Here is a 51,574-nt window from a genome sequence, read left to right as displayed (position 1 = left end):
GGGGGCGGCTGCCCCATACGGCCGCGGCCCCGCGCCCCTTACGGGGCGCGAGACCGCTCAGCGCCTGCGCGGGTGGCGGGTCAGCGTGTAGCCGCCGACGGCCGCGAGCGCGCAGAGCACGGCGCCGCCGACCGTCCAGCCCCAACGGCCGGACCACCAGCTGCCGTTCCAGCCGCTGTCGGGCTCGGCGAGGGCCGCCGCGTGCAGCGGCTTGCCCAGTTCGCCGCCCTCGGCGTGGGCCCCGCCCATGTCCTCGGCCGTGGCCTGGACCTCCGCCTTCACGGGCAGTCCGAGGTCGCGGTCGGGGGCGTCGGTGGCGGTGAGCCGCACGTAGTAGGCGCCGGGCAGCGGGTCGTTGGACCAGCGCTCGGACCAGGGGCGGACCGTGCGCAGCGTGCAGGTCAGGGCCACGGTGGCGGCCTGCTGCGAGGCGGTCGCGGCCTGTTCGCCCGCGGTGCAGGCCTGGCGGCGGCGCAGTCCGTCGTAGACGTCGAGGCGCCAGGTGGCGGCGCCGCTGCGGGTGGCCGCGTCGGGCAGGGTGACGGTGGCCTTCACCGTCGGCCGCTGCCCGGCGCCCGCCGGGAACTGCCAGTAGAGGTAGTCGCCGGTGGAGCCGTTGGCCGTGGCCTTCTGCCCCTGTTCGATGGCGACGGCGGTACGGAAGGCGGTACCGGCCTCACTGGGGGCGTCGTCGGCGACGGCCGTGGCGGCCGGGGCGAGCAGGGCCGCGCCCGCGAGCAGGGCGGCGGTCAACGCGCGTTTCATCCGCATCAGTTCTCCCTCCACACGGCGATGCGCCAGCGGGCCAGCCAGCCCCACAGCAGGCCGGCGAGCAGTCCGGTCAGGCCCAGCACGAGAAGCAGCACCCAGCCGCGGCCGAGGCCGAAGGCGGCCAGGTCGGAGGGGTCGTCGGGCCCCTTGACCACGTCGACGGCCAGTTCCACCGGCAGTCCGGGGTCGCGCTTGACGGAGGCGGGCGCGGAGAAGGAGTTGGAGACCTCCACGCAGACGGTCCTCGGCTGCTTGTCGTTCTCGTCCTCGGCGACGGGGTAGCGCAGTCCGGAGGCCATCACATCGGTGCGGCCACTGCCCGCGTCGCTGCCGCGCACGAGCTCCTGCCCGTTCTCGCCCATCGCGCGGACCAGTACGCCGTAGTCCCGGTCGACGGCGCGGTCGGCGCTCACGCTGGCCGCGAAGCGCAGTTCCTGGCCGGGCTTGACCTTGACCTTGTAGACGCGGTGCTGGGAGAAGGTCTCGCGGTCGGTCCAGATGCCGGCGCCGATCTCGGGCGCGGTCCGGCACTCCTCGGTGCCCGAGACGGGCTTGGGCGTCTCGACGGGCGTGTCGGCCCGCTTCACGAGCTGCTTGATGCGGCCGGAGAGCTCCTTGCGGTGCCGCACGGTGGTGTACGTGCCGCCGGTGGCCTCGGCGATGCAGCTCAGCTGCTCGCGGGTCTTGTCGTCGGAGGCGAGGCCGAGGGTGTCGATGGTCAAGTGCGTGCCCTTGGCGGCGAGTTCGCGGGCCACGTCACAGGGGTCGGGCAGGCCGCAGGAGTCCTCGCCGTCGGTGATGAGCACGATCCGGCGCGTGCCGCCGTCCGTCCCGAGGTCCTGGTCGGCGCCGCGCAGGGCGAGGCCGATGGGCGTCCAGCCGGTGGGCTGGAGCCCGGCCACGGACGCCTTGGCGTCGGCCTTGTCCACATTGCCGACGCGGTAGAGCTGCTGGCTGTCGCGGCAGCCGAGCGTCTTGTCCTCACCGGCGTAATTGGCACCGAGCGTGCGGATACCGAGCCGGACACCGGCCGGCACCGAGTCGATGACCTCGTTGAACGCCTCCTTGGCGGCCACCATGCGCGACTGCCCGTCGATGTCCGTCGCACGCATCGAGCCACTGACGTCGAGGACCAGCTCGACCTTCGGCGAATCCTTCGAGGGCCCGTCCGCGGCGTTCGCCGGGGTGACGCCCAGGGCCAGGGCGGCGAGCAGGGCACAGGCCCCCGCCGCCAGCCGTTTTCTGATGATCATCCAAAGGATCCTAGTGCCCCCGAGGGGGGCCGTCGCCGGCGTACCGGCGCATGACAAGGGCGAGGAACGCAACCATTCCTCGCCATGCTCAACATATAGCGCACCGGGGGCCTTGCCGCAAGACCCCCCTTATGCCGCAGAATCACCGGCCGAAGCTCGGAACTGCGGAAATGAGATGTGTGATGATCGACGTGATCGTGGTCGGCGGCGGACCGACCGGCCTGATGCTGGCCAGTGAGCTGCGGCTGCACGGGGTACACGTGGTCGTGCTCGAGAAGGAGACGCAGCCCGCCCCGATGGTCCGGGCGCTGGGCCTCCACGTGCGCAGCATCGAGGTGATGGACCAGCGCGGCCTGCTGGACACCTTCCTCGCGAACGGCACGAAGTACGAGGGGTTCCCCGGCTTCTTCGCCGCCATCGGCAAGCCGTGGCCCGAGCGGATGGACACGGCGCATTCGTACGTCCTCGGCATTCCGCAGACCGTCACCGACCGCCTGCTCGAGGAGCACGCCACCGCGGCCGGTGTCGAGATCCGGCGCGGCTGCGAGGTGACCGGGCTGAGCCAGGACGAGGACGGGGTGACCGTCGAGCTGGCCGGTGGGGGCACCCCCGCCGATGAGGGCGTAGCCAGCGGGGGAGGCACACGGCTGCGCTCGCGCTACCTCGTCGGCTGCGACGGCGGCCGCAGCACGGTCCGCAAGCTCGCCGGCGTCGCCTTCCCCGGCGAGCCCAGCAGGGTCGAGACGCTGCTGGGCGAGATGGAGGCGACCATGCCGCAGGAGGAACTGACCGCGGTGATGACCGAAGTCCGCAAGACCCAGAAGCGGTTCGGCTTCATGCCCCTCGGGGGCGGGACGTTCCGCGTCGTCGTGCCCGCCGAGAGGGTGGCCGAGGACCGCACGGTCCCGCCGGGCTTCGAGGAGTTCAAGCAGCGGCTGCGGGCGACCGCCGGGACCGACTTCGGCGTGCACTCGCCGCGCTGGCTCTCCCGGTTCGGCGACGCCACCCGGCAGGCCGAGCGTTACCGGGTCGGCCGGGTGCTGCTGGCCGGCGACGCCGCGCACATCCACCCGCCGACCGGTGGGCAGGGCCTCAACCTGGGCGTCCAGGACGCCTTCAACCTCGGCTGGAAGCTGGCCGCCTCGGTGGCCGGCTGGGCCCCCGAAGGCCTGCTGGACAGCTACCACGCCGAACGGCACCCGGTGGGCGCCGACGTGCTGAACAACACCCGCGCGCAGATGCTGCTGATGTCCACCGAGCCGGGCCCCCAGTCCGTACGACGGCTGGTGTCGGAGCTGATGGACTTCGAGGAGGTGAACCGGCACCTGATCGAGAAGATCACCGCGATCGGCGTCCGCTACGACTTCGGCGAGGGCCACGAGCTGCTCGGCAAGCGGATGCGGGACGTCCGGCTGAAGCGGGGGCGCCTCTACGAGCTGACGCGCGGCGGCCGCGGACTGCTGCTCGACCAGACCGGCAGGCTCTCGGTGGAGGGCTGGGCGGACCGGGTCGACCACGTCGTCGACGTCAGCGAGGAACTGGACGTGCCCGCGGTGCTGCTGCGGCCGGACGGGCACGTGGCGTGGGCCGGTGAGGACCAGCAGGAGCTGATCGCCCACCTGCCGAAGTGGTTCGGCGCGCCGGTCGGCTGAAGGCGCGGCTCGGGGCCGGAGCGCTGGTGCGCTCCGGCCCCGAGCCGGTCCACTCAGTCGTCCCCGCCCTCCAGGTTCCCCTCCGTCTCCAGGAACAGCTGTCGCAGCGCTTCCAGCGTCTCCGCGTCCGGCTTGGCCCACATGCCGCGGCTCTCGGCCTCCAGGAGGCGCTCGGCGATGCCGTGCAGGGCCCAGGGGTTGGCCTCCTCCAGGAAGGCGCGGTTCTCCGGGTCCAGGGCGTAGGTCCGGGCGAGCTTGTCGTACATCCAGTCGGGGACGACGCCGGTGGTGGCGTCGTAGCCGAAGAGGTAGTCGACGGTGGCGGCGAGTTCGAAGGCGCCCTTGTAGCCGTGGCGGCGCATCGCCTCGATCCATCGGGGGTTGACCACGCGGGCCCGGAAGACGCGGGACGTCTCCTCGACGAGGGTGCGGGTGCGGACCGTCTCGGGGCGGGTGGAGTCGCCGATGTACGCGGCGGGTGCGGTGCCCTTGAGGGCCTTGACGGTGGCGACCATGCCGCCGTGGTACTGGAAGTAGTCGTCGGAGTCGGCGATGTCGTGCTCGCGGGTGTCGGTGTTCTTGGCCGCGACCGCGATGCGCTTGTAGGCCGTCTCCATGTCCTCGCGGGCCGGGCGGCCCTCCAGGCCCCGGCCGTAGGCGTAGCCGCCCCAGACCGTGTAGACCTCGGCAAGGTCGGCGTCGGTGCGCCAGTCGCGGCTGTCGATGAGCTGGAGCAGACCGGCGCCGTACATACCCGGGCGCGAGCCGAAGATCCGGGTGGTGGCGCGGCGTTCGTCGCCGTGGGCGGCGAGGTCGGCCTGGGCGTGGGCGCGGACGAAGTTCCGGTCGTCCGGCTCGTCGAGGGCGGCGACGAGCCGCACGGCGTCGTCCAGCAGGCCGATGACGTGCGGGAACGCGTCGCGGAAGAAGCCGCTGATGCGGAGGGTGACATCGACGCGGGGGCGGCCCAGCTCGGCCGGGGGGATCGGCTCCAGGCCCGTGACGCGGCGCGACGCCTCGTCCCAGACCGGGCGGACGCCCAGCAGCGCCAGGGCCTCGGCCACGTCGTCGCCCGCCGTGCGCATCGCACTCGTGCCCCACAGGGACAGGCCCACGGATTCGGGCCAGTCGCCGTTGTCCGTGCGGTAGCGCTCCAGGAGGGAGTCGGCGAGGGCCTGGCCGGTCTCCCAGGCGAGCCGGCTGGGGACGGCCTTGGGGTCGACGGAGTAGAAGTTGCGGCCCGTCGGGAGGACGTTGACGAGGCCGCGGAGGGGGGACCCCGACGGGCCGGCGGGGACGAATCCGCCGTTCAACGCGTGGACGGCGTGGTCGAGTTCGTTCGTCGTCGCGGCCAGGCGGGGGACGACCTCGCGGGCGGCGAAGTCGAGGACGGCCGCGACGGGGTCGCCGTTCACGGGATCGGTGCCCCGCACCGTGAGCACAACGGCCGGGATGGCGGCCGGGTCCCAGCCCGCCGCCTCCATGGCCTCCACCAGGGCCCGCGCCTCCGCCTCCGCCTCGTCCGCAGTGGTGCGGGTGGCCGCCGACTCGTCGAGGCCGAGGGCCTCGCGCAGGCCCGGCAGGGCCGTCGTGCCGCCCCAGATCTGGCGGGCGCGCAGGATCGACAGGACCAGGTTGACGCGGTCGGCGCCGGCCGGGGCGGCGCCCAGGACGTGGAGGCCGTCGCGGATCTGGGCGTCCTTCACCTCGCAGAGCCAGCCGTCGACGTGGAGGAGGAAGTCGTCGAAGCCGTCGTCGTCGGGGCGCTCCTCCATGCCCAGGTCGTGGTCGAGCCGGGCGGCCTGGATGAGGGTCCAGATCTGGGCGCGGATCGCGGGGAGCTTGGCCGGGTCCATCGAGGAGATCTGGGCGTATTCGTCGAGGAGTTGCTCCAGGCGCGCGATGTCGCCGTAGGAGTCGGCGCGGGCCATGGGCGGCACGAGGTGATCGACGAGCGTGGCGTGGGCGCGGCGCTTGGCCTGGGTGCCCTCGCCGGGGTCGTTGACGAGGAACGGGTAGACCAGCGGCAGGTCGCCGAGGGCCGCGTCGGGGCCGCAGGCGGCGGACAGGCCGGCGTTCTTGCCGGGCAGCCACTCCAGATTGCCGTGCTTGCCCAGGTGGACCATCGCGTCGGCGCCGAAGCCGCCGTCCTCCTGGGATGCGGCGATCCAGCGGTAGGCGGCGAGGTAGTGGTGCGAGGGCGGCAGGTCGGGGTCGTGGTAGATGGCGATGGGGTTCTCGCCGAAGCCGCGCGGCGGCTGGATGAGGATCAGCAGATTGCCGCGGCGCAGGGCGGCGAGGACGATGTCGCCTTCCGGGTCGCCCTCGGCAGTGCGGCTGCGGTCGACGAACATCTCGCCGGGCGCCGGTCCCCAGTGCTCCTCGACGGCCTCGCGCAGCTCGGCGGGGAGCTGCTCGTACCAGCGCCTGTAGTCGGCGGCCGGGACGCGGACGGGGTTGCGGGCCAGCTGCTCCTCCGTCAGCCAGTCCTGGTCGTGGCCGCCCGCGTCGATGAGGGCGTAGATGAGCTCGTCGCCGTCACCGGACGCGAGGCCGGGGACCTCTTCCGTGCCGAAGTCGTAGCCCTCCTCGCGCAGCCGGCGCAGCAGGGCGACGGCGCTGGCGGGGGTGTCGAGGCCGACGGCGTTGCCGATGCGGGAGTGCTTGGTGGGGTACGCGGAGAGGACGAGCGCGAGCCGCTTCTCGGCGGCGGGGATGTGGCGGAGGCGGGCGTGGCGCACGGCGATGCCCGCGACGCGGGCGGCGCGCTCGAGGTCGGGGACGTAGGCGGGCAGGCCGTCCGCGTCGATCTCCTTGAAGGAGAAGGGGACGGTGATGATGCGGCCGTCGAACTCGGGCACGGCGACCTGGGTGGCGGAGTCGAGCGGGGAGAGCCCCTCGTCGTTCTCCTCCCAGGCCTCCCGGGTGCCGGTCAGGCAGAGGGCCTGGAGGATCGGCACGTCGAGGGCGGCGAGCGCGCCGGCGTCCCAGGACTCGTCGTCGCCTCCGGCGGAGGCGTCGGCGGGCCGGGTGCCACCGGCGGCGAGGACGGTGGTGACGATGGCGTCGACGTCGCGCAGGGCGTCGATCAGCTCGGGCTCGGGGGCGCGCAGCGAGGCGACGTAGAGCGGCAGGGCGCGGCCGCCCGCGTCCTCGACGGCGCCGCAGAGGGCCTCGACGAAGGCGGTGTTGCCGCTCATGTGGTGGGCGCGGTAGTAGAGCACGGCGATGAGCGGGCCGGACGCGCCGGGTTTGGGGGTGCGCTCCAGCGCGCCCCACGCGGGGGCGGCGGCGGGCGGCTCGAAGCCGTGGCCGGTGAGCAGCACGGTGTCGGAGAGGAAGCGGGCCAGCTGTTCGAGGTTGGCGGGGCCGCCGTGGGCGAGGTAGGCGTGGGCCTCGGCGGCGATGCCGATGGGGACGGTGGACGCCTCCATCAGCTGGGCGTCGGGGGCCTGTTCGCCGGTGAGGACGACGACGGGGCGCGGGCCGGCCAGGAGCTGGTCGAGCCCCTCCTGCCAGGCGCGCAGCCCGCCGAGGAGGCGCACGACGACAAGGTCGGCGCCCTCCAGGAGCGCGGGGAGTTCCTCGAGCGCGAGCCGGGCGGGGTTGGCGAGTCGGTACGGGACCGGACCGCCGGCCGCACGGGCGCTGAGCAGGTCGGTGTCGGACGTCGACAGGAGCAGGATCACGGCATGCCTTCCTCGGGGTCCGCGCCCCGGGCGGTGGGAGGACGGCAGGAGTTCCTGACTCACCCGGCATCGCTGCCGGGCACACAGTGGCGGGACCGTGCCGGGATCACACCGGCTTCCTCCCCTGTCGCCGTCGCTGGCGCTGCCATAGTAGCCATGCGGGGTGGGCCTCCAGGAGGGGAAGATGCCCCTGACCCGCCCTTTCTCCGTTTCCGAGCGGGGCTTCGCCCCCTCGCGCCCCGTCCCGCCCCCTTGTCCGCGCTGACGCGCGTCGTCTTCAAACGCCGGACGGGCTGATTCGACCCCCGGTCGGTATGCTCGCCGCCATGCCCACTCCCCCCGAACCCCCTGGTCGCGAGCGCGGCGACGCCTGTCCCGGCGCCCTGCGGCTGCACGCCGCGGACGACGGGGCACTGGCCCGCGTACGGCTGCCGGGCGGGCTGCTGACGGTCCGTCAGGCAAGCGCGCTCGCCGACGCCGCCGACGACTTGGGCGACGCCCGCCTCGACCTCACCTCCCGCGGCAACGTCCAGCTCCGCGGCCTCGCCGACGGCTGCGGCGCCGCCCTGGGCGCGCGGCTGCGCGAGGCCGGTCTGCTGCCGTCGGACCGGCACGACCGCATCCGGAATGTCGCGGCTTCCCCCCTGTCCGGCCTGGACGGAAAGGGCTTCTCGGACATCCGGCCCTGGGTGCGGGAACTCGACCGGCTGCTCTGCGCGTCGGACGACCTCACGGACCTCTCGGGCCGTTTCCTCTTCGGTCTCGACGACGGCCGGGGCGACATCACGGCCCTCGCGCCCGATGTGACATTGATCGCAGCCGATGCCGGCCGCCAGGCCCTCCTGTGCTTCGGCCCCGGCCCCGACGCCCTGCGCGTCGCCGCCCGGGACGCGCCGCGCGCGGCCGTTCTGGCGGCCCGTGAGTTCCTCGCGGTGCTGCGCCAGAGCGGCGGCAAGGCCTGGCGCGTCCGCGAACTGGCCCCCGGGCTGCGGCCGCGCCCGGAGCGGCTCGCGGCCCGGCTGGCGGCGGCCGGCATCGGCTCCGCGCCCGTACCGCGCGCCGCGCTCCCCCTCGGCTCCCCGCCCGCGCCCGGCGCGCTCCAAGGGCCCGACGGGCGGTGGGCCGTGTCGGTGGCCGCGCCCCTGGGCCGGTTCTCCTCCGCCCAGTGGCGGCTCCTCGCCCGTACCGCCGGCCGGGACGGCGACGGCGAACTCCGCGTCACCCCCTGGCGCGGCGTCGTCGTCCCGGGGCTCACCGCCCCGGTGGCCGCGGCGCGCCTCGCAGCGCTCGCGGAGGCGGGCCTGGTCACCTCCGCCGCCTCTCCCTGGCACGGCGCGGGCTCCTGCACCGGCCGGCCGGGGTGCGTCAAGTCCCTCGCGGATGTACGGGCCGACGCGACCGCCTCCCTCAAGGCCGCGCGCTCTGGCAGCGCCGGGACTCTGCCCGTGTACTGGTCCGGGTGCGAGCGGCGCTGCGGCCACCCCGGCGGCCGGTGGGTCGACGTCCTGGCGACCGGCGACGGCTACCGGATCGCCGTACGGCGGGAGGCGGAGGACGAAACGGTCACGGCGCCCGCGGTGACGACCGTGACGACCGCCGCCGGCCTGGCCGACGCGGTCACGGCGGCACGCGACGCGCGCCCCGACGCACACCCCACGGAGACGACGTCGGCCGGCGGCCCCCGCGGCTGAGCGGTCCACGGCGGCGGCACCACGGCAGCAACCCCCACGCAGAACCAGCGATATGCACCACCCAGCGAGCGAGGGCACAGTGTTCGACTACGACAAGGACGGCGCGTCCATCTACCGCCAGTCCTTCGCCACCATCCGCGCCGAGGCGGACCTCGGCGGGCTGCCGCCCGACGTCGGCCGGGTCGCGGTCCGCATGATCCACGCCTGTGGGATGACCGACCTGGTCCAGGACCTCGCGTACTCGCCGGGGGTCGTGGCCCGCGCCCGGGAGGCGCTGCTCGCGGGCGCGCCGATCCTGTGCGACGCGAACATGGTCGCCAGCGGCGTCACCCGCAGGCGGCTGCCCGCCGGCAACGAGGTGGTGTGCACCCTCGCCGACCCGGCCGTGCCGGAGCTGGCGCGGCGCATGGGCACGACCCGCAGCGCGGCGGCGCTGGAGCTGTGGCGCGACAGGATGGAGGGCGCGGTGGTCGCGGTGGGCAACGCCCCCACGGCGCTGTTCCGCCTCCTGGAGATGATCCATGAGGGCGCGCCGCGCCCGGCCGCCGTGCTGGGCATACCGGTCGGCTTCATCGGCGCGGCGGAGTCGAAGGACGCGCTGGCCGAGAGCCCGCTGGGGCTGGAGTATCTGGTGGTGCGGGGCCGGCGCGGCGGCAGCGCCATGGCCGCGGCCGCGATCAACGCGATAGCGAGCGAGGAAGAGTGAACGAGAAGCCCATGCCCACCGGGCGGCTGTACGGGGTGGGGCTGGGGCCCGGCGACCCGTCGCTGCTGACCGTACGGGCCGTCGAGGTCATCGCGTCGGCGGAGGTCGTCGCCTACCACAGCGCCCGGCACGGGCGCAGCATCGCGCGTTCCATCGCCGAACGCCATCTGCGCCCCGGCCAGATCGAGGAACCGCTGGTCTATCCGGTGACGACGGAGACCACCGACCACCCCGGCGGCTACCGGGGCGCGCTGGAGGAGTTCTACGAGGAGGCCGCGGCCCGGCTCGCCGCGCACCTGGACGCCGGGCGCGTGGTGGCGGTGCTCGCCGAGGGCGACCCGTTCTTCTACAGCTCGTACCAGCACATGCACAAGCGGCTCGCGCACCGCTATCCGACGGAGGTCGTACCGGGGGTGACGTCGTTCAGCGCGGCGTCGGCCCGGCTGGGCAGGCCGCTGGTGGAGGGCGAGGAGACGCTGACGATCCTGCCGGGCACGCTGCCCGAGGAGGAGCTGACCGCGCGGCTGGCCCAGGCCGACTCCGCCGTGGTGATGAAGCTCGGCCGGACGTTTCCTGTGGTGCGGAGCGCGCTGGAGCGCTCCGGGCGGCTGGCGGAGGCGCGGTACGTCGAGCGCGCGACGATGAGCGGGGAGCGCACGGGCCGGTTGGCGGACGTCGCCCCGGAGTCGGTGCCGTACTTCTCGGTGGCCGTGCTGCCGAGCCGGGTCGCGGGTGTCCCTTCGGACGCGCGTACGGACGTCGGCGCGGACGCCGGCACGAGCGCTCCCGCCGGGACGGAGGACGCGGCCGCGGCCCAGGGCGAGGCCGCGACCAGCCGGGGCGACGCCCCGACCGCCCCGACCGCCCCGGGCGAAGTCGTCGTCGTCGGCCTCGGACCGGCGGGGCCGTTGTGGCTGACGCCGGAGGCCCGGGGCGCGCTGGCCGCGGCGGAGGACCTCGTCGGCTACACCACGTACGTGGACCGGGTGCCCGTACGGCCGGGTCAGCGCCGGCACGGCTCGGACAACAAGGTGGAGTCGGAGCGCGCCGAGTTCGCCCTCGACCTGGCCCGGCAGGGCCACCGCGTCGCGGTGGTGTCCTCGGGCGACCCGGGTGTCTTCGCGATGGCCTCCGCCGTGCTGGAGGTCGCCGCCGAGGACCCCTACCGCGAGGTCCCGGTCCGGGTGGTCCCCGGGATGACCGCCGCCCACGCGGCCGCCGCCCGCGCGGGCGCCCCGCTGGGCCACGACTACGCCGTCGTCTCCCTCTCCGACCGGCTCAAGCCGTGGGAGGTCATCGCCGGCCGGCTGCGCGCGGCGGTCGCGGCCGACCTGGTGCTGGCCCTCTACAACCCCGGTTCCCGCAGCCGCCTCTGGCAGGTGGGCGCGGCCCGCGACCTGCTCCTGGAGCACCGCGCCCCGGGCACCCCGGTGGTCATGGCCCGTGACGTGGGTGGCCCCGAGGAGTCCGTGCGCGTCGTCCGTCTCGGCGAACTGGACCCCGCCGAGGTCGACATGCGCACGCTCCTCATCGTCGGCTCCACCCAGACGCGCGTGGCGCGGCGGGGCGAGGACGGCGCGGAGCGGATCGTCTGGACGCCGCGCCGCTACCCGGAGGGATGACGGTCGTGCCCTGACGGCCGTGCCCGGGGCGGCGCACGCCGCGCCGGGCACGCCGCCCGCGCACCGGCCGGTCGCCGCCTTCGCGCCCTGACGGCGCCGCCGCGGTCTCCCCGACACTGGGACGGCCGCCGCCCGGGCCGAGGCGGTCGGCGCCACCGGCCTGGGGGGTGCGGTTGCTTCGGTACGAGCGGGCACACGCCAAAGGCACCGGCAGGGACGTGGAAGTCGTCGTGATCGGCGCCGGGTTCTCCGGCATCGGCGCCTCGATCCGGCTGCGGCAGGCGGGCTGCCGGGATCTGCTGGTCCTGGAGAAGGCCGCCGAACCGGGCGGCACCTGGCGCGACAACACCTATCCGGGCTGCGCCTGCGACGTCCCGTCCTCGCTGTACTGCTACTCGTTCGCCCCCGGCCCCGGGTGGAGCCGGGTCTTCGCCGGGCAGCGGGAGATCCACGACTATCTGCGGTCGACCGCGCGGCGGTACGGGGCCTACGAGTCCCTGCGCTGCGGCGTCGAGGTCCTGCGGGCCCGGTGGGACGACCGGGCCCGCCGCTGGTGGCTGGAGACGACCGACGGCCCGTACAGCGCGGCCGTGCTGGTCCTGGCCACCGGGCCCTGGCACCGGCCGCGGTGGCCCGAGGTGCCGGGGCTCGGCGGCTTCGCCGGGCCGGTGGTGCACACCGCCCGCTGGGACCACTCGCTCGATCTGACGGGGCGGCACGTCGCGGTCGTCGGCAGCGGCGCCTCGGCGGTCCAGGTCGTCCCCGCGATCCAGGAGCGGGCCGCGGCCCTCCATCTCTTCCAGCGCACTCCCCAGTGGCTGCTGCCCAGACCCGACGTCCCCGTCCCCGCCGCGCTCGCCCGGTGGCTGCGCCGCTCCCCCGGCGCCCGGCGCGCCCTGCGGGCCGGGCAGTACGCGCTCCAGGAAGGCATCGGCTACGCCTTCCGGCACCCCCGCCTCGTCCGCCCCCTCCAGGCCGCCGCCCTGCTCCATCTGCGGCGCTCGGTCCGCGACCGGGAGCTGCGCCGGGCGCTCACCCCGGACTACACGCCGGGCTGCAAACGGCTGCTGACGTCGAGTACGTACTTCCCGGCGCTGACCCGGCCCCACGTCCGTCTCCACCCCACGGCGCTGGCGGCCGTGGACGGGAACCGGCTGACCGGCGCCGACGGGAGCGAGGCGCGGGCCGACGTCCTCGTCCTGGCCACCGGCTTCCACATGGGCGAGCTGCCGCTGGCCCACGGCGTGCACGGCAGGGACGGGCGGACGCTCCGCGAGGTCTGGGGCGGCGTGCCGGAGGCGTATCTCGGCACCACGGTCGGCGGCTTCCCCAATCTCTTCCTGCTCCTCGGGCCCAATCTGCTCGCCGGTTCCACCTCGGCCCTCACCGCCGTCGAGGCCCAGCTCGACCTGGTCGCCGCCGCCCTGGCCCACCTGCGGCGCGGCGGCCACGCCTCCCTCGACGTACGGGCGGACGTGCAGGCCGCGTACAACGCCGCGGTCCAGGAGGCGCTGAGCACGACCGTCTACAACTCCGGCGGCTGCTCCAGCTACTACCTCGGGCCCGGCGGGCGGAACACCTTCTGCTGGCCGTGGTCCACCGGGCGGCTGGTCCGCAGGCTGCGCCGGTTCGACCCGGCGGCCTACGCGTGGTCCGGGGCCGCCCCGCCCCTGCCCGGGCCCACGCCGCCGGGGGACACCGACGACCGTCCGGCGGACCGGAGGGAAACCGCCCCGTGAAGCGACGGCGCCCGCGCCTGCGGGCGGGCCGCCCCGTGCCGGACGGCCCCCTCCGCGCCGGCCGGGTCACCGTCCGCCGGGGATCCCCCGCAGCCACGCCGCCGCCTCCGCCGGGCCCGGCACCTCCGGCACCCCCTCCGGTACCGGTGGCCGGCGGACCACCACCACCGGGACGCCCGCCTCGCGCGCGGCGGTCAGCTTCGCCGCCGTCGCCGCCGCACCGCTGTCCTTCGTCACCAGGACGTCGATCGCATGGCGCCGCAGCAACTCCCGCTCGCCGTCGAGCGTGAACGGGCCCCGGTCGAGGAGGACCTCCATGCGCGGGGGCGCCGGCGGCTCGGGCGCGTCCACGGAGCGGACCAGGAACCACTTATCCTCAAGGTGCGCGAAGGCGCCCAGGCCCATCCGGCCCGTGGTCAGGAACACCCGCTCGCCCAGCGCCGGCAGGGCCCGTGCCGCGTCGGCCAGGGAGGCGACGTCACGCCAGTCGTCGCCCGGCCCCGCCACCCAGCCGGGACGGCGGACGGCCAGCAGGGGCACCCCGACCGCGGCGGCGGCCCGCGCCGCGTTGAAACTGATCGTGCCGGCGAAAGGATGGGTGGCGTCGATGAGCGCGGCCACCTGCTGCTCACGCAGCCAGTGGGCGAGGCCCTCGGGGCCTCCGAACCCCCCGATCCGCACCTCCCCCGCCGGCAGCCGCGGCGCGGCGACCCGCCCCGCCAGCGAGCTGGTGACCCGGAGCGCCGGGTCGGCGGCCAGCTCCTCGGCGAGCCGTCGCGCCTCGGTCGTACCGCCCAGGATGAGGATGTGGCGCTCGGCGCCGGCGTTCACGATGCGATGCCCTTCCGTCGTCGTCCGGCCCCGCGTCGTCGTCCGGTCGTCGGCCCAGCCTACGGGCGGGGGCCGGCATGGCTGACGGCACGGCTGACGGCACGGCCACCGGAGGACGCGCCGCCCAGCTCCAGCACACCGGGATGCGGCACGGCTGGACGACGGGCGCCTGCGCCACCGCCGCCACCACGGCGGCGTACACAGCGCTGCTCACCGGCGAGTTCCCGGATCCCGTGGGAATCACGCTGCCCAAGGGGCAGACCCCGGCCTTCGCGCTCGCCGCGGAGCGGCTGGACGAGCCGGACGGGAACGGGCGCGCCGCCATGGCCGCGATAGTCAAGGACGCCGGTGACGATCCGGACGTCACCCACGGCGCGCTGATCCGGGCCACGGTACGGCTGCTGCCGCCCGGTTCCGGCGTGGTCTTCCGGGCCGGCCCGGGCGTCGGCACGGTCACCCGGCCCGGGCTGCCGCTGGCCGTGGGCGAGCCCGCCATCAACCCCGTGCCCCGGCAGATGATGCGTGACCACATCGCCGAGGCCGCCGCCCGGCACGGCGGCACGGGGGACGTCGAGATCGAGGTGTCCGTGGACCACGGCGAGGAGATCGCCCGGTCCACCTGGAACCCGCGTCTGGGCATCCTCGGCGGGATCTCCATCCTGGGCACGACCGGCATCGTCGTCCCCTACTCCTGCTCGGCGTGGATCGACAGCATCCGGCGCGGTGTGGACGTGGCCCGCGCGGCGGGCCGTACACACGTGGCGGGGTGTACGGGATCGACGTCCGAGAAGGTCGCGGTGGCCGTGCACGGGCTGCCCGAGGACGCGCTGCTGGACATGGGCGACTTCGCGGGGGCGGTGCTCAAGTACATCCGCCGCCACCCGGTGGACCGGCTGACCGTCGTCGGCGGCTTCGCCAAGCTCTCCAAGCTGGCCGCCGGCCACCTCGATCTCCACTCGGCCCGCTCGCAGGTGAACAAGGAGTTCCTGGCGGAACTCGCCCGGCACGGCGGCGGTGACGACGCGCTCGCGGCCGCCGTCACCGGCGCCAACACGGGCCTGGAGGCGCTGCGCCTGTGCGAGGCCGCGGGCGTCCCCCTCGGCGACCTCGTCGCCGTGACCGCCCGCGACGAGGCGCTGGCCGTGCTGCGCGGGGCGCCCGTCGCGGTCGACGTCATCTGCATCGACCGCGCGGGCGTCATAGTGGGCCGAGCGGAGCCGAAGGGGCCGTAAGGCCCCCAAGGGGCGCGGGGAACTGCGCGACCAGCCACAGACGGCCCGCAGCCGCACTCAGCGATTCAGCGGCCCCGCCGGCTTCGCCGCTTTCACCCGGTTCGGGTCACCGGCTCCTGAAGCTCCGTCACCCATCCGGCCGGGTCGCCCTGGCCGTAGGCGAGGTACACCTCGCGCGCGTAGCCCGTCGAGCGGTAACCGTTGGCGTCGATCCAGCGGGCCAGGGCCTGGACCGTGGGCAGCACGTCGGCCATGGGCCCGTGGTGCACGACGGCCGCCACCATCGGCATGGCCGGCAGCTCGGTGATCCCGACTCCGTCGCCCCGCGCGGCGGCGGGGACGGGCAGCCCGGCGTGGACCACGACGCCGTCGCCGTCGGGCGCGTCCTCGTACCACATGACCGACGAGCCGGTCGGCTCGATCCCCGCCGTCTCCAGCAGGCCGCACAGCTCCTCGAAGAGCCGGTCGGCGACCGGCCCGATCTCCTCCGGGCCGAAGCTCGCCACCCGTGCGCTCAGTTCCGCGACCCGGACGGCCGGCGTGCTCTTGACCACCACGTCGTCGGTGCTCATCCGTCCCTCGCTCTCGATCGTGCGGAGCCTCGCCTCGACCCCCGCCAGCCGGGCCGCGGCCGCCGCGGCGGCGGCCTCCAGCTCGGCGCGGCGCAGTCTCAGCATCCCGCGCAGCTCCTCGGCGCTCACCTCGTCGTCCACGATCGCCTGGACCTGCTGGAGGGTGAATCCGAGGTCCTTGAGGGCGATGACACGGTTGAGGCGGGCGAGCTGTCCGGCCTCGTAGAAGCGGTAGCCGCTGTACGGGTCGACACGGGCGGGGCGCAGCAGTCCGATGGCGTCGTAGTGGCGCAGCATGCGGACGGACACGCGGCCGTGGCGGGCGAAGTCTCCGATGGTGAACATGATGAGTTCAGTTACGGGCCTGACACGGTGGCAGGGTCAAGCGCTCAGTCGTTCGCGTCGTCGGGAATCGTCCGGCCGCAGCGGTCCCGGTCCCGTTCGGCCGAGTACAGGAAGCTGTCGGGGAACTGGCCGGCGGCGAGGGCGCGGCCGACGAGGATGACGGCGGTGCGGACGACTCCGGCCTCCTTCATCTGTCCGGCGATGTCGGCGAGGGTGCCGCGCAGCACGATCTCGTCGGGGCGGCTGGCCATGGCGACGACGGCGGCCGGGCAGTCGGCGCCGTAGTGCGGGAGGAGTTCGTCGACGACGCGGTCGGCGTGGCGGGCGGCGAGGTGGAGGACGAGCAGGGCGCCGCTGCGGCCGAGGGTGGCGAGGTCCTCGCCGGGGGGCATGGGGGTGGCCCGCTGGGCGACGCGGGTGAGGATGACGGTCTGGCCGACGGTGGGCACGGTCAGCTCGCGGCCGAGGGCGGCCGCGGCGGCGGCGAAGGCGGGGACGCCTGGAACGATCTCGTAGGGGATGCCGTGGGCGTCGAGGCGGCGGATCTGCTCGGCGACGGCGCTGAAGACGGCGGGGTCGCCGGAGTGCAGCCGAGCCACGTCCTGGCCGGCCTCGTGGGCGCGGACGAACTCGGCGGTGATCTCGTCGAGGTCGAGGCGGGCGGTGTCGACGAGCCGGGCGCCGGGCGGGCACTCGGCGAGGAGCTCCGTGGGGACGAGGCTGCCGGCGTAGAGACACACGCCGCACCGGGCGAGGGTCCGGGCGCCGCGCACGGTGATGAGATCGGCGGCACCGGGCCCGGCACCGATGAAGTACACGGTCATGGAAAACATCCTGACGTTTCGGGATGAACGGGTTGGGGGCACCTCCCGGCGGCAGCTGGGGGAGGGCGGGCGAAAACCGCGCCGAAGGCGCGGGCACCGTCACGGCCGTACGACGGCCCACTGCGTAACCGGCATGGCCGACCGCCACCCGGTGAACCCACCCACGGGGGTGGCACGCGAAACCGCCAGCCGCACGAGTTCTCCCCCGTGCGCGCGGTACCACTCCCCCAGCAACGCCTCCGACTCGAGCGTCACCGTATTGGCCACCAGCCGCCCCCCGCGCGGGAGCGCCTCCCAGCAGGCCTCCAGCGTCCCAGGGGCCGTGAGTCCCCCGCCGATGAAGATGGCGTCCGGCGTCGGCAGCCCGGCGAGCGCGCCCGGCGCGGCGCCGGTGACGACGCGCAGGCCGGGCACGCCGAGGGCCTCCGCGTTGCGCGCGACGCGCGCGGCCCGCACCGGATCGCGCTCGACGCTGACGGCCCGGCAGGAGGAATGGGCACGCATCCATTCGATGCCGATGGAGCCGGAGCCCCCGCCGACGTCCCAGAGGAGTTCGCCGGGCGAGGGGGCGAGCGCGGCGAGCGTCACGGCGCGTACGTGGCGCTTCGTCAGCTGGCCGTCGTGGTCGAAGGCGTCGTCGGGCAGCCCGGGAGTGAGCGGCAGCCGCACAGCGCCGGGGGCACGCCGGCAGGTGACGGCGATGACGTTGAGCGGGTCGCCGGCCGGGTGCGGCCAGTCGTCCGCCGTGCCCTCGACGCGGCGTTCGCGGTCGCCGCCGAGCTGTTCGAGGACGGTGAGCGGGCTCGGCCCGTAGCCGCGCTCGCGCAGCAGCGCCGCGACCTCGGCGGGGGTTTCCGCGCCGGCGCTGAGCAGCAGCAGCCGGCGGCCGTCGTGGAGGGCGGCGGTGAGCGCCGCGAGCGGGCGGCCGACGAGGCTGACGACCTCCGTGTCGTGCAGCGGCCAGCCGAGCCGGGCGCAGGCGTAGGAGGCGGAGGAGGGGTGCGGGAGGACGTCCAGCCGTTCCGCGCCGACGATCTCGGCGAGCGTGCGGCCGATGCCGAAGAACATGGGGTCGCCGCTGGCGAGGACGCAGACGCGCCGCCCCTCGTGCGCGGCGAGCAGGCCGGGGACGGCGGGGCGCAGGGGCGAGGGCCAGGCGACGCGTTCGCCGGGGCACTCCCCGGGCGGCAGCAGGCCGAGCTGGCGCGGGCCACCGATGATCACCTCGGCGTGGCGCAGGGCCTCCCGGGAGGCGGGGGCGAGGCCGGGCCAGCCGTCCGCGCCGATGCCGACGACCGTCACGGGGGCTGGGGTCACAGGGCTTCTTCCCTCGGAGAGTCGGTGATCAGGAGCACCGGAACTCTACTGACCTGCGGTGACGGGGGGCACGACCGGGGACCTTGTCGATTCTTATTGCATAGACTGTGCAATTACGAATAAGAGGCAGAAGGAGTCGCCGTGGCGCGTTCGCCGGTGGTGCTGGGTATCGAGTCGTCCTGCGACGAGACCGGCGCCGGTCTCGTCCGGGACGGAAGGCTGCTGGGCCACGCGGTGGCGTCCAGCATGGACGAGCACGCGCGCTTCGGCGGCGTCGTGCCGGAGATCGCGGCCCGCGCGCATGTGCACGCCGCCGCGCCCGTGGTGCGGGCGGCGCTGGCCGACGCGGGGCTGGCCATGGGCGACATCGACGCGGTCGCGGTGACGACGGGCCCGGGGCTCTCCGGCGCCCTCCAGGTCGGGGTCGCGGCGGCGAAGGGCATCGCCTACTCGCTGGGCGTGCCGCTCTACGGAGTGCACCACCTGGCCGGGCACGTGGCCGCCGACACCCTGGAGCACGGCCCGCTGCCGAACCCCTGCATGGTGCTGATCGTCTCCGGCGGTCACACCTCGCTGCTGCTGGTCAGGGACCTGGCCCGCGACCCGATCGTCCATCTCGGCGACACGCTCGACGACGCGGCCGGCGAGTGCTTCGACAAGGTCGCGCGGGTCTTCGGGCTGCCGTACCCGGGCGGTCCGGCCGTCGACCGGGCGGCGCGCGAGGGCGACCCGCGCGCGGTGCCCTTCCCCCGGCCGCTGACCGGGCCGCGCGACGACCCGTACGCGTTCTCCTTCTCGGGGCTGAAGACGGCCGCCGCCCGCTGGGCCGAGCAGCACCGGCAGGCGGGGCTGCCGCTGCCCGTCGCGGACGGCGCGGCCTCCCTCCAGGAGGCGATCGCCGACGTCCTCACCCGCAAGGCCGTCGCCGCGTGCGCCGGGCACGGCGTGGGCACGCTCGTCGTCGTCGGCGGCGTGGCCGCGAACTCGCGGGTGCGGGCACTGGCGCAGTCGCGCTGCGATGCTGCGGGCATCGAGCTGCGCGTACCGCCGCTGCGGCTGTGCACCGACAACGGCGCGATGATCGCCGCCGTCGGCGATCTGCTGGTGCGGGCGGGGGCCGAGCCCGCGCCGCTCGATGTGTCCGTCGACCCGTCCGCGCCCCTCACGTACGCGGCCCTGCACCCCGTGGCCCGGCCCGCCCGGTCCGTCCGAGCCGCCTGACCTGCCCGAGCCGCCCGACCCGTCCGGAGCCCCCTGTGCGTACCGCCGACATCCGCAGCCGCTTCCTCGACTTCTTCGCCGGGCACGGCCACACCGTCGTCCCCAGCGCGCCGCTGCCGACGCCCGACCCGACGCTGCTGTTCGTCAACGCGGGCATGGTGCCCTTCAAGCCGTATCTGACGGGTGAGGCGGCGCCGCCGTGGCCGCGCGCTACCAGCGTGCAGAAGTGCGTGCGGACGCTGGACATCGAGGAGGTCGGCAGGACCACCCGGCACGGCTCGTTCTTCCAGATGAACGGCAACTTCTCCTTCGGGGACTACTTCAAGGAGGAGGCCATCGGCTTCGCCTGGGAGCTGTCCACCGCGCCGGTGACGGACGGGGGCTACGGCCTCGACCCGGACCGCATCTGGGTCACGGTCCACCACTCCGACGACGAGGCCGCGGCGATCTGGCGGCGCGTGGCCGCGCTGCCGGAGGAGCGGATCGTCCGGCGGGGCGACGAGGACAACTTCTGGTCCATGGGCGTCCCCGGGCCCTGCGGCCCCTGCTCGGAGCTCTACTACGACCGGGGCCCCGCCCTGGGCCGCGCGGGCGGCCCGGCCGTGGACGAGGACCGGTACATGGAGTTCTGGAACCTCGTCTTCATGCAGTACGAGCGCGGCGAGGGCACCGGGAAGACCGGCTATCCGATCCTGGGCGAGCTGCCCCGCCGCAACATCGACACCGGCATGGGCCTGGAGCGCATGGCCACCCTCCTCCAGGGCGTCGACAACCTCTACGAGATCGACGAGACCCGGCCCGTCCTCGACCGCGCCGCCGAACTCACCGGCGTGCGCTACGGCGCCGACCACCGGGCGGACGTACGGCTGCGCGTCGTCGCCGACCACGTCCGCACGGCCCTGATGCTGCTGGCCGACGGGACCGCCCCCGGCAACGAGGGGCGCGGCTACGTGCTGCGGCGCGTCCTGCGCCGGGCCGTGCGCTCGGTACGGCTGCTGGGGTACCAGGACCCGGCGCTGCCGGAGCTGCTGCCCGCCGCGCGGGACTGCATGAAGCACAGCTATCCGGAGGTGGCCGAGGAGTTCGGCCGGATCTCCCAGCAGGCGTACGCCGAGGAGGACGCCTTCCGCGCCACCCTCCGGCAGGGCACGACCGTCCTCGACACGGCGGTCGCCGAGGTCAAGGCCGAGGGCGGCCGGCTGCTGCCGGGCCCCAAGGCGTTCCTGCTCCACGACACCTACGGCTTCCCCATCGACCTCACCCTGGAGATGGCCGAGGAACAGGGCGTCGAGGTCGACCGCGAGGGCTTCACCGCTCTGATGGCCGAACAGCGCGAGCGCGCCCGCGCCGACGCCCGCGCCCGCAAGTCCGGCGGCGCGCTCGACACCTCGGCGCTGCGGACGGTGCTGGACGCGCACGGGCCGACGGACTGGCGGGCGTACGACGGGCTGGAGACGGAATCCCGCGTCCTCGCCCTGCTGGGCCCGTCCGGACCGCTGACGTCCGCACGCACCGGCGAGATCGCCACGGCCGTCCTCGACCGCACCCCCTTCTACGCCGAGTCGGGCGGCCAGGACAGCGACGCGGGCGCGCTGACGGGCACGTCGGTCGAGGCCGAGGTCCTCGACGTCCAGCGCCCCCTACCGGGCCTGATCGTCCATCAGGTACGGGTCACGGCGGGCGAGCTGGCGGTCGGCGACACCGTACGGGCGGCCGTGGACCCCGAGTGGCGGCTGGGCGCGCGGCAGGCCCACTCCGGCACCCACATCCTCCACGCGGCCCTGCGGCAGATCCTCGGCCCGACGGCCCTCCAGGCCGGCTCGTACAACCGGCCCGGCTATCTGCGCCTGGACTTCCCCTGGCGCGGCGCCCTCGGCCCGGCCGCGCGGAGCGAGGTCGAGGAGGCGGCGAACCGCGCGCTGCGCCGGGACCTGCCGGTGGACGTGCGCTGGATGCCGCTGCCGGAGGCCAAGGAGATCGGCGCCCTCGCCCTTTTCGGCGAGACCTACGGCGAGCGGGTACGGGTCGTGGAGATCGGCGGCCCGTGGTCGCGCGAACTGTGCGGCGGCACCCACGTGGAGCGCGCCTCGCAGGTCGGCGTCGTGGCCCTCACCGGCGAGTCCTCGGTGGGCGCGGGCATGCGCCGGCTGGAGGCGGCGGTCGGCTTCGAGGGCTTCGGCTACCTGGCCCGCGAACGCGACCTGGTCTCCCGGCTGGCCGAACAACTCCAGGCGCCCCGCGCGCAACTGCCCGAGCGCGTCGCGGTGTTGCTGGAGCGGCTGAAGGCCGCCGACCAGCGGTCGGAGGAACTGCGGCGGCGCGCCGCGCTGGAGCGCGCGGCGGAGCTGGCCGCGGCCGCGACCGATGCCCACGGCACGCTCGTGGTCACGGCGACGGCCGAGGGCGACGCGCGCGCCCTGGCCCTGGCGGTGCGCGACCGGCTGCCGGAGGGCCGCCCGGGCGTCGCGGCGATCGGCGCGCCGGCGGACGGCGGCCGAGCGGTCCTGACGGTCGCCCTCAACACCGCCGCCACGGCCGCCGGCCTGTCCGCCGCCTCCCTGGTCAAGTCCCTCCTCGGCGGCCGCGGCGGCGGCACGGCGGAGGTGGCCCAGGGCGGCGGCCTCCCGGCGGGGTCGCTGCGGGCGACGCTCGACGGGGTGGCGGGGCTGCTGGCGGGGCAGGGCTGAGGGGTTCCCGACGGACGGTGAGCTGTTCGTTCCGCTCGGGCACCGGTGAGTGAACCGGTACGGTGCGGGTAGCGCCGGAGGATGGAGGACGGACCCATGACCGCACAACACGCCGAAGGGCCTGCCGAGCTGTTTCCGCGGCCGGAGATGACGTTCCCGGCACTGCGTGCCGCGCTGGCCCGCGTCGCGCCCTCCCGCCTCGCCGAGTTCCAGGCGGACCGTGATTCCGCGTTCACCGCGGCCACTCAGCACGCTTCCTTCAACCCGATCCGCATGTTCCAGATCAAGTGGGCGACCGAGATCGAGATCGAGCGCAGGCCGTCCCTGGCCGCTCGTTACCGGGCGGCCCTGGACGGCGCGAACAGCTTCGATCGCGACGACCCGAGATGGCGTGCGGCCATGGACGAGTGCATGTCCGTCCGGAACGAGGCCCGCGCCGCGGTGACCGATGGCTGACGCCTGGGCCTGGGAGTACGACCCCGACCCCGAGTACGTCATCGGCGGCATCGACAACCTCGCCTTCATCGCGAGGGTCGAGGAACGCGCCGACGAACTGGTCCGCGCGGCTGCGGCGCTCTACCTGGACGGGGCGAAGTACACAGGCGCCTCGCCCCGCATGCAGGAGGAGACCGTCGACGCGTCGGGCATGTTCGTGTATCAGGTCCTGCCGCGCCACCAACGGGTCCACATCCGCCAGGTGGCCTTCCTCGGGCTGTGACCCGCGGGCGGCCGGCGCCCGGGACGGCGCCGGCCGGTACGGACCGGCCTACCAGTTCGACTTGTGGTAGTCCTTCAGGAAGCACCCGAACAGGTCCTCACCCTCCTCGCCGCGCACGACCGGGTCGTAGACCCGTGCCGCGCCGTCGATCAGGTCGAGGGGGGCGTGGAAGCCCTCCTGGGCCAGCCGCAGCTTGTCGTAGTGCGGGCGCTCGTCGGTGATCCAACCGGTGTCGACCGAGGTCATGAGGATCTTGTCGGTCTGGAACATCTCTTGGCCGCTGGTCCGGGTCACCATGTTCACCGCGGCCTTGGCGGCGTTGGTGTTCGGGTGCCCCGCGCCCTTGTAGCCGCGACTGAACACACCCTCCATGGCGGAGACGTTGACGACGTACGCGCGACCGCTGGCCGCCCGCCGGGCCGCCTCGGCCATCGCCGGGCGCAGCGCGCTGATCAGGATGAACGGTGAGGTGTAGTTGCACAGCTGGGTTTCGAGCAGCTCCACCGGGGAGATCTGGTCGATGGTCTGCACCCAGGTGTTGGTCTCGACGACGTCCGGCAGCAGGCCGCCGGCGTCGATGGCGGTGCCGTCGAGGTGCCGTTCGAGGCTGGCGTTGCCCGCGACCAGGGCGAGGTCGGCGACCTTCTGGGCGTCCAGGCCGCTCGCGCCCAGCGGCAGCGCCGCCAGGCCGTCGACCGCGCCGGAGTTGAAGGCGCCGATGACGTGGTGGGCGGGCAGCTCGCCGGCGGGCAGCGGGGCGCCCTCGCCCTCGACCAGTGCGGCGTACGCGCTGGGCAGCCGGCGCACGGTCTGGGTGGCGTTGTTGATCAGGATGTCCAGCGGGCCGGCCTCGGCGACCTGCTCGGCGAGCGCGACGGCCTGGGCCGGGTCGCGCAGGTCGATGCCGACGACCTCCAGGCGGTGCATCCAGTCCGCCGAGTCCTCCATCGCCTTGAAGCGGCGGATGGCGTCCTTGGGGAAGCGGGTGGTGATCGTGGTGTGGGCGCCGTCGCGCAGCAGCCGCAGCGCGATGTACATGCCGATCTTGGCCCGGCCGCCGGTGAGCAGCGCACGCTTGCCCGCGAGGTCGGCGCGGGCGTCGCGCTTGGCGCGGTTCTCGGTCGCGCAGCTCGGGCAGAGCTGGTGGTAGAAGTAGTCGACCTCGACGTACCGCGTCTTGCAGATGTAGCAGGAGCGCGGGCGCTGGAGTATCCCGGCGATCCGGCCGGCCTCGGTGATCGAGGACGGCAGGATGCCCTCGGTCTCGTCGTCGATCCGTTCGGCGGAGCCGGTGGCGGTGGCCTCGGTGACCATGCGGTCGTTGGCGGTCTTGGCGGCGCGCCGCTCCTGGCGGCGGCGCTGCTTCACCGTGCGGTAGATGCCGGCGGTGGCGCGCCGGACGGCTATCGCGTCGGGGTGGTCGACGGGCAGCCGGTCGAGCTCCTCGAGCACGCTCAGGCAGGCGGCCATGCGCTCCGGGGCTATGCCCGGGGCGTCGTCCAGGCCCGGGGCGTCGTCCGTGCCCGGGGTGTCCGTGATCTCCGGGAGATCGGTGATCGACAGGTGGCCTGCACCGTCGCGGTTCTCTTCAGTGACGGTCATGGCCGCTGTCGTATCCCAGTCCGTTTGTTCGACAAATCTTCCAGGAAACTGTACGTAGCCAAGTGCGGCAACGCCAAACCGCCGGACCGGGGGGCTTGCGGCCGGGCCGTGCGCCGGGCCTTCGCCGACGGCGCCCCCACCCCTTCCGGGCGCCGCCCGTCGTACCGCCGCGGGCGGACCGGCCACCTTCGCGAACTGCCGGGATCCACACCCCCAACCCCTCATGCATCCCATACGACTTATTGATCTTTCCGGGTTAATTACCCGCGTACTCCAGTATATTTGCCCAATTCACACCGAAACGGCAGCCACAATCGTCTCTCAACACCCCTTAGAAAGGTTTAGCCATGTCGCGTATCGCCAAGGCTGCCGTCCTGACCGCCGCCGTGGGCACCGCCGTGACCGGCATCGCCGGCGTCGCCTCCGCCGACTCCGGCGCGCAGGGTGCGGCTGTGGGCTCCCCGGGCGTCATCTCGGGCAACGTCATTCAGGTCCCGATCCACATCCCGATCAACCTCTGCGGGAACTCGATCGACATCGTCGCCCTGCTGAACCCGACCTTCGGCAACACCTGCGTCGCCAGCTGACGCGCCCCCCTTTCTGCGCGCGTCTCAGCCGGACCGCGCGCAGCGCCGGGGCCCGGGTCACAGTCAGCCGCCGGACCCGTCCCCCGCGCGTTCGTGGCGCCCATCTCCCTCCTGATGGGCGCCACTGCCGTGTCCGGACCCGGCCGGCACCGAGCCCTCGGTGCCGGCGGCGCCGGGAAGGTCGGGTATCTCCACGATCGGCGGCAGGTCCGGGGTCAGCCGCGAGTGCTCTGACGTCATGGCGGTGCGCCTTCCCTCACGTCGGAAAGACCAGGTGGGAACAGGGAACGGGACCCTGGCGGGGTCAGGCGGCGGCGAGCAGTTGCCGGCGCAGCTGGGCGCAGGTGCGGCTGAGGATGCGGGAGATCTGCATCTGGGAGACGCCCAGGCGCGCCCCGATCTGCTTCTGGGTGAGATTGCCGAAGAAGCGCCAGTACAGGACGTACCGTTCGCGCTCGGGCAGCGCGTCCAGGAGGGGGCGCAGCGACTGCCGGTCGACGATCAGCTCCAGCGCCCGGTCGGCCCGGCCCAGGGTGTCGGCCAGGGGAAGTTCGTCGGTGCCGGCGACGGAATGGTCGAGCGACAGCGTCTGGTGGACGCCGTCCGCGTCGAGCCCGCGCCGCACCTCCTCCTCCGACAGTCCGGTCTCGGCGGCGAGTTCGGCGGGGGTGACCCCGCTGCTCGCGCCCCGCTGTTCGAGCCGGGCGCGGGCGGCGCGGACGGCGGCCCGCAGCTCCTGGTCCCGGCGCGGGATGTGCAGGGACCACACATGGTCGCGGACGTGCCGTTTGAGTTCGCCGCTGATCGTGGGGATGGCGAAGGACTCGAAGGCGAAGCCGAGCCCCGGGTCGTAGCGGTCCACGGCGTGGACGAGGGCCAGCGCGGCCACCTGGCGCAGGTCCGCCGGGCTCTCCCCGCATTTTCGGAAGCGCAGGCTGACACGTTCGGCCATGGGCAGCCAGGCGGCGATCACGTCGTTCCGGAGCCGGTCGCGCTCCGGGCCGGCGGGGAGGACCGCCAGCCGCCGGAAGGCGTCCTCGGTGCCGGGCGCGTCGGGGCGGCGTCCGCGGGGAGAGAGCTTGGGTTCGGCCATGGTCACACTTGTCCCCTCGCTCGTGCGTCAAGGAGTGCCTGCCGGCCGGGCGCCGTCGGGGCGCGACCGCCCCAGGGGTCCGCCCGTGGCCGGGCCGGGTTCCGGGGGCCGGGCCGGCCGGTGCCGGCCACGGTCGTCCCAGCATGACCCCGGCCCGCGCCACTCGCGACTCGGAGCTCCCGCCCCGTCACTCAGAGCGAGACCGGCCGCGAGGCCGGCCGGGGCGCGGCGAGTGGCCGCCTTCCGGCGCACCACGCCCGGTACGGACCCTGGGCCGGACGGGTGACGGACGCGTAACGGCGCCCCGGTGACGGGCGTCACACTCGCGGCGTCTTGACCGCTGGTCCGTGCAATCGATTTCCTGTGGGCGCGAAATCGATTTCACGGATCGACAGCACAGGCCGGGGGGGCAGCGTGGCGAACATCAAGGACGTCGCCCAGCGGGCCGGGGTGTCCGCGGCCACCGTCTCCCGCGTCCTCAACGGCCGCTCCCCCGTCGCCGAGACGCGCGAGCGCGTCCTGGCCGCCGTCGAGGAGCTCGGCTACCGCCCCAACGTCGTCGCCCGCGCCCTGCGCACCGCCCGGACCCGCACCCTCGGGCTCGTCGTCAGCGATCTGCGCAACCCCTTCTTCACCGAACTCGCCGACGCCGTCGAGCAGGAGGCCCGGCGGCTGGGCTACAGCCTGATCATCGGCAACGCGGGCGAGAGTCCCGAGCAGCAGGACGACTACATCCGCACCCTCCTGGACCGCCGTATCGACGGGCTGATGGTCAGCTCCGCCGGCACCGGCTCCCCCATGCTGAGCGAGGCGGTGGCCGCCGGTACCCCGCTCGTCCTCCTCGACCGCGCCGTCCCCGGCATCGCCGCGCCCTGTGTCCGGGCCGAGGGCGGCGCCGCGCTCACCGGACTCGCCGCGCACCTGGCCGCGCTGGGCCGGCGCCGGCCCGCCGTGATCGTCGCCCCGGCGGGCACCCCGACCGGCGATGAACGGCTCGCCCGGTTCCGTACGGCCCTGGCGGCGCACGGCATCGCCCTGCCGCCCACCCGCGTCGGCGCCTCGCCGGACCCGAGCCCCGCCGGGGGCCGGCAGGTGATGCGGCGGTTGCTGGAGACGGCCGAGCCGCCGGACGCCGTGCTCGCCACCGACAACCTGATGGCGCTCGGCGCCCTGGACGAACTCCGGGCGCGCGACCTGCGCGTCCCCGCCGACATGGCGCTCGTGGCCTTCGACGACGTGCCCTGGTTCGCCCACCTCGACCCACCGCTCACCGCCGTCGCCCAGCCGACCGAGGCGCTCGGCCGGGCGGCAGTGCACACCCTGCTGGAACGGATCGCGGGACGCCCGGCGGGCTCGGTCCTGCTGCCGGCCCGGCTCGTACGCCGCCGCTCCTGCGGCGAGTGACCCACCCACCGCCGGCCGAGAGGGGCGAAGCATGACCGGCGTCAACGACGACGCAGGCACAGACGCGGACGCGGACGGCGCGCCGGACCGGGAACTGCTGCGCGTGGAAGGCGTGGTGAAGACCTTCCCCGGCGTCCGCGCCCTCGACGGCGTGTCCTTGAGCGTGCGCGCGGGCGAGGTGCACGTACTGCTGGGCGAGAACGGCGCGGGCAAGAGCACGCTCATCAAACTGCTCGCCGGAGCCCACCGCCCGGACGCCGGCCGGATCCTCGCCGACGGCGAGGAGGTGACGATCCGCTCCGGGCGGGACGCCGAACGGCTCGGCATCGCCACCATCCATCAGGAGTTCACCCTCGTCCCCGGCCTCTCCGTCGCCGAGAACCTCTTCCTCGGCCGCCAGCCGCGCACCGCCCTCGGCCTGATCGACCGGCGCGCCCTGCGCGAGCGGGCCGCGGCGCTGCTGCGCCGGGTCCGCCTCGACGTGCCGCCCACCGCGCCCGTGTCCGGGCTCGGGGTCGCCCAGCGGCAGATGGTGGAGATCGCCAAGGCCCTGAGCCTGGACGCCCGTGTCCTGATCATGGACGAGCCGACGGCGGTGCTCACCGCCGAGGAGACCGCCACGCTCTTCGGCATCGTGCGCGAGCTGCGCGCCGAGGGGGTGGGCATCGTCTTCATCACCCACCACCTGGAGGAGATCACCGCTCTCGGCGACCGTGTGACCGTGCTGCGCGACGGCCGCTCGGTGGCCGAGGTGCCCGCGTCGACGCCCGAGGACGAGCTCATCCGGCTGATGGTGGGCCGCGACATCGCCGACCGCTACCCCCGCGAACGCCCTGCGGAGCCCGGCGCCCCACTGCTGCGCGTCCGGGGGCTGACCAGGCACGGGGCCTTCGCGGACGTGAGCTTCGAGGTCCGGGCGGGCGAGGTCGTGGGCCTGGCCGGGCTGGTCGGCGCGGGCCGTACGGAGGTGGCGCGGGCGGTCTTCGGCGCGGACCGCTACGACGCCGGAACGGTCGAGGTCGACGGCGGGCGCCTGCCCCCGGGCGACGTCCGGGCGGCGATGCGGGCCGGGGCCGGGCTCGTCCCCGAGGACCGCAAGGGCCAGGGCCTGGTCCTCGGCGCCTCCCTGGACGACAACCTCACCCTGGCCCGGCTGGACCGCGACACCCGCCTGGGCCTGGTCGACCGGCGGGCGCGGCGACGCGCGGCGACCGCCGTGGCCGACCGGCTGAAGGTGCGGCACAGCGGCCTGGACCGCGAGGCCCGCACCCTCTCCGGCGGCAACCAGCAGAAGATCGTCATCGGCAAGTGGCTGCTGGCCGGGGCCCGGCTGCTGATCCTCGACGAGCCGACGCGCGGCATCGACGTCGGCGCGAAGGTCGAGATCTACCGGCTCGTCAACGAACTGACGGCGGCGGGCCACGCCGTCCTGCTGATCTCCAGCGACCTGCCGGAGGTCCTGGGCATGAGCGACCGCGTACTGGTGATGGCGCAGGGCCGGCTGGTCGGCGAACTCCCGGCCGCGACGGCGACGCAGGACGCGGTCATGGAACTGGCGATCCGGCAGAACAGCCGGCAGAACATCCAGGACAAGAGCTTGGACGAGAGCGCGATGGAAGGCTCCGATGTCGGCTGAGGTGCTTCGGGCGCCCGGGAGCACCCCCGGGCAGTGGTTCACACGGGCGGTGCTCCGCAACGGCCCGCTGGGCGGACTGCTCGCCCTGATCGCGACCATGACCGTCCTCTCCCGGGACTTCCTGAACGGACAGAACCTCCTCAACGTCGGGGTGCAGGCGTCCGTCACGGCGATCCTGGCCTTCGGCCTGACGTTCGTGATCGTGTCGGCGGGCATCGACCTGTCCGTCGGCTCGGTGGCCGCGCTGTCGGCGACCGTCGTCGCCTGGGCCGCCACCGGCCACGGCCTGCCCGTGTGGCTGGCCCTGCCGCTCGGCCTCGCGGTGGGCGCGCTCGCGGGCCTGATCTCGGGCGCCCTGGTCGCGTACGGGAAGCTGCCCGCCTTCATCGCCACGCTCGCGATGCTGTCGGTCGCCCGCGGCCTCGCCCTGGTCGTCTCCGGCGGCTCCCCGATCGCCTTCCCGTCCTCGCTCGGCCACCTGGGCGACACGCTGGGCGGCCGGCTGCCGGTGCCCGTCCTGGTGATGGCCGCGGCGGGCCTGCTGACGACGCTGATCCTGACGCGTACCCCCACGGGCCGGGCGATGTTCGCGATCGGCGGCAACGAGGAGGCGGCCCGGCTGTCCGGCATCGCCGTACGCCGCCGCAAACTCGCCGTCTACGCGCTGTCCGGGCTCTTCGCCGCCGTGGCCGGCGTCGTCCTGGCCGCGCGGCTCACCTCGGCCCAGCCACAGGCGGCGGCGGGGTACGAACTGGACGCGATCGCCGCCGTGGTGATCGGCGGGGCGAGCCTGTCGGGCGGCTCGGGGAAGGCGTCCGGAACGCTCGTAGGCGCGCTGATCCTGGCGGTGCTGCGCAACGGCCTCAACCTGCTGAGCGTGTCGGCGTTCTGGCAGCAGGTGGCCACGGGCGCGGTGATCGCGGTGGCGGTGCTGCTGGACACGCTGCGCCGCAGGAGCGCGCGATGAGACTCCGGAAGAGCGTCCTCATCGCGGCCGCACTCCTCACGACCACGACCCTGTCCGGCTGCGACAGGGGCGGCCGCACGGACCTGGGCCTGGCCCTCTCCACCATGAACAACCCGTTCTTCGTGGGCATCAAGGAGGGCGCGCGGGCCGAGGCGAAGGCACGCGGCCTGAAGATCAACATCACGGACGCCCAGAACGACCCCGTGCAGCAGGTCAATCAGATGGAGACGTTCACCAGCCAGAACGTCAGGGCCGCCGTGATCAACCCGGTGGACTCGGACGCGGCCGTCCCGGCCGTGGGCGTGGCGAACCGGGCCGGCGTACCGGTGATCTCCATCGACCGGGGCGTCAACGGCGGCAAGGTCGGCTCGACCATCGCCTCCGACAACGTCGAGGGCGGCCGCCAGGCGGCGAAGGCCCTCGCCGACGCGCTGGGAGGAAGAGGCAAGGTGGCGTTCCTGGAAGGCCTGCCGGGCACATCGGCGGCCCGGGAACGCGCCAAGGGCTTCGAGGCGGGCATCAGGACCTGCCCCGGCATCGAAGTCGTCGCCCGCCAGCCGGCCGACTTCGACCGCACCAAGGGCATGGACGTGATGGCCAACATGCTCCAGGCCCACCGGGACGTCACGGGGGTCTTCGCGGCCAACGACGAGATGGCGCTGGGCGCCGCGAAGGCCCTGGGCGCGGCGGCGGGGAAGAGCGTCAGGATCGTGGCCTTCGACGGCACCCCGGACGGCGTCCGGGCCGTGCGCGAGGGGACGCTGACGGCGACGGTGGCCCAGCAGCCGAGGCTGCTGGGCAGACGGGCGGTGGAGTGGGCGGTCAGGGCCGCGCACGGCGAACGGCTGCCGGACCGGGTGAAGGTCCCGGTGGTGCTGGTGACCCGCGGAAACGCGGCGGACTTCGAATGACGGTGAGGACCATGAGCGACAACCACGCCTACGACTACGACGTCCTGGTGATCGGCTCGGCCAACGCGGACCTGACCGTCCGCGTGGACCGCCGCCCCGGCCCGGGCGAGACCGTCCTGGGCACCGACCTGGTGGAGTCCGCGGGCGGCAAGGGCGCCAACCAGGCCGCGGCTGCCGCCAGGCTCGGCGCCCGGACGGCGCTGCTCGCCCGGGTCGGTGACGACGCGTTCGGACAACTGCTGCTGGAGGCACAGCACGCGGCGGGCACGGAGCTGCGGCACGTACTGGTCGAGAAGGGCGCCCGGACGGGCACCGCGATGATCGTCGTAGGGCCGGACGGGGACAACACGATCGTGGTCTCCCCCGGCGCCAACGCCCGCCTCTCCCCCGCCGACGTACGGGCCGCGCGGGAGGTCGTGGCCGCCTCGTCGGTGGTCTCGCTCCAACTGGAGATCGCCCCGGAGACGGTCCGGGAAGCGGTCGAGACCGCGACGGAAACCGGCACCAGAGTCGTACTCAACCCTTCCCCGGCCCCGGAGTCCCTCGACCCCCGGCTCCTCGCGGCGGCCGACCCGCTGGTGGTCAACGAACACGAGGCCGGACTCCTCTCGGGCCTGCCCGCCGGCACCCCGGCGGACCGGGCCCACGCGTTGCGCGACCGGGGCGCCCGTTCAGTGGTGATCACCTTGGGCGCGGAGGGCGCACTGGTCCTGGACACGGGAGCGCTCGTCCACGTCCCGGGCGTCAAGGTCGAAGCCGTGGACACCACGGGCGCGGGCGACGCCTTCACGGGTGCCCTGGCCCTCCGCCTGTCCCGGGGCGCGACCCTGGAGGACGCGGCCCGCTTCGCGGTCAGAGTGGGCGCGGCGTCGGTCACGCGACCGGGCGCACAACCGTCGTACCCGACGGCGGAGGAGCTGGCGTAGGGGCGAGGGCGCCGGTGCCGTGCGGGGCCGGGGGTGACCCCCGGGCCCCTCCGGTGGGAGCCCGGGGTTCGGGGATGGGCCTACGTCAGGCCGTCGGCATCCGTGTATGTCGCTCCGAAGCGATCAGCAAGCCCTGTGGACCCGGACCAGTAGTTCTCGTGTACGTGGTCCGTCGTACTCGGCCAGCATGACCGCCTGCCACCGGCCCAGGTAGAGCTCACCCCCGGTGATCGGGATGCTCAGCTCGGGGTGGGTGGCCACCATGGCGCGCGCGTGGGAGTGGCCGTTGTCGCGTTCGCCGTGGAGAGCCCGCCCGTCGGGGTCGCGATGCTTGTCGTGGGCGTAGTAGTGATCGCTGCTGTGCGGGGCGATGCGTCGCAGCACGGCCTTCATGTCACTGTCCAGGCCGCTGTCGTTCTCGTTGATGAGCAGGCCGCACGTCGTGTGGCCGCAGTACACGTGCAACGTGCCCTCGGTTACTCCGGATCCGGCGACGAGCCGCTTGAGTTCGCCCGAAAGGTCGATGGTGGCTTCGGGCGTCCCGACGCCGACCGAGAGCCGGACCGACACCGCGATCGAGCTCCCCACCGGCAGAACGTCGTGCGAGACGGCATTTATCCCAGTGCCCACGGTGATCGCCATGGCGCCTCCATAACGGCATGCCCTGGTCCGGGAGGGCCCCCGGACCCGCCATAAACAGTGGCAGGCGCCCACAGGCGCCGCAACGGACCGTCTCGGCCATGTGCCGGAACGAATCCCCCGTCAGTCCTGCCGCCGCCCCTGACGCGGTACCGAGTCGACCGCCCCCGGTCCCTCCGCCTCGCACTCCGCCAGGGCCACGATCTCCGCCGAGGCCCGGCCCACCCCCGCCGCCGAGCCGAGCCGCAGGAACGCGACGCGGGCCGCGGTGAGGTGCCGTCCCGCGCGAGTGGTGCGCCGGAGCATCCGGCACAGCCGGCCGAGCGCCAGGGAGCCCTCTGCGACCAGCGGCAGATCGTCGAGCGCCTCGCCGACGCCCAGCGCGTCCGCGAAGGCCCCCTCCGCCTCGTCGAAGAGCCCGTCCGCCAGCAGCGTCTCCCCGACGTCGAGCAGCGCCCGCGCGGCCGCCGCGCGCAGCGTGTGGAGCCGGGCGGCCTCGCTCTCGGTGACGCGTCCGCCCACACCGTCCAGCGCCGGGCCGCGCCACAGGGCGAGGGCCCGCCGGTACAGTTCGCCCGCCGACTCGAACGCGTCCCGCCCGGCGGCCGAGGCCGCCGCGTCGACCAGGGCGTCGAAGTCCTCGACGTCGACGCCGATGTGCGCGGTGCGCAGCCGGTAGCCGGGCGAGGCGGCGACGATCAGCGGCTCCGCGTGCCCGGCGGCCCGGAAGGCCCTGCGCAACGCACGGACGCACAGGGCGATCTGGGGGCGCGCCGACACGGGCGGGCGTCCGCCCCAGATCGCGTCGGCGAGGGTGCCGGCGGGGACCACCCGGCCCCGGGCCAGGGCGAGCAGGGAGAGGACGACGCGCTGTCTTCGGCCGTCGATGGCCACGGCCCGCTCGCCTACGCCGGCGGACACCGGCCCCAGCAGGGCGAGGGCTATGGGGGCGGCCTCGGGCGGGGCGGCCTGTGCCGCCTCGGTGGCCACGGTCGTCGTGCCGGTGACTGTGCCGGTGCTCATCGCTGTACCTGCCCCCGTGTGCGCGGCGTCGCCGCGTGCGTGCTCTGGTCCCCGCGCGGCCGGTGCCGGCGGGCTGTCCGTACGGACCGGTGTGCCGTCACCCGGCCCGGCGCTCGAGCTCGGTGGCGAAGCGCAGCCAGGAGGCGGCGCAGTGCCGGGCGGCCTGGGCGACCGTCTGCCGCCGGTGGGCGGGCACCGCCTCAAGGAGCCGGCGCCAGCGGTCGCCGCCCATGGCGTGGGCGTTGAGCAGGCGCAGCAGGACGCGGCCGCCCTCGGTGAGCCGGAGCGAAGGATCCATGCGGAGCCTCGACAGGGAGGACGATCCGTCACCCGTCGCGGCGGCGGCGACCGGTGTGGCCACGGCGACGGCCGACCTGGCGTCTCCCGTGGAGGCGGAGGGGGTCGCGTCGGCCGCGTCCCGCCGCTCCGCGTCCCGCAGTTTCTTCGGCACCGGGTCCTGACCGAGTGCCAGTCGCAGCCGGACGTCACGCGCGGTGCCGACGGCGATGCCGGCGTCGTGGGCGATCTCCCTGAGGCTGGCTTCGGGCCGGGCTGCGATGAGCGCTCCGGCGCGGCGCCGGCCGTCCGCCGCGTTGAGCGGGCGGACCCGGCCGTCGCGGCCGGTGCGGGTCGTGGTGGGTGCGGCGGGGTGGCCGGTGCGGCGGCGCAGGGAGGCCACCGTGCTGGCGGCCAGGCCCGCCGCCGATGCGATCAGCCGGTCCGACCAGTGCGGATGGCTCCGGATGATGCGCTCGGCGGCGGCCGACCGGTCCGCCCGGGTGAGGGGAAGGCCACCCGGCCGGGTGTTCGCCCGGACCGCGTGGACGAACGCGTCCTCCTCGCTGCCCTCGAAGAACCGGACCGCGATCCGCTCATCCCCCCGTAGACGAGCGGCTCGCAGCCGGTGCATTCCGTCGACGACCCGCAGGGTGGCGCGGTGGACGACGATGGGCGGCAGGGGGCTGTCCAGCCGGGCGATGGCCTGGACGTGCCGGGGGTCCTCCCCCGCCAGCCGCGGTGACGCCGCGGGCAGCAGGGAGGCGAGGGGGAGCACGACGGCGTGCCGCTGTTCCGGCCCCGGAACCGTCACGAAACCCCCTCCAGAAGTACCTCCGGCCGACGGCGGATCAGGCCCGGTGGGCGCGGCGCCCCAAGGCCCCGCCCCCGCCAACTGGTGACCGACCACCCTCCGAGGCCGTCCAACACCAGTCGATCCGCCGACACCGAGGACGCTAGGCAGCGAGCGCGCTCGCTGTCAACCGCGTTATGCGTCCGGGCACATGGCCACGCACGACGGCACGTGGCCGTGCGCAGCGGCCCGTAAGCTAGATTGACCGCGGGAGGGAGGTGCGATCATGAACGATTCCGAAGCCAGGGCCGCGCGGACGCTGGCCGACAAGCTCAACCACCTCTTCCGGACGGTGGTGCCCGACGGCCGGGAGCCGTACACCACTGAGGAAGTGGCGCGTGCGATCACCGCGGGGGGTGTGTCGATTTCCGGCAGTTACATCTGGCTGTTGCGGAAGGGCCAGCGCAGCAATCCGACACTGCGGCATGTGGAGGCGCTGGCGAAGTTCTTCGGCGTACCCCCGGCCTATTTCTTCGACGACCAGGTGACCGAGACGGTCAACGCCGACCTGGGCCTCCTGGTGGCGCTGCGCGAACCGCAGGTCCAGCGCGTGGCGCTCCGCGCTGCCGGACTCTCGGCGGAGAGCCTCCACTCCATCAACGAAGTGATCGAGCGCGTACGCGAGTTGGAGGGTCTTCCGACGAACCGCGCCACCCCGCCCGAGAAGCAGCCCTGACCGGCCCGACCCCTCTCGCGCGACTCCCGCACGACTCCCGCACGACCGGAAAGAACCACGAGAAGCACCGTGACCGCCACCGCCCGCCCCGATACGAGCGCCGAGACGGTCACCATGCCGCACGGCAAGTCCCTCGACGTCCACCGCCCCGCGCCGGGCGCCGTCCGACCGCCCGTCGTGCTGCTCTGGCACGGTGTCGGCCCCGACGAGCGGGACGTCATGCGGCCGTTGGCCGAGGCGGTCGCGCGCGAGGGGCTGCTCGTCCTCGTACCCGACTGGCGTTCCGACGAGCCCGACGGCGGCCGGGGGCAGTTGCTGGCCTCGCTGGAGTTCGCCCGTGCGCGGGCGGCGGGGCTCGGGGGCGATCCGGAGCGATTCGTGCTGGCGGGCTGGTCGGCCGGCGGGGCGGCCGCGGTGGGTGTCGCACTGCGGCCCGACATCGTCGGTGGCCGGCGCCCGGCGGCCGTGGTGAGCATCGCTTCGCGTTATGACCTGCCGAACCGGACGACGGGTACGGTCCCGCTGGCCGACCTGGCCGACCTCGCGGAGGCGTCCGCCGTACCGGTCACCCTGGTGCACGGCACGGCGGACGCCCTGATCCCCGCCGAGCGCTCGCGGGAACTGCGGGACGCCCTGGCCGCGCGCCACCGGCCGGTGCTGCTGGAGGAGCCGGTGACGGATCACGCGGGCGTGATCATGACGGAGTACGACCCGGCGGCGGGGCGCTGCCGCCCGAGCGAGGACCCCGGCGTGCTCGCGGCCGGACGGAGGACGGCCCGGGCGATCGCCAGGGCCGCGGAAGGGGCCGCCGGAAAGGCATAGCCCTCAGACCGCCGCGACCCGGTCCCCCCGCGAGAGACCCGAGCCCTCCGGGACGGCGGCCGGGTCGCTGCCCAGGTCGACGGCCCGGTTCCGCTCGTCGACGAAGACGACGCGCGGCTGGAAGGTGCGGGCCTCGGCGTCGTCCATGGTGCCGTAGGCGATGATGATGACGAGGTCGCCGGGGCTGATCAGCCGGGCCGCCGCGCCGTTGATGCCGAGTACGCCGGAGCCGCGCGGGCCCTCGATCACATAGGTCGACAGACGGGCGCCGTTGTCGATGTCGACGATGTCGACCTTCTCGCCGGGCAGCAGGTCGGCGGCTTCCATCAGATCGGCGTCGACGGTCACCGAACCGACATAGTGGAGGTCGGCCTGGGTGACGGTGGCACGATGGATCTTGGACTTCATCATGGTGCGATACATCGAGGTACTCCCGGGGGCAGGCTCCCTGCCTGCGTTTTTGCAGGTCAAGGGCTATTTCGTCAGTTTACAACGAGTCGCGTGCCCGGGCAGCGTCCCCAAGGTTCCGCAGGACTCACGCCGACCCGCTTGCCCGGCTTCCCTGACACAACGTCAGCTGAAACCGGATGCCTGCTCGCTGATCGAATGGCCGGGAACGGCTCTGGGACAGACGCAAGCCCGGTGGGACCATGGACATGCCAACAGATGACGTCGATCACCTCGATGACTCACAGGGGGAACCATGCGGATACGCACCCGTATACGCACGGCCTCGGCCGCACTCGCCGTTGCCGCGGCCGGCCTCACGTTCACCACAGTCGGAACCGGATCCGCCAATGCGGCAGGCTGCCCCTCAGGTGGCCAGGTGCTCGGGGCTGTCCAGAGCATCAAGGCGGGCTCGCAGACCATCGGCCAGTTCTACCTCGGGTGGAACTGCAGCGGCGCCTACACCGAGGTCAACCTGTGGAACACCAACTACGTCAACAACTGGAGTTTCGGCCAGGTCGACGTGAAGTCCAGCTCGAACAGCTCCGCGAACTCGAACAAGCCGGTGCTGAACAACGGCACGTACTGGTTTGACGCCGGGTACATTCCTGTGACTGGCGTGACGAACAACCGCGAGTACACCGGCAACTGGAACTTCACCGCCAATGGGCACTCATGCTCCGGCCAGACCTCGACGTGGAACTTCTCCTACGGCGGCGTGAGTGTCACCAACAACAACCCGTACTCGAACTGCAGCTGACGCTCCCGGCATGTCGTCGCGGTGCCGTCGTAGCCGTCCGTGCGCATCGGTACGGCGGTCGGCGCGTCGCCGGCCGGACGGCTCCCGGGGTGGGCCGCGGACAGTCGGTACTGTGCGCGCGGGCGCCGGAGCAGGTGCGGCGACACAGGGTGGGGCGGGCCTGCGGGGGGTGCCGGTGGTGGGGCAGGAAGGCGGTCGGCCCCATGCCGGCCAGTTGCCGACCCGGGCCCCGGAACCATCCCTCTGACCTGCACAGATGCGCGAGAGGTCGCTCTTGGACCTCATCATGGTGCGCCGCACGGGCATGCTCGGCCATTCCTGGAACTCGGCTCCCTGCCCGCTTTGTCGCAGGTCAAGGGCTGCGCCTTCGCTCTACGACGAGCCGCGGACCCGGGCGATGAGCAGGGCGACGTCGTCCTGGTCGTTGCCCTCGCGGAGCTCGGCGAGCAGCAGGTCGCAGGTGGCCTCCAGGTCGAGCCGGTGGCGGTCGAGGAGGTCGACGAGGACCGCGAGGCGGGTGTCGATGTCCTCGTCGCGGGTCTCCACCAGCCCGTCGGTGTAGAGGACGAGCCGGTCTCCGGGGGCGAGCTCCACGCCGACGCTCTCGAAGGGGACGCCGCCCACGCCCAGCGGCGCGCCCGTGGGCAGGTCCAGCAGGACGGGCCGGAGTCCCGGCCGCATCAGGACCGGGGGCAGATGGCCGGCGTTGGCGACGCGACAGCACGCCTCGCGGTGGTCGTAGACGGCGTAGACGCAGGTGGCGATGGTCTGGTCGAGACCACTGGCGGTGCGGTCGAGGTGGTGGAGCACCCGGCCGGGGTCGAGGCCGAGGCCGGAGAGCGTACGGGCGGCGGTGCGCAGCTGGCCCATGGCCGCGGCGGCGTTGATGCCGCTGCCCATGACGTCCCCCACGACGAGGGCGCTCCGGGCGCCTCCCTGCGGGATGACGTCGAACCAGTCGCCGCCGACCTGGACGGCCGCTCCGGCGGGCTGGTAGCGGTAGGCGACCTCCAGGCCGATGAGGTTCTGGGGCCGCTGGGGCAGCAGGTTCCGCTGGAGGGTGAGGACGGTGGCACGTTCGCGCTGGTACCAGCGGGCGTTGTCGATGCAGACGGCCGCGCGGGCGGCGAGCTCGCCCGCGAGGACGACGTCGTCCTCGCCGAAGGGCTCGGGGTTGGTGATGCGCTTGAGGTCCAGGGCGCCGAGCACCTCGCCCCGGGCGATCAGCGGTACGGCCAGGTAGGAGTGGAGCCCGGCGCGGCCGAGGAGCCCGGCGGACGTGGCGTCGCGGGCGATCCGGCCGACGTCCTCGGGTGCCACGCGGGCCAGCAGGACGGGCCGGGCGGTGTTCACGCAGTGGGCGACCAGGCGGTCGGGGTCGTACTTGGCGATCTCCCCGGGCGGGTCGGCGGCCCGTACGGCGTCGGTGACGGCGCCGCCGCCGGCCGAGGCGACGGCGAGGGCCCGGAAGACGGCGGCCCGTTCGTTCGGCGGGGTGGCGTTGCCGTGGAGGGCGGTGTCGAGGATGTCGACGGCCGCCACGTCGGCCAGGTCGGGGACGACGACCCCGGCCAGTTCCCGGGCGGTCTGGTCGAGGTCGAGGGTGGTGCCGATGAGCACGGACGCGTCGGCGAGCAGGGCGAGTCTGCGGCGGGCCTCGGTGGCGGCCCGGTGCCGGTCGGTGATGTCGACGTCCGAGGTGGCCAGCCCCATCGGCCGGCCTGCGGCGTCCTCCAGCCGGTAGCAGGAGACGAGCCGGGCCCGTTCCCCGGCGGCGGCGTCGGCGGTGGGCCCGAGGGTGAAGTGGTCCACCAGGGGGACGCCGGTCGCGAGGACCCGGCGCATGGCCCGTTCCACCGCGTCGGCCTCGTCGGCGGGCAGGAAGGGCAGCGCCTCGCGCACGTGGCGGCCCACGTAGGCCCGGGCGGTCAGGCCGTGGATGCGTTCCAGGGCCGGGTTGACCATGACGTACCGCAGCTCGGTGTCGAGGACGGCGAGCCCGATCGGGGACTGGGCCACCAGCCGCAGCGACAGGGCCAGGTCCCGCTCGACGTCCCGGAGGATCTCCTGGTCGGTGGCCATGCCGAGGGCGTAGACCCGGCCGTCCTTGTCCTCCAGCCGCATGTTGCGGAATTCCAGCAGCCGGGTGGTGCCGTCCTTGTGCCGGGCGGGGAAGACCCCGGCCCAGCTGCCGCCGCCGCCCATGACCTTGGCGAACAGCCGCAGGACCTCGTCGAGGTTCTCCTCGTCCACCAGGAGCTGGGCGGCGTACTTCCCCAGGGCCTCGGGGGCGGTCCAGCCGAAGAGCTCCTCGGCCTGCGGGCTCCACAGGACGATCCGGCCGTCCTGGTCGAGGACCACCGCGGCGACGCTGAGCACGTCCAGCAGGCTGCCGGGCTCGTAGGGGGTGCCCCTGGCCCGGCCCGGGTCCGGCCGGAACGCGTCGGTCGTACCCATCCGAGGTCCTCCTTCCGCCCGCTCGGGGTGGTGCGGCGGCCTCGTGCCCGGTCCGATCTCCCGGTCCTCCCTCGCCTCGCCGTCACGCCGCAGCGTCTTCCATGTTCTCTCCGAACCCGCCCACCGCCCACCGCGCGGGCCCACGGCCGGGCGAACGGGGACGGCCCGGGAGTCGCCGGGGAGCGCCGGGGAGTGCCTGGAGGGTCAGCCGAGGGGAGCGGCGCCGGGCAGCGGAAGGGTGAACCAGATCGTCTTGCCGCCGCCGGAGGTGTGGTGGCCCCACTCGGTGGCCAGCTGCTCGACGAGCCAGATGCCCCGGCCGTTCTCGCTGTCCGCGCCGGCCTCGCCGCACAGCGGCAGCCGGCCGCCGCCGTCGGTGACCTGCACGACCAGCTGGGCGGGGGTGCGGCTGAGGGCGAGCCGGACCTCTCCGGAGCCTTCGGGGACGTGCACGATGGCGTTCGTGACCAGCTCCGAGAGGAGCAGGACGGCGTCGTCGGCGAGCTCGTGGAGGCCCCAGTCGGCCAGCAGACCCCGGGAGAAGCGGCGGGCGGCCGCCACGGAGCGGGGCGAGGAGGGCAGACAGACCGCGCCGGAGGGCGGCGGGCCCGGGGGCGTCCGGCGGGCCGTCCTGAGGGCCGGCGGGCTGTGCAGGCACCCGGGGACTCCGAGGCCCCACTCGCCGAGGACTCCCCGGGGGCGGGTCGACCACTCGGCGATCGGCTCGTGGGCACGCGGAAAGGCGTCGGCCGTATGCGAGGGACTCAAGGTGGCACGTCGGAATGCAGGCATCGGGCTCTGGGACGTTCGAGGGGGGACGCGAAGGTCGCCGGACGACGGGTCTTCCCGTACCCCGCCACGGCTCGGGGGGAGCGCCGGGCGGGCCGTCTTCGCAAGGGATTCCCCCAACATTCGCCCCGTTTCCGCCATAGGTCTATACCCTTTGGGTCACCGCCTCCGCACGGAAAGCGATAACCGCAGGCCGGGAGGGGTGTCCGGGGCGTAAAGTCGATGTGAGCGAGGCCACGGCCCGCCCGATGCCATGCCCGACGCCGTCCCCCGGGGCCGCCGGGGCCCGCGTGGCGCGGGTCCCGGCGGGGCGTCCCGTCAGGATCTGGCCGGGCACTCCTTCCACGCGAGGTGGTAGGTGGTGTTGATGCTGCCGTCCGTGGAGTCCATGGTCATGAAGCTGGTGGACTTGCTGGGGTCGGAGGTGCCCGCGTTGACCCGCAGCTCGGTGTTGATGTTGAAGTTCCGCAGCTCGCCGCAGGGCGCCCAGACCAGCGCGGCGATGGGCACGCTGTCGGTGGCCTGCCAGTTGTCGGCGTAGCGCCCCTTGAACGTGTGGCTGCTCGGGGTGGTGACGGGCGAGCCCTGGAAGTAGTACGAGGCCTTCTCGATGCCCGAGGCGCCGGGCTCAAGGCTCGCGTAGCCGCGGTAGTCGGCGGCGGCGATCGCGTAGGTGAAGCCCTGGGGGACGTGGACGTTCAGGTTGAGCTGGCAGTTCTTGCGGAAGTCGGTGGGCTTGGAGCCGACGCCGACCTGGGCGAGGTAGTCGCTGTAGGTGACCGTGAAGGCCGTGTTGTCGGGCGAGACCGCGACGGCGGCGGTCCCGGCCGGACAACCCGAGCCGTTGACCGTGGCGACCTCGATCACGATCTTGTCCGGCGGCGGGTTGGTGATGACGGAGGAGGGGTTGTGCGTGGACAGCGGCGCCGCGAGCAGGGTCGCGATCGCACCCGCGGTGAGAAGACCGGTGGGCATGGCGCTCCAATCGGTTGGGCGGCGGGAGTGACGACTGACTCAGGTGCCGGACGGCCGGGAGGGCGGGCGGCGGTGCGGGTCGCGACACGACCCAAACAAGCCATGCACATGACAACCCACGCCCTCTTCCGGGGCCCGTAGGACTGGGAGCGTTGGCATCGTAGGGGGCGGGAAGGGGGTTGACCAGACTCTCCGCCCGCGCCCGGCGGCGACCCCCGCGACACGTCCGCCGGGGTGAATTCCCCGGATCTGGCCGAAAGTTGTCGTCAACCGTGTATCCCCTGGTCACCGGGTGGGAACCGGTTCCGCCCGGTTGTCGCGCGCGGGTCTTTGCGTCAGACTGGACTTTTAGTTAGGGCTAAAGGTGGCATGCTGCACCCAAGGCAAGCCCGGAAGACAGCTGGTGGGGGGACGACATGGCCTGGCGCAGGAGCGGTCACGAAGGCGGACACGGCGCGGCGCCGGCGGGAGCCCGGCTCGCCCGGCAGACGACGGCCTCGCTGGCCGGCCTGCTGGCCGAACGGGACATGACCCGCAAGGACCTGGCCGAGCAGCTCGGCGTCTCCCCCGGCCGGGTCAGTCAGATCCTCTCGGGCGACGAGAACCTCACCTTGCGCTCGCTGGCCGCCGTCGCCGAATCCCTCGACGCCACGATCGAGATCACCTTCCGGGACGCCTCCGGCGCCCAGGAGCACCACCACGACGACGCTTCCGGCCGTCTGGAGACCGCGCCCGCCTCTCCCCTGGCCCGCTCGCGCCGGCGCTGAGCAGCCGTCGCTAAACGATTGCTGAACGGCCGGAGCGCGCTCAGAGCTGGGGAACGCCCCGGGTGTCCGCGTCCGGCCTGCCCGGCCCGCCGCCGAGGGCCTCATCCATGTCCGAGGGGACCAGATAGCGCTCCTTCAGGGCGAGGATCTTCTCCCCGTCGCTGCGCTTGCCGTGCGCGTGCGCGAGCTCCAGCAGATGCCGCAGATACTGCTCGGCCTCCCCGAACGCCCGCTTCACCTGGCGGATCTCATCGGGGCCGGGCAGCCGGCCCTGGAGCCGGGCGGCCTTCTTGACCTTCGTCTCCACGCTGATCCACTTCTGCGCCGCCGTCCGCACCTCTTTGTGCCGCTCGTTGATCTCGCGCTTGGCCAGCGCACGGGCCCGGCCCGTGCGGCCCTGGACGTCGACCCGCAGCAGCAGGTGCGACCTGATGTCGTCGGCGTAGTAGTCGAGGTGCCAGCAGTCCCGGAAGCCCTCGGCCATCCGCTCGCACCAGTCGGCCCGGTCCGCCCGCAGGCGCAGCGCCAGTTGGTGGAGCAGCAGGGAGTTGCCGAGCGTCAGGACGGCCATGGCGGGGCCGCCGCCGCTGCGCTCGCCGCCCCGGCCCCGGGGGCTCACGCCCCAGCCGGTGGCGACGCCCACGGCCATCGGGGGCACGCTGGGGGTGAGGGGTAGCAGGACCCCGCTGGCCAGGGCGGCCATTCCGGAGGTCCACAGCACGACGCACAGCGCCAGCGCCGAGGAGCGCACCGTCCCCAGCAGCCTGCCGTCCTCCCGGAAGCGGAAGACCAGGCACACCCAGGTCACGGGCGCGCAGACGGCGGCGGGCAGGACCCACTCGGAGATGATGGACGCCTGGTCCAGTGCCACGTCGGCTCCCGGTCGCGAACTCAAGGGGGGCGGCCGCGCCTTCGTGACAGCTGCGCCGAGAAGCACGGGCGGCGGCGCCGGACCGAGCGCTTGTCCCACTCGGCTCGACAACTTTCACTCGGCGCGCACCGCGACGACCCGATGATGTTCCCACCGCGCCCATTACGGCGTGCGACGATCCGGCCAACCTCTGGGGGCGACCGAATGATTCACGCCATACCTGTCCGGCGGACGCCGCCGGGCCGGGGTCGGGGCCGACACCCGGCCCGGCGGCGTCCGGTCGGCGGAGGATCAGCCGCGGACCTTGGCCACGACGGCCATGACCAGGGCGGTCAGGGAGGCGCGCAGCTCCTCGTCGACGGGCAGGCCGTCCTCGCCGAGGGCGGTGTGGGCCTTGGCCACGCACAGCTCGTCGCCGACGACGTCGGCGCCGCAGGCGGTCAGCACCTTGCGCAGCTCGGCCTGGGCGAACTTGGCGCCGTAGCCGCTGGGGCTGGCGCCGATGACGGCGGCGGTCTTGCCGTGGAGGGCGCTGGCCTGGTACGGGCGGGAGGCCCAGTCGAGGGCGTTCTTCAGCTGGCCGGGCAGGGAGGAGTTGTACTCGGGGGTGGCGAACAGCAGGGCGTCGGCGGCGAGCATCGCCTCGCGCATCGCCCGCACACCGGCGCCCGGCGCGGCCTCGTCGTCCTCGTTGAAGGGCTCGACGGCGGCGAGACCGTCCCACAGCTCCAGCTTCACCTCGGCGCCCGCCAGTTCGCCGGCCGCGCGCAGGATGGCGGCGTTGACGGAGGCGGTACGGGTGCTTCCGGATATCGCGAGGACGCGGACGGTGTCGGTAGTGGTGGCGGTCATGTAAACAAGTTCTCCTGTTGTGACAAAAATGCCGCCTGGACGACGGCTTGACGTACTGAGGATCTGTCAACCAGGGAACGTAGCACCCGCACGGCCGCGTTCCGCCCCGGATGGGACGCGGCCTGCTCCGGAACGGCCGGGACGACCGGGGAGGAATGCGGTGAAATTCCATGAATGGGACGGCCCGGTGGGGGTGCCATGAGCCGGGAGGTGCTCGTCCGGCAGGCCCCGCGCCCGTATCGCACCCTGGCCTACGGCACCCACCCGGACCAGGTCGTCGATCTGTGGCCCGCGCCCCGGGACGGCGCTCCCCTGGTGCTGATCGTCCACGGCGGCTTCTGGCGGGCCGAGTACGACCGCGGGCACATCCGGCCCATGGCGAACGCCCTGGCCGCGTCGGGTTACGCGGTCGTCGCGGCCGAGTACCGGCGCACGGGGACACCCGGCGGGGGCTGGCCGGGCACCTTCGACGACATCGCGGCGGTGGCGGACGCGACGGCCGGGCTGGCCGCGCGCCATGGCGCGGATCCGCGCCGGCAGGTCTGGGTGGGCCACTCGGCGGGCGGCCATCTCGCGCTGTGGGCGGCGTCCCGGCACCGGTTGCCGGAGGGCTCGCCGTGGCACGCCGCGCGCGTGGAAGCGGCCGTGCTCTGCCTGGCGGGCTGCGCCTCGCCGACCCTGGCGGCCCTGTGGGACCTCGACGAGGGGGCGGCGCGGACGCTGCTCGGCGGGACGCCCGAGGGCGTACCGGAACGTTACGCCGCCGCCGATCCGGGGTGGCTGCTGCCCACGGGGGTGCGGGTGACGCTGGTGCACGGTACTGCGGACGAGCAGATTCCGGTGGCGATGAGCCGGACGTTCGCCTCCCGGGCCCGGCGGCTGGGGGACCCGGTGGCGCTGGTCGAGCTGCCGGGGGTGGAGCACTTCGCACTGATCGACCCGCGCTCGGCCGCCTGGCCCGAGGTGCTCGCCGCGCTCGGCGCGCTGGCGGACCGGGCACGGTAGCGGCGGGGCGGTCCGCGGCGCCGGGCCCGCCGCCCGTACGACGCCGGGCCCGTCAGTACGGCCGCCGCTCCTCCAGCTGCGGGTTCTCGGCCAGCCAGTCGAGGTAGTGCGGGCTGCGGCGCACGGCGGTGGCGTAGACGCGGTCGGCGCGGGCGGCGATGGCGGGGGCGTGCGCGCTGAGCGCGCCCTGCCGGTGCCACAGCAGCAGGTGCCGGATCCGTAGCGGCGTGCCCGCCAGGGGGCGCGGGACGATGCCGGGGGTGGCGCGGAAGGTGGCCTGGCCCAGGCCCACCGCCTGGCCGTCGGCGATGAGTTCGCGGGCCGCTCCGGCCTCGGCGTCGTGCCGGACCTTCGGGGTGAAGCCCGCGCGGGCGCAGGCGGTGGTGAAGGAGTCGAACAGGCCGTTGCCCTGACTGGCCGGAAGGGTCCATTCCGCGTCGGCCAGCTCCGCCAGCCGGAGTTCCGGCCGGGTGGCCAGGGGGTGGACCTGGGGCAGCAGGACGAAGGCCGGTTCGGTGGCGACGGTCGCCGAGCGCAGGTCGGTCGGCAGCTCGGAGGACGGCCGGACGTACTCGGCCACGGCGGCCAGGTCCTGCTGGCCGCTGACCACGAGGTCGGCGGCGGTGGCGAGGTTGGGCTCGGTGCGCAGGGTGGGCAGGGCGCCGGGGAAGAGCTCCTGGAGCTCGCGCACCAGGCCCACCGCGAGCGGGCCGGGGGTGGCCACGTAGCGCAGGGGGCGGCGGCCCTCGGTGGAGCCGGTGTGCAGCGCGGACTCGCGCCGGATCGCCTCGATCGACGGGAGCACCGAGCGCGCCCTGGCGAGCACGAACTCGCCCAGCGCGGTGGGCGCGGCACCGTGCCGGGACCGTGCGAACAGGGCACCGCCCAGGACCCGTTCGATCCGCTGGATCTGGGCGGTGAGGGAGGGCTGGGAGACGCCCAGCGCGGCGGCCGCGCGGGTGATGCTGCCGGCGTCGGCTATCGCGCAGACCACTTTGAGGTGGCGCACTTCGAGATCCATAACCCCCATCCTATGGATGAATGCGATTACTTGAAAGTTCTAGCTCTTGTGAGGATGGTGACGCCGTACAGCCACCGAACGGGATCCTGGGAGGACACCGATGGCCGACAGGGGCGACGTGCTCATCGCGCGCCGAGTCATGGAGCTGGTCCTGCGTCATCAACGCAAGGGACAGCGGACGGGCGGCTGCGCCCACACCCCCTGCCCGGACTGCCGGGACGCCCATCTCGCCCGCGTCACGCGGTACGTCGAGGCCGGCGAGCCGGTGCGGTTCGTACTGCCGGCCTTCCCCGGCAAGTCCCCCAACGCCGCCAAGGTACTGGGGACGCTGCCCGACATGGCGGAGCGGCTGGCGCTGGGCTTCCTCGCCGGGCTGACCGCGCGGATCCGCGCGGTGCACGCGCCGGGGGCCGAGATCCTCATCTGCTCCGACGGCCGGGTCTTCAGCGACGCGGTCGGTATCCCGGACGAGCACATCACCGCCTATCAGCGGGAGACGCGGCGGATCGTCGACGCGCTGCCGGAGCCCAGCGGCATCGGCCTGTTCAACCTGGAGGACGTGCCGGAGTTCGCCGGGCTCGGCCACGACCGGATGCGGGAGCTCCTCACCGAGCGGTACGCCGAGCCCCTGGAGTCGCTGAGGGAGCGGGTGCGGGCGGGTGAGGAGGTCGCGCTCTACCGGGCCATGACGCGCTTCCTGTTCGAGGACGGCAACACCCCCGGCTACACCGGCAGCAGGTCCGCCCTCCAGCGCGACGCCCGGAGCCGGGCGTACACCGTGATGCAGCGCAGCAAGGCGTGGGGCGACCTGCTCGCCGAGCGGTTCCCCGGGGCCGTGCGGCTGTCCATCCATCCGCAGCCCTGCGGCGCGGAGAAGCTCGGCATCCACCTCGTGGACACCCCGGACAGCTGGCTGACGCCCTGGCACAGCGTGGCGCTGGACACCGGTGGCGGCCGGTACGTCCTGGTCAAGCGGAGCGAGGCCGAGGAGCGGGGCGCCGAGCCGGTCCTGGTGGCCGGCCGCCCGAGCCACTACGCGCTCCGCGTGCCCGTCACGGCCGCCGTTCCCGCCCCCGCGGCCTCCGCCGCCTGACCGGGCGCCCCACCCCCGTACCCACCGAAGGGCCCGTCATGAGCAGCAGCACCCTGGACACCACCGCCCACCTCTCCGGTCACCCGGTCACCGCGCTGGAGCCGTTCGGCGTCCGCGTCGACGCCGCCTCGCCCGGCGCCGAGGCCACCGCACCGCCCATAGCCGGCCTGCCCATAGCCGGGCTGCGTGAGCTGGCCCGGCGTCACCACCTCGTGCTGCTGCGCGGCTTCACCGGCTTCGCGGACGCCGGGGCGCTCACCGAGTGGAGCGCCCGCTGGGGCGAGATCGGCATGTGGCCCTACGGGGCCGTGCTGGAGCTCGTCGAGCACGACGAGCCCGACGACCACATCTTCGACCACCGCCATGTGCCGCTGCACTGGGACGGCATGTACCGCGAGCAGATCGCCGAGTTCCAGATCTTCCAGTGCGTCTCCGCGCCCGGCGAGGGCGACGGCGGCCGGACCACGTTCTCGCAGACCGAGGCCGTGCTCCGCGACGCCGCCCCGGAGCACCGGGAGCTGTGGGAGCGGGTCACCGGCCGCTACCGCCGGGCGGTCTCGGAATACGCGGGCGAGTGCGTCTCGCCGGTCGTCACCACGCGCCCGGGCGGCCGTGCGGTGATCCGCTACAACGAGCCGGTCGCGGCGGGCGAGGTCTTCCTCAACCAGCCGGACCTGGAATTCACCGGCGTGCCCGGGGAGCTGCTGCCCGAGTTCCACCGCACGCTGCGGACGGCCCTGCACGACCCGCGCCACCTGTACGCGCACGCCTGGCGGGACGGGGACGTGGTCGTCGCCGACAACTACACGCTGCTGCACGGCCGGGAGGCCTTCACCAGCCGCTCGCCGCGCCATCTGCGGCGCGTCCATGTGCTCGGCACCCCGCCGCTGGAGAACACCGCGCTGGTCCACCGCCGGTGACCGCGCGGCGGTTCAGGCGGACGGCCGCTCAGGCCAGCGGCAGCTCGGCCCAGATGACCTTGCCCTCGGGGGTGTAGCGGGTGCCCCAGCGCTCGGCGAGCTGGGCCACGAGGAACAGGCCCCGGCCGCCCTCGTCCTCCGCCGCCGCGTAGCGCAGGTGCGGGGCCGTGCTGCTGGTGTCGGACACCTCGCAGATGAGGACCCGTTCGCGCAGCAGCCGTACCCGGATGGGGCCGGAGGCGTGCCGGATGGCATTGGTGATCAGCTCGCTGAGGATCAGCTCCGTGGTGAACACCGCCTCCTCCAGCCCCCAATCGCCCAGCTGCCGGGTGACGTCGGCCCGGGCGCGGCCCACCACGGCCGGGTCGGAGGGCAGCTCCCACTCGGCCGACCGCCCGGGCTCCAGGATCCGGGTGCGCGCGGCGAGCAGGGCGATGTCGTCGGTCTGCTCGTCGGGCAGCAGCGCCTCCAGGACGGCCTCGCAGGTCTGCTGGGGCGTGCGGCCGGGCCGGGCCAGGGTGTGGGCGAGGATCGTCAGGCCGGTGTCGAAGTCGCGGCGGCGGTCCTCGACGAGGCCGTCGGTGTAGAGCACCAGGCTGCTGCCCTCGGCCAGGGACAGCTCCATGGCCTCGAAGGGCATGCCTCCCACGCCGAGCGGCGGGCCGGCGGGCAGCTCGGGGAAGGTGACCTCGCCGTCCGGGGTGACCACGGCCGGCAGGGGATGGCCCGCGCGGGCCAGGCTGCAGATGCCGGAGGTCGGGTCGTAGATGGCGTACAGGCAGGTGGCGCCCGCGATCGCGGCGTCTCCGCCGGCTTCCCCACCGGCCTCCACCGCCTCCGCAGCCTCCTGGTCGATACGGGCGACCAGTTCGTCGAGGTGCCCGAGGAGCTCGTCCGGGGGCAGGTCGAGGGCGGAGAAGTTCTGCACGGCCGTACGCAGCCGCCCCATGGTGGCGGCGGCGTGGAGGCCGTGGCCGACCACGTCGCCCACGACCAGGGCGACCCGGGCGCCGGGCAGCGGGATGACGTCGAACCAGTCGCCGCCCACCCCGGCCTGGGCGGGCAGATAGCGGTAGGCGACGTCGAGGGCGCTCTGCTCGGGCACGCCGCGCGGCAGCAGGCTGTGCTGGAGGGTGACGGCCATGGCGTGCTCGCGGGTGAAGCGGCGGGCGTTGTCGATGCACACGGCGGCGCGGGCGGCCAGCTCCTCGGCCAGGGACAGGTCCTCCTCCTCGAAGGCTTCGCTCCCCTCGGCGCGCCAGAAGTTGACGATGCCCATCAGCACGCCGCGCGCCTTCAGCGGCACGGTGATCAGCGAGTGGAAGCCGTAGTCCAGGATCTGCTGGGTGCGCATGGGGTCCTGGGTGCGCCAGCCGGTGGACTCCGAGAGGTCCGGTACGAGCACGGGGTGCCCGCTGACGAAGCCCTGGGCCTGCGGGGTGGGCGACGCGAACCGGTGGAGCTCGCCCGCCCCGTACAGGGGGTGGTCGTCGCGGGCGCCGCTGACCGCGACCCGGCGCAGTTCCGGGGCGCCGGCCGTCGAGGGGCGGGGCTCCTCGCCGTGCAGGACGGGCTCGGCGAGGTCGACGGTGGTGTAGTCGGAGAAGCGGGGGCAGGACACCTGGGTGAGCTCCTCGGCGGTGCTCTTGACGTCCAGGGTGGTGCCGACGGCCACGCTCGCGTCGTAGAGCAGCCGCAGCCGTTCGCGGGCGAGCTCGGCCTTGCCGGCGAGCGCGCGCAGCTCGGTGGAGTCACGCAGCGTGGCCACGCTGCCGGGCGGGCCGCCCCCGCGGTCGGTGGGCCGGTTGTTGACGGCCAGCATCCGCTCCCCGACGGGGATCACCTCGTCGGTGGCGACCCGGCGGGAGACCAGCAGTTCCGCCATCCGGGGGTCCAGGCCGAGCTCGTCGACGGGCCGGCCCTCGGTGTCCGGGGGCAGGTCCAGGAGACGGCGGGCCTCGTCGTTGGCCAGCATGACGCGGCCGTCGCCGCCGACGATGACCACGCCCTCGCGCACGGCGTGGAGCACCGCGTCGTGGTGCTCGTACATCCGCGTCACATCGGCCGGGCCCAGGCCATGGGTCTGGCGCCGCAGCCGTCTGCTGACCAGCCAGGTGCCACCCGTGGCCAGCAGCAGCGCGATGGCACCGGCGATCAGCACCACGGGCAGCAGCCGGTCGGCGGCACTGCTCACCCGGCTGACCTTCATCCCGGACGCGACCATGCCGACGACCCGGCCGCGGTCGGTCACCGGGACGACGACCTGGAGCTCCTCGCCCAGGGGGCCGTTGACGTCCTCGACCGTGGTGCGGCCCTCCAGGGAGGGTCCGATGGTGCCGACGAACTTCTTCCCGATCAGCCGGGGGTCCGGGTGGGAGTAGCGGATGCCCTGCCGGTTCATCACGACGATGAAGTCGACCCCGCCCTTCCGTCGGGCGTCCTCGGCCAGGGGCTGGAGCACGGCGGACGGGTCGGGGCCGCTCAGCGTGGTCACCATGCCGGGGCCGTGGGCGAACGCCTCGGCAGCGGCGAGCGAGCGGTCGCGCGCCGCCTGGAATCTGTCGCTCCGCGCCTGGAGCAGCAGGGTGACCGCCGCGGCCACGACGAGAAGCACCACGATCAGCACCTGCAGCACGAACATCTGTCCGGCAACGCTACGGGTGCTCGCCACGGCGAACCAACGGCCCGAGGGCCTCCAGGAGCGGCCCTGGCTTCGGGCCATACCCCATGTCTACCCTGCCGCCTTCCGCCGCGCGAACGGTACGCGGCCACGCCGGGCGACCACCGGCCGCCGTCGGCCACCCCGGAGACGGTCCGGCACGCCCGGGCGCGTGTCGGGACGGGCCGAGCGTCGTTGACCATATCGGGCCCAATCGCCCTCCCGCCCCGCAATCGAGACCCAAGGATCCGTGATGCGCCTGATCCGCACCGCAGTGGCCGCCCTCGGGGGCCTTCTCCTCGCCGTCACGCTGCCCGCCGGCACGGCGGTCGCCGCGAACGGCCAGTTCCTCTGGCTGGGCCCGAAGGCGAAGGCCTACTCCATCCAGAACCCGCCCGACAACAAGTGCTACGACATGGGGCAGGAGGCCCACGCCGCCCACAACGAGACGAAGACGCCGCTCGTCGTCTACGCCAAGAAGAAGTGCAAGGGGGACGCGACCCGGCTCGCCCCGGGGCAGCAGGCACCGCAGGGCGCCGGCTTCCAGAGCGTGATCTTCAACCCGCGCTGAGCCCGCACCGACCGCTGCGCGCCGCCCGGGCAGCCCGAAGCAGAACAGAGCAACAACCACCCGATCACATACCCGCAGCACGCGCGAGCTCGATATCAAGGG

Annotated in this window: 43 protein-coding genes, 1 pseudogene and 1 riboswitch; of the genes and pseudogenes, 23 read left to right on the top strand and 21 right to left on the bottom strand. The window is 74.1% G+C overall.

All coding sequences use genetic code 11. The features are described from left to right. Window positions 1-57 precede the first annotated feature (57 nt). Both AB0E98_RS19035 and AB0E98_RS19030 read right to left on the bottom strand, forming a co-directional pair. Complete coding sequence (locus AB0E98_RS19035; RefSeq protein ID WP_361703817.1) at window positions 58-771, bottom strand: hypothetical protein; 714 nt, start codon at window positions 769-771, stop codon at window positions 58-60. Further along, entirely contained in the window at window positions 771-2,024 is a 1,254-nt protein-coding gene (locus AB0E98_RS19030) for a VWA domain-containing protein (RefSeq protein WP_361703816.1), read from the bottom strand. Before AB0E98_RS19030 ends, AB0E98_RS19035 begins: the two co-directional genes overlap by 1 nt. A 182-nt stretch (window positions 2,025-2,206) precedes the next feature. Between AB0E98_RS19030 and rox the strand changes: the two genes are divergently transcribed. Continuing rightward, window positions 2,207-3,676, top strand: a complete 1,470-nt coding sequence (rox, locus tag AB0E98_RS19025) for a rifampin monooxygenase (RefSeq protein WP_361703814.1) — start codon at window positions 2,207-2,209, stop codon at window positions 3,674-3,676. Between the two features lie 53 nt (window positions 3,677-3,729). Here rox and cobN read toward each other — a convergent pair whose 3' ends face one another. Further along, a complete protein-coding gene (gene cobN / locus AB0E98_RS19020) occupies window positions 3,730-7,365 on the bottom strand; it encodes a cobaltochelatase subunit CobN (RefSeq protein ID WP_361703811.1) in 3,636 nt (1,211 codons plus the stop codon). Between the two features lie 28 nt (window positions 7,366-7,393). Beyond that, window positions 7,394-7,527: riboswitch (cobalamin riboswitch) on the bottom strand. Between the two features lie 152 nt (window positions 7,528-7,679). On the opposite strand from cobN, the gene cobG reads away from it, so the two are divergent. The 4 genes from cobG (at window position 7,680) to AB0E98_RS19000 (ending at window position 13,123) form a co-directional block, all read left to right on the top strand. Next, entirely contained in the window at window positions 7,680-9,056 is a 1,377-nt protein-coding gene (gene cobG / locus AB0E98_RS19015) for a precorrin-3B synthase (protein WP_361703808.1), read from the top strand. A gap of 52 nt (window positions 9,057-9,108) precedes the next feature. Then, window positions 9,109-9,762 (top strand): precorrin-8X methylmutase, encoded by a 654-nt coding sequence (locus AB0E98_RS19010; protein ID WP_361703806.1) that lies wholly within the window; start codon window positions 9,109-9,111, stop codon window positions 9,760-9,762. Window positions 9,763-9,773: 11 nt separating this feature from the next. After that, window positions 9,774-11,384 carry a precorrin-2 C(20)-methyltransferase gene (locus tag AB0E98_RS19005; RefSeq protein ID WP_361704497.1) on the top strand — a complete coding sequence of 537 codons (1,611 nt, stop codon included), beginning with the start codon at window positions 9,774-9,776 and terminating at the stop codon, window positions 11,382-11,384. 218 nt (window positions 11,385-11,602) lie between these two features. Next, window positions 11,603-13,123 (top strand): NAD(P)/FAD-dependent oxidoreductase, encoded by a 1,521-nt coding sequence (locus AB0E98_RS19000; RefSeq protein ID WP_361703803.1) that lies wholly within the window; start codon window positions 11,603-11,605, stop codon window positions 13,121-13,123. Between the two features lie 66 nt (window positions 13,124-13,189). Here the strand turns inward: AB0E98_RS19000 and AB0E98_RS18995 are convergent, their stop codons facing one another. Beyond that, entirely contained in the window at window positions 13,190-13,954 is a 765-nt protein-coding gene (locus AB0E98_RS18995) for a cobalt-precorrin-6A reductase (RefSeq protein ID WP_361703801.1), read from the bottom strand. Window positions 13,955-14,031: 77 nt separating this feature from the next. Between AB0E98_RS18995 and AB0E98_RS18990 the strand changes: the two genes are divergently transcribed. Continuing rightward, a complete protein-coding gene (locus AB0E98_RS18990) occupies window positions 14,032-15,186 on the top strand; it encodes a cobalt-precorrin-5B (C(1))-methyltransferase (protein ID WP_361703799.1) in 1,155 nt (384 codons plus the stop codon). A 92-nt stretch (window positions 15,187-15,278) separates the two neighbouring features. On the opposite strand, the gene AB0E98_RS18985 is transcribed toward AB0E98_RS18990, so the two are convergent. The 3 genes from AB0E98_RS18985 to cbiE all read right to left on the bottom strand — a co-directional run bounded on the left by AB0E98_RS18985 (window position 15,279) and on the right by cbiE (window position 18,244). Continuing rightward, window positions 15,279-16,103, bottom strand: coding sequence for a MerR family transcriptional regulator (locus AB0E98_RS18985; RefSeq protein ID WP_361703797.1), 825 nt, complete (start codon window positions 16,101-16,103; stop codon window positions 15,279-15,281). Between the two features lie 44 nt (window positions 16,104-16,147). Then, window positions 16,148-16,927 (bottom strand): precorrin-4 C(11)-methyltransferase, encoded by a 780-nt coding sequence (gene cobM, locus AB0E98_RS18980; protein ID WP_361703794.1) that lies wholly within the window; start codon window positions 16,925-16,927, stop codon window positions 16,148-16,150. A gap of 99 nt (window positions 16,928-17,026) precedes the next feature. Beyond that, window positions 17,027-18,244: a precorrin-6y C5,15-methyltransferase (decarboxylating) subunit CbiE gene (cbiE, locus tag AB0E98_RS18975; RefSeq protein ID WP_361703791.1), complete on the bottom strand. Its 1,218-nt coding sequence runs from the start codon at window positions 18,242-18,244 to the stop codon at window positions 17,027-17,029. 156 nt (window positions 18,245-18,400) lie between these two features. On the opposite strand from cbiE, the gene tsaD reads away from it, so the two are divergent. The 4 genes from tsaD (at window position 18,401) to AB0E98_RS18955 (ending at window position 22,870) form a co-directional block, all read left to right on the top strand. Continuing rightward, on the top strand, window positions 18,401-19,465 hold the full coding sequence (gene tsaD, locus AB0E98_RS18970) for a tRNA (adenosine(37)-N6)-threonylcarbamoyltransferase complex transferase subunit TsaD (RefSeq protein ID WP_361704495.1): 1,065 nt from the start codon (window positions 18,401-18,403) through the stop codon (window positions 19,463-19,465). A 35-nt stretch (window positions 19,466-19,500) separates the two neighbouring features. Beyond that, window positions 19,501-22,152, top strand: a complete 2,652-nt coding sequence (alaS, locus tag AB0E98_RS18965; RefSeq protein WP_361703789.1) for an alanine--tRNA ligase — start codon at window positions 19,501-19,503, stop codon at window positions 22,150-22,152. A 96-nt stretch (window positions 22,153-22,248) separates the two neighbouring features. After that, window positions 22,249-22,608: a hypothetical protein gene (locus AB0E98_RS18960; RefSeq protein WP_361703787.1), complete on the top strand. Its 360-nt coding sequence runs from the start codon at window positions 22,249-22,251 to the stop codon at window positions 22,606-22,608. Next, window positions 22,601-22,870 carry a hypothetical protein gene (locus AB0E98_RS18955; protein ID WP_361703784.1) on the top strand — a complete coding sequence of 90 codons (270 nt, stop codon included), beginning with the start codon at window positions 22,601-22,603 and terminating at the stop codon, window positions 22,868-22,870. Before AB0E98_RS18960 ends, AB0E98_RS18955 begins: the two co-directional genes overlap by 8 nt. A gap of 48 nt (window positions 22,871-22,918) precedes the next feature. On the opposite strand, the gene AB0E98_RS18950 is transcribed toward AB0E98_RS18955, so the two are convergent. Continuing rightward, a complete protein-coding gene (locus tag AB0E98_RS18950; RefSeq protein WP_361704492.1) occupies window positions 22,919-24,340 on the bottom strand; it encodes an SDR family NAD(P)-dependent oxidoreductase in 1,422 nt (473 codons plus the stop codon). Window positions 24,341-24,819: 479 nt separating this feature from the next. Between AB0E98_RS18950 and AB0E98_RS18945 the strand changes: the two genes are divergently transcribed. Further along, complete coding sequence (locus tag AB0E98_RS18945; protein ID WP_361703781.1) at window positions 24,820-25,059, top strand: chaplin; 240 nt, start codon at window positions 24,820-24,822, stop codon at window positions 25,057-25,059. A 63-nt stretch (window positions 25,060-25,122) separates the two neighbouring features. Here the strand turns inward: AB0E98_RS18945 and AB0E98_RS18940 are convergent, their stop codons facing one another. Together AB0E98_RS18940 and AB0E98_RS18935 are read right to left on the bottom strand one after the other, a co-directional pair. Next, window positions 25,123-25,299 carry a hypothetical protein gene (locus AB0E98_RS18940; RefSeq protein WP_361703778.1) on the bottom strand — a complete coding sequence of 59 codons (177 nt, stop codon included), beginning with the start codon at window positions 25,297-25,299 and terminating at the stop codon, window positions 25,123-25,125. A 64-nt stretch (window positions 25,300-25,363) separates the two neighbouring features. Beyond that, the gene (locus tag AB0E98_RS18935; RefSeq protein WP_361703775.1) at window positions 25,364-26,152 is read right to left on the bottom strand and encodes a sigma-70 family RNA polymerase sigma factor; all 789 of its coding nucleotides are present in this window, start codon (window positions 26,150-26,152) and stop codon (window positions 25,364-25,366) included. 414 nt (window positions 26,153-26,566) lie between these two features. Here AB0E98_RS18935 and AB0E98_RS18930 point away from each other — a divergent pair, with 414 nt between their 5' ends. The 4 genes and pseudogenes from AB0E98_RS18930 to rbsK all read left to right on the top strand — a co-directional run bounded on the left by AB0E98_RS18930 (window position 26,567) and on the right by rbsK (window position 31,996). After that, on the top strand, window positions 26,567-27,556 hold the full coding sequence (locus AB0E98_RS18930) for a LacI family DNA-binding transcriptional regulator (protein ID WP_361703772.1): 990 nt from the start codon (window positions 26,567-26,569) through the stop codon (window positions 27,554-27,556). A gap of 31 nt (window positions 27,557-27,587) precedes the next feature. After that, window positions 27,588-29,192, top strand: a complete 1,605-nt coding sequence (locus AB0E98_RS18925) for a sugar ABC transporter ATP-binding protein (RefSeq protein ID WP_361703769.1) — start codon at window positions 27,588-27,590, stop codon at window positions 29,190-29,192. Further along, window positions 29,182-31,070 (top strand): annotated as a pseudogene (locus tag AB0E98_RS18920) (substrate-binding domain-containing protein). Before AB0E98_RS18925 ends, AB0E98_RS18920 begins: the two are co-directional and overlap by 11 nt. 11 nt (window positions 31,071-31,081) lie before the next feature. Next, window positions 31,082-31,996, top strand: coding sequence for a ribokinase (gene rbsK / locus AB0E98_RS18915; protein ID WP_361703765.1), 915 nt, complete (start codon window positions 31,082-31,084; stop codon window positions 31,994-31,996). 123 nt (window positions 31,997-32,119) lie between these two features. Here rbsK and AB0E98_RS18910 read toward each other — a convergent pair whose 3' ends face one another. The 3 genes from AB0E98_RS18910 to AB0E98_RS18900 form a co-directional block, all read right to left on the bottom strand. Next, window positions 32,120-32,638: a secondary thiamine-phosphate synthase enzyme YjbQ gene (locus AB0E98_RS18910; protein WP_361703762.1), complete on the bottom strand. Its 519-nt coding sequence runs from the start codon at window positions 32,636-32,638 to the stop codon at window positions 32,120-32,122. Window positions 32,639-32,758: 120 nt separating this feature from the next. Further along, window positions 32,759-33,658, bottom strand: a complete 900-nt coding sequence (locus AB0E98_RS18905) for a BTAD domain-containing putative transcriptional regulator (protein WP_361703759.1) — start codon at window positions 33,656-33,658, stop codon at window positions 32,759-32,761. Between the two features lie 97 nt (window positions 33,659-33,755). Beyond that, entirely contained in the window at window positions 33,756-34,748 is a 993-nt protein-coding gene (locus tag AB0E98_RS18900; protein WP_361703756.1) for a streptomycin biosynthesis protein, read from the bottom strand. Window positions 34,749-35,013: 265 nt separating this feature from the next. Between AB0E98_RS18900 and AB0E98_RS18895 the strand changes: the two genes are divergently transcribed. Together AB0E98_RS18895 and AB0E98_RS18890 are read left to right on the top strand one after the other, a co-directional pair. Further along, a complete protein-coding gene (locus AB0E98_RS18895; RefSeq protein ID WP_311609549.1) occupies window positions 35,014-35,463 on the top strand; it encodes a helix-turn-helix domain-containing protein in 450 nt (149 codons plus the stop codon). 69 nt (window positions 35,464-35,532) lie between these two features. After that, window positions 35,533-36,285: an alpha/beta hydrolase gene (locus AB0E98_RS18890; RefSeq protein ID WP_361703752.1), complete on the top strand. Its 753-nt coding sequence runs from the start codon at window positions 35,533-35,535 to the stop codon at window positions 36,283-36,285. Window positions 36,286-36,288: 3 nt separating this feature from the next. On the opposite strand, the gene panD is transcribed toward AB0E98_RS18890, so the two are convergent. Continuing rightward, window positions 36,289-36,708, bottom strand: a complete 420-nt coding sequence (panD, locus tag AB0E98_RS18885) for an aspartate 1-decarboxylase (protein ID WP_361703749.1) — start codon at window positions 36,706-36,708, stop codon at window positions 36,289-36,291. Between the two features lie 280 nt (window positions 36,709-36,988). Here panD and AB0E98_RS18880 point away from each other — a divergent pair, with 280 nt between their 5' ends. After that, window positions 36,989-37,492 (top strand): hypothetical protein, encoded by a 504-nt coding sequence (locus AB0E98_RS18880; RefSeq protein WP_361703746.1) that lies wholly within the window; start codon window positions 36,989-36,991, stop codon window positions 37,490-37,492. Window positions 37,493-37,864: 372 nt separating this feature from the next. Here AB0E98_RS18880 and AB0E98_RS18875 read toward each other — a convergent pair whose 3' ends face one another. The 3 genes from AB0E98_RS18875 to AB0E98_RS18865 form a co-directional block, all read right to left on the bottom strand. Continuing rightward, a complete protein-coding gene (locus AB0E98_RS18875) occupies window positions 37,865-39,949 on the bottom strand; it encodes a SpoIIE family protein phosphatase (RefSeq protein ID WP_361703744.1) in 2,085 nt (694 codons plus the stop codon). Between the two features lie 204 nt (window positions 39,950-40,153). Continuing rightward, a complete protein-coding gene (locus AB0E98_RS18870; RefSeq protein WP_361703743.1) occupies window positions 40,154-40,717 on the bottom strand; it encodes an ATP-binding protein in 564 nt (187 codons plus the stop codon). Window positions 40,718-41,056: 339 nt separating this feature from the next. Continuing rightward, entirely contained in the window at window positions 41,057-41,713 is a 657-nt protein-coding gene (locus AB0E98_RS18865; protein WP_361703741.1) for a DUF4360 domain-containing protein, read from the bottom strand. Window positions 41,714-42,129: 416 nt separating this feature from the next. Between AB0E98_RS18865 and AB0E98_RS18860 the strand changes: the two genes are divergently transcribed. Beyond that, window positions 42,130-42,480 (top strand): helix-turn-helix transcriptional regulator, encoded by a 351-nt coding sequence (locus tag AB0E98_RS18860; protein WP_361703739.1) that lies wholly within the window; start codon window positions 42,130-42,132, stop codon window positions 42,478-42,480. 40 nt (window positions 42,481-42,520) lie between these two features. Here AB0E98_RS18860 and AB0E98_RS18855 read toward each other — a convergent pair whose 3' ends face one another. Both AB0E98_RS18855 and AB0E98_RS18850 read right to left on the bottom strand, forming a co-directional pair. Next, a complete protein-coding gene (locus AB0E98_RS18855; RefSeq protein WP_361703737.1) occupies window positions 42,521-43,351 on the bottom strand; it encodes a hypothetical protein in 831 nt (276 codons plus the stop codon). A 291-nt stretch (window positions 43,352-43,642) separates the two neighbouring features. Beyond that, window positions 43,643-44,203: an NAD(P)H-dependent oxidoreductase gene (locus AB0E98_RS18850; protein WP_311609539.1), complete on the bottom strand. Its 561-nt coding sequence runs from the start codon at window positions 44,201-44,203 to the stop codon at window positions 43,643-43,645. Between the two features lie 198 nt (window positions 44,204-44,401). On the opposite strand from AB0E98_RS18850, the gene AB0E98_RS18845 reads away from it, so the two are divergent. Then, window positions 44,402-45,208 (top strand): alpha/beta hydrolase, encoded by an 807-nt coding sequence (locus tag AB0E98_RS18845; RefSeq protein WP_361703734.1) that lies wholly within the window; start codon window positions 44,402-44,404, stop codon window positions 45,206-45,208. A 52-nt stretch (window positions 45,209-45,260) separates the two neighbouring features. On the opposite strand, the gene AB0E98_RS18840 is transcribed toward AB0E98_RS18845, so the two are convergent. Next, window positions 45,261-46,229 (bottom strand): LysR family transcriptional regulator, encoded by a 969-nt coding sequence (locus AB0E98_RS18840; RefSeq protein ID WP_361703731.1) that lies wholly within the window; start codon window positions 46,227-46,229, stop codon window positions 45,261-45,263. 100 nt (window positions 46,230-46,329) lie between these two features. Between AB0E98_RS18840 and AB0E98_RS18835 the strand changes: the two genes are divergently transcribed. After that, window positions 46,330-47,322, top strand: a complete 993-nt coding sequence (locus AB0E98_RS18835) for an isocyanide synthase family protein (protein ID WP_361703728.1) — start codon at window positions 46,330-46,332, stop codon at window positions 47,320-47,322. A gap of 38 nt (window positions 47,323-47,360) precedes the next feature. Next, window positions 47,361-48,242 (top strand): TauD/TfdA family dioxygenase, encoded by an 882-nt coding sequence (locus AB0E98_RS18830; protein ID WP_361703725.1) that lies wholly within the window; start codon window positions 47,361-47,363, stop codon window positions 48,240-48,242. Between the two features lie 28 nt (window positions 48,243-48,270). Here the strand turns inward: AB0E98_RS18830 and AB0E98_RS18825 are convergent, their stop codons facing one another. Continuing rightward, window positions 48,271-50,883, bottom strand: a complete 2,613-nt coding sequence (locus tag AB0E98_RS18825) for a SpoIIE family protein phosphatase (protein ID WP_361703722.1) — start codon at window positions 50,881-50,883, stop codon at window positions 48,271-48,273. A 271-nt stretch (window positions 50,884-51,154) separates the two neighbouring features. Between AB0E98_RS18825 and AB0E98_RS18820 the strand changes: the two genes are divergently transcribed. Beyond that, window positions 51,155-51,472 (top strand): hypothetical protein, encoded by a 318-nt coding sequence (locus AB0E98_RS18820; RefSeq protein WP_361703721.1) that lies wholly within the window; start codon window positions 51,155-51,157, stop codon window positions 51,470-51,472. Window positions 51,473-51,574: the final 102 nt, after the last annotated feature.

This window comes from Streptomyces sp. NPDC037389 (genome assembly GCF_040636475.1).
Taxonomy (GTDB): domain Bacteria; phylum Actinomycetota; class Actinomycetes; order Streptomycetales; family Streptomycetaceae; genus Streptomyces; species Streptomyces hesseae.
This window is presented reverse-complemented; position numbering and strand designations above follow the sequence as displayed.

Bases quoted from the DNA above. Each gene is read 5' to 3' on its own strand.
- AB0E98_RS19035 (WP_361703817.1), bottom strand. From the start codon at position 771: ATGCGGATGAAACGCGCGTTGACCGCCGCCCTGCTCGCGGGCGCGGCC.
- AB0E98_RS19030 (WP_361703816.1), bottom strand. From the start codon at position 2,024: ATGATCATCAGAAAACGGCTGGCGGCGGGGGCCTGTGCCCTGCTCGCC.
- rox (WP_361703814.1), top strand. From the start codon at position 2,207: ATGATCGACGTGATCGTGGTCGGCGGCGGACCGACCGGCCTGATGCTG.
- cobG (WP_361703808.1), top strand. From the start codon at position 7,680: ATGCTCGCCGCCATGCCCACTCCCCCCGAACCCCCTGGTCGCGAGCGC.
- AB0E98_RS19010 (WP_361703806.1), top strand. From the start codon at position 9,109: ATGCACCACCCAGCGAGCGAGGGCACAGTGTTCGACTACGACAAGGAC.
- AB0E98_RS19005 (WP_361704497.1), top strand. From the start codon at position 9,774: ATGCCCACCGGGCGGCTGTACGGGGTGGGGCTGGGGCCCGGCGACCCG.
- AB0E98_RS18990 (WP_361703799.1), top strand. From the start codon at position 14,032: ATGGCTGACGGCACGGCTGACGGCACGGCCACCGGAGGACGCGCCGCC.
- AB0E98_RS18985 (WP_361703797.1), bottom strand. From the start codon at position 16,103: ATGTTCACCATCGGAGACTTCGCCCGCCACGGCCGCGTGTCCGTCCGC.
- cobM (WP_361703794.1), bottom strand. From the start codon at position 16,927: ATGACCGTGTACTTCATCGGTGCCGGGCCCGGTGCCGCCGATCTCATC.
- AB0E98_RS18960 (WP_361703787.1), top strand. From the start codon at position 22,249: ATGACCGCACAACACGCCGAAGGGCCTGCCGAGCTGTTTCCGCGGCCG.
- AB0E98_RS18955 (WP_361703784.1), top strand. From the start codon at position 22,601: ATGGCTGACGCCTGGGCCTGGGAGTACGACCCCGACCCCGAGTACGTC.
- AB0E98_RS18950 (WP_361704492.1), bottom strand. From the start codon at position 24,340: ATGGCCGCCTGCCTGAGCGTGCTCGAGGAGCTCGACCGGCTGCCCGTC.
- AB0E98_RS18945 (WP_361703781.1), top strand. From the start codon at position 24,820: ATGTCGCGTATCGCCAAGGCTGCCGTCCTGACCGCCGCCGTGGGCACC.
- AB0E98_RS18940 (WP_361703778.1), bottom strand. From the start codon at position 25,299: ATGACGTCAGAGCACTCGCGGCTGACCCCGGACCTGCCGCCGATCGTG.
- AB0E98_RS18935 (WP_361703775.1), bottom strand. From the start codon at position 26,152: ATGGCCGAACCCAAGCTCTCTCCCCGCGGACGCCGCCCCGACGCGCCC.
- AB0E98_RS18925 (WP_361703769.1), top strand. From the start codon at position 27,588: ATGACCGGCGTCAACGACGACGCAGGCACAGACGCGGACGCGGACGGC.
- rbsK (WP_361703765.1), top strand. From the start codon at position 31,082: ATGAGCGACAACCACGCCTACGACTACGACGTCCTGGTGATCGGCTCG.
- AB0E98_RS18910 (WP_361703762.1), bottom strand. From the start codon at position 32,638: ATGGCGATCACCGTGGGCACTGGGATAAATGCCGTCTCGCACGACGTT.
- AB0E98_RS18905 (WP_361703759.1), bottom strand. From the start codon at position 33,658: ATGAGCACCGGCACAGTCACCGGCACGACGACCGTGGCCACCGAGGCG.
- AB0E98_RS18895 (WP_311609549.1), top strand. From the start codon at position 35,014: ATGAACGATTCCGAAGCCAGGGCCGCGCGGACGCTGGCCGACAAGCTC.
- panD (WP_361703749.1), bottom strand. From the start codon at position 36,708: ATGTATCGCACCATGATGAAGTCCAAGATCCATCGTGCCACCGTCACC.
- AB0E98_RS18880 (WP_361703746.1), top strand. From the start codon at position 36,989: ATGCGGATACGCACCCGTATACGCACGGCCTCGGCCGCACTCGCCGTT.
- AB0E98_RS18875 (WP_361703744.1), bottom strand. From the start codon at position 39,949: ATGGGTACGACCGACGCGTTCCGGCCGGACCCGGGCCGGGCCAGGGGC.
- AB0E98_RS18865 (WP_361703741.1), bottom strand. From the start codon at position 41,713: ATGCCCACCGGTCTTCTCACCGCGGGTGCGATCGCGACCCTGCTCGCG.
- AB0E98_RS18860 (WP_361703739.1), top strand. From the start codon at position 42,130: ATGGCCTGGCGCAGGAGCGGTCACGAAGGCGGACACGGCGCGGCGCCG.
- AB0E98_RS18850 (WP_311609539.1), bottom strand. From the start codon at position 44,203: ATGACCGCCACCACTACCGACACCGTCCGCGTCCTCGCGATATCCGGA.
- AB0E98_RS18845 (WP_361703734.1), top strand. From the start codon at position 44,402: ATGAGCCGGGAGGTGCTCGTCCGGCAGGCCCCGCGCCCGTATCGCACC.
- AB0E98_RS18840 (WP_361703731.1), bottom strand. From the start codon at position 46,229: ATGGATCTCGAAGTGCGCCACCTCAAAGTGGTCTGCGCGATAGCCGAC.
- AB0E98_RS18835 (WP_361703728.1), top strand. From the start codon at position 46,330: ATGGCCGACAGGGGCGACGTGCTCATCGCGCGCCGAGTCATGGAGCTG.
- AB0E98_RS18830 (WP_361703725.1), top strand. From the start codon at position 47,361: ATGAGCAGCAGCACCCTGGACACCACCGCCCACCTCTCCGGTCACCCG.
- AB0E98_RS18825 (WP_361703722.1), bottom strand. From the start codon at position 50,883: ATGTTCGTGCTGCAGGTGCTGATCGTGGTGCTTCTCGTCGTGGCCGCG.
- AB0E98_RS18820 (WP_361703721.1), top strand. From the start codon at position 51,155: ATGCGCCTGATCCGCACCGCAGTGGCCGCCCTCGGGGGCCTTCTCCTC.